At 65.0% G+C, this 54,364-nt stretch carries 66 protein-coding genes and 2 tRNA genes (2 of these 68 running past the window's edge); 18 read left to right on the forward strand and 50 right to left on the reverse strand.

Features of this window, described 5'->3' with window-relative positions:
• Together NA10_RS08760 and NA10_RS08765 are read right to left on the reverse strand one after the other, a co-directional pair.
• Window positions 1-376: the 5' portion of a YciI family protein gene (locus tag NA10_RS08760; protein ID WP_174562490.1), read on the reverse strand. It extends 26 nt beyond the left edge of the window; 376 of the gene's 402 nt are visible here — the first part of the coding sequence; its start codon is at window positions 374-376; the stop codon falls past the left edge of the window.
• Between the two features lie 103 nt (window positions 377-479).
• On the reverse strand, window positions 480-1,700 hold the full coding sequence (locus tag NA10_RS08765; RefSeq protein ID WP_067565723.1) for an NAD(P)/FAD-dependent oxidoreductase: 1,221 nt from the start codon (window positions 1,698-1,700) through the stop codon (window positions 480-482).
• Window positions 1,701-1,862: 162 nt separating this feature from the next.
• Here NA10_RS08765 and NA10_RS08770 point away from each other — a divergent pair, with 162 nt between their 5' ends.
• Window positions 1,863-2,507, forward strand: a complete 645-nt coding sequence (locus NA10_RS08770) for a mycothiol-dependent nitroreductase Rv2466c family protein (protein WP_281180159.1) — start codon at window positions 1,863-1,865, stop codon at window positions 2,505-2,507.
• Window positions 2,508-2,564: 57 nt separating this feature from the next.
• On the opposite strand, the gene NA10_RS08775 is transcribed toward NA10_RS08770, so the two are convergent.
• Complete coding sequence (locus NA10_RS08775) at window positions 2,565-3,536, reverse strand: M48 family metallopeptidase (protein ID WP_084514439.1); 972 nt, start codon at window positions 3,534-3,536, stop codon at window positions 2,565-2,567.
• 99 nt (window positions 3,537-3,635) lie between these two features.
• Entirely contained in the window at window positions 3,636-4,616 is a 981-nt protein-coding gene (locus NA10_RS08780; protein WP_307188383.1) for a M48 family metallopeptidase, read from the reverse strand.
• A gap of 247 nt (window positions 4,617-4,863) precedes the next feature.
• Between NA10_RS08780 and NA10_RS08785 the strand changes: the two genes are divergently transcribed.
• Together NA10_RS08785 and NA10_RS08790 are read left to right on the forward strand one after the other, a co-directional pair.
• Entirely contained in the window at window positions 4,864-5,337 is a 474-nt protein-coding gene (locus NA10_RS08785) for a ribose-5-phosphate isomerase (RefSeq protein ID WP_067565730.1), read from the forward strand.
• Window positions 5,338-5,414: 77 nt separating this feature from the next.
• Window positions 5,415-6,227: an Fpg/Nei family DNA glycosylase gene (locus NA10_RS08790; protein WP_067565733.1), complete on the forward strand. Its 813-nt coding sequence runs from the start codon at window positions 5,415-5,417 to the stop codon at window positions 6,225-6,227.
• Window positions 6,228-6,243: 16 nt separating this feature from the next.
• Here NA10_RS08790 and NA10_RS39105 read toward each other — a convergent pair whose 3' ends face one another.
• The 6 genes from NA10_RS39105 to NA10_RS08815 all read right to left on the reverse strand — a co-directional run bounded on the left by NA10_RS39105 (window position 6,244) and on the right by NA10_RS08815 (window position 13,046).
• Complete coding sequence (locus NA10_RS39105) at window positions 6,244-6,369, reverse strand: hypothetical protein (RefSeq protein ID WP_281180160.1); 126 nt, start codon at window positions 6,367-6,369, stop codon at window positions 6,244-6,246.
• Between the two features lie 159 nt (window positions 6,370-6,528).
• Entirely contained in the window at window positions 6,529-7,845 is a 1,317-nt protein-coding gene (locus NA10_RS08795) for a tetratricopeptide repeat protein (protein WP_157556236.1), read from the reverse strand.
• Window positions 7,846-8,260: 415 nt separating this feature from the next.
• Entirely contained in the window at window positions 8,261-9,538 is a 1,278-nt protein-coding gene (locus tag NA10_RS08800) for a glycosyltransferase family 87 protein (protein ID WP_084514440.1), read from the reverse strand.
• A 10-nt stretch (window positions 9,539-9,548) separates the two neighbouring features.
• Window positions 9,549-10,880 (reverse strand): phosphatase PAP2 family protein, encoded by a 1,332-nt coding sequence (locus NA10_RS08805; RefSeq protein ID WP_245677102.1) that lies wholly within the window; start codon window positions 10,878-10,880, stop codon window positions 9,549-9,551.
• Window positions 10,881-11,073: 193 nt separating this feature from the next.
• Window positions 11,074-11,958, reverse strand: a complete 885-nt coding sequence (locus NA10_RS08810) for a DUF1542 domain-containing protein (protein WP_157556238.1) — start codon at window positions 11,956-11,958, stop codon at window positions 11,074-11,076.
• An 83-nt stretch (window positions 11,959-12,041) separates the two neighbouring features.
• Window positions 12,042-13,046: a GGDEF domain-containing protein gene (locus NA10_RS08815; protein WP_067565738.1), complete on the reverse strand. Its 1,005-nt coding sequence runs from the start codon at window positions 13,044-13,046 to the stop codon at window positions 12,042-12,044.
• A 425-nt stretch (window positions 13,047-13,471) separates the two neighbouring features.
• On the opposite strand from NA10_RS08815, the gene NA10_RS08820 reads away from it, so the two are divergent.
• Together NA10_RS08820 and NA10_RS08825 are read left to right on the forward strand one after the other, a co-directional pair.
• Window positions 13,472-13,545: transfer RNA gene (locus NA10_RS08820), tRNA-Gly, on the forward strand.
• Between the two features lie 19 nt (window positions 13,546-13,564).
• Window positions 13,565-13,641, forward strand: a tRNA-Pro gene (locus tag NA10_RS08825).
• A 264-nt stretch (window positions 13,642-13,905) separates the two neighbouring features.
• On the opposite strand, the gene NA10_RS08830 is transcribed toward NA10_RS08825, so the two are convergent.
• Complete coding sequence (locus NA10_RS08830) at window positions 13,906-14,223, reverse strand: type II toxin-antitoxin system Phd/YefM family antitoxin (RefSeq protein ID WP_157556240.1); 318 nt, start codon at window positions 14,221-14,223, stop codon at window positions 13,906-13,908.
• Between the two features lie 57 nt (window positions 14,224-14,280).
• Complete coding sequence (locus tag NA10_RS08835) at window positions 14,281-14,562, reverse strand: type II toxin-antitoxin system RelE family toxin (protein WP_067565744.1); 282 nt, start codon at window positions 14,560-14,562, stop codon at window positions 14,281-14,283.
• A 242-nt stretch (window positions 14,563-14,804) separates the two neighbouring features.
• On the opposite strand from NA10_RS08835, the gene NA10_RS36525 reads away from it, so the two are divergent.
• From NA10_RS36525 to NA10_RS35385, 8 genes are all read left to right on the forward strand, one after another.
• The gene (locus tag NA10_RS36525) at window positions 14,805-14,978 is read left to right on the forward strand and encodes a hypothetical protein (RefSeq protein WP_157556242.1); all 174 of its coding nucleotides are present in this window, start codon (window positions 14,805-14,807) and stop codon (window positions 14,976-14,978) included.
• Between the two features lie 88 nt (window positions 14,979-15,066).
• On the forward strand, window positions 15,067-15,255 hold the full coding sequence (locus NA10_RS08840; protein WP_067565747.1) for a hypothetical protein: 189 nt from the start codon (window positions 15,067-15,069) through the stop codon (window positions 15,253-15,255).
• Between the two features lie 59 nt (window positions 15,256-15,314).
• Window positions 15,315-15,605, forward strand: coding sequence for a hypothetical protein (locus NA10_RS08845; protein ID WP_067565750.1), 291 nt, complete (start codon window positions 15,315-15,317; stop codon window positions 15,603-15,605).
• Between the two features lie 113 nt (window positions 15,606-15,718).
• Complete coding sequence (locus NA10_RS39110) at window positions 15,719-15,847, forward strand: hypothetical protein (protein WP_281180161.1); 129 nt, start codon at window positions 15,719-15,721, stop codon at window positions 15,845-15,847.
• Between the two features lie 85 nt (window positions 15,848-15,932).
• Window positions 15,933-16,652 carry a DUF2786 domain-containing protein gene (locus tag NA10_RS08850; RefSeq protein WP_067565753.1) on the forward strand — a complete coding sequence of 240 codons (720 nt, stop codon included), beginning with the start codon at window positions 15,933-15,935 and terminating at the stop codon, window positions 16,650-16,652.
• A gap of 87 nt (window positions 16,653-16,739) precedes the next feature.
• Window positions 16,740-18,392, forward strand: a complete 1,653-nt coding sequence (locus NA10_RS08855) for a UvrD-helicase domain-containing protein (RefSeq protein WP_067565755.1) — start codon at window positions 16,740-16,742, stop codon at window positions 18,390-18,392.
• Between the two features lie 62 nt (window positions 18,393-18,454).
• The gene (locus NA10_RS08860) at window positions 18,455-18,667 is read left to right on the forward strand and encodes a helix-turn-helix transcriptional regulator (protein WP_067565758.1); all 213 of its coding nucleotides are present in this window, start codon (window positions 18,455-18,457) and stop codon (window positions 18,665-18,667) included.
• A gap of 36 nt (window positions 18,668-18,703) precedes the next feature.
• Window positions 18,704-19,465 carry a DUF2637 domain-containing protein gene (locus tag NA10_RS35385; RefSeq protein WP_084514441.1) on the forward strand — a complete coding sequence of 254 codons (762 nt, stop codon included), beginning with the start codon at window positions 18,704-18,706 and terminating at the stop codon, window positions 19,463-19,465.
• 64 nt (window positions 19,466-19,529) lie between these two features.
• On the opposite strand, the gene NA10_RS08875 is transcribed toward NA10_RS35385, so the two are convergent.
• The 19 genes from NA10_RS08875 to NA10_RS08965 all read right to left on the reverse strand — a co-directional run bounded on the left by NA10_RS08875 (window position 19,530) and on the right by NA10_RS08965 (window position 36,498).
• Window positions 19,530-20,312 carry a hypothetical protein gene (locus tag NA10_RS08875; protein WP_067565767.1) on the reverse strand — a complete coding sequence of 261 codons (783 nt, stop codon included), beginning with the start codon at window positions 20,310-20,312 and terminating at the stop codon, window positions 19,530-19,532.
• A 15-nt stretch (window positions 20,313-20,327) separates the two neighbouring features.
• A complete protein-coding gene (locus NA10_RS08880; protein ID WP_067565770.1) occupies window positions 20,328-21,785 on the reverse strand; it encodes a phage upper tail fiber protein in 1,458 nt (485 codons plus the stop codon).
• 48 nt (window positions 21,786-21,833) lie between these two features.
• The gene (locus tag NA10_RS08885; RefSeq protein ID WP_067565773.1) at window positions 21,834-22,220 is read right to left on the reverse strand and encodes a hypothetical protein; all 387 of its coding nucleotides are present in this window, start codon (window positions 22,218-22,220) and stop codon (window positions 21,834-21,836) included.
• A gap of 29 nt (window positions 22,221-22,249) precedes the next feature.
• Window positions 22,250-23,689, reverse strand: coding sequence for a hypothetical protein (locus NA10_RS08890; RefSeq protein WP_067565776.1), 1,440 nt, complete (start codon window positions 23,687-23,689; stop codon window positions 22,250-22,252).
• A 33-nt stretch (window positions 23,690-23,722) separates the two neighbouring features.
• On the reverse strand, window positions 23,723-24,118 hold the full coding sequence (locus NA10_RS08895; RefSeq protein WP_067565779.1) for a hypothetical protein: 396 nt from the start codon (window positions 24,116-24,118) through the stop codon (window positions 23,723-23,725).
• Between the two features lie 86 nt (window positions 24,119-24,204).
• Complete coding sequence (locus NA10_RS08900; protein ID WP_067565782.1) at window positions 24,205-24,459, reverse strand: hypothetical protein; 255 nt, start codon at window positions 24,457-24,459, stop codon at window positions 24,205-24,207.
• A gap of 27 nt (window positions 24,460-24,486) precedes the next feature.
• Entirely contained in the window at window positions 24,487-25,311 is an 825-nt protein-coding gene (locus NA10_RS08905; protein ID WP_084514442.1) for a peptidoglycan recognition protein family protein, read from the reverse strand.
• Between the two features lie 29 nt (window positions 25,312-25,340).
• Window positions 25,341-26,906: a Gp37-like protein gene (locus NA10_RS08910; protein WP_067565788.1), complete on the reverse strand. Its 1,566-nt coding sequence runs from the start codon at window positions 26,904-26,906 to the stop codon at window positions 25,341-25,343.
• Complete coding sequence (locus NA10_RS08915; RefSeq protein ID WP_067565791.1) at window positions 26,903-27,733, reverse strand: hypothetical protein; 831 nt, start codon at window positions 27,731-27,733, stop codon at window positions 26,903-26,905. The genes NA10_RS08910 and NA10_RS08915 overlap by 4 nt, the downstream gene beginning before the upstream one ends.
• A 33-nt stretch (window positions 27,734-27,766) precedes the next feature.
• On the reverse strand, window positions 27,767-31,378 hold the full coding sequence (locus tag NA10_RS08920; protein WP_067565793.1) for a phage tail tape measure protein: 3,612 nt from the start codon (window positions 31,376-31,378) through the stop codon (window positions 27,767-27,769).
• 17 nt (window positions 31,379-31,395) lie between these two features.
• Complete coding sequence (locus NA10_RS08925) at window positions 31,396-31,782, reverse strand: DUF7426 family protein (RefSeq protein ID WP_067565799.1); 387 nt, start codon at window positions 31,780-31,782, stop codon at window positions 31,396-31,398.
• Between the two features lie 11 nt (window positions 31,783-31,793).
• Complete coding sequence (locus NA10_RS38130; RefSeq protein WP_218021486.1) at window positions 31,794-32,444, reverse strand: DUF7426 family protein; 651 nt, start codon at window positions 32,442-32,444, stop codon at window positions 31,794-31,796.
• A gap of 19 nt (window positions 32,445-32,463) precedes the next feature.
• On the reverse strand, window positions 32,464-33,234 hold the full coding sequence (locus NA10_RS08935; RefSeq protein WP_157556244.1) for a phage tail tube protein: 771 nt from the start codon (window positions 33,232-33,234) through the stop codon (window positions 32,464-32,466).
• A complete protein-coding gene (locus NA10_RS08940) occupies window positions 33,231-33,671 on the reverse strand; it encodes a minor capsid protein (protein WP_067566140.1) in 441 nt (146 codons plus the stop codon). The genes NA10_RS08935 and NA10_RS08940 overlap by 4 nt, the downstream gene beginning before the upstream one ends.
• On the reverse strand, window positions 33,668-34,009 hold the full coding sequence (locus tag NA10_RS08945; protein ID WP_067565805.1) for a minor capsid protein: 342 nt from the start codon (window positions 34,007-34,009) through the stop codon (window positions 33,668-33,670). Before NA10_RS08945 ends, NA10_RS08940 begins: the two co-directional genes overlap by 4 nt.
• Window positions 34,010-34,023: 14 nt before the next feature.
• Window positions 34,024-34,350 carry a hypothetical protein gene (locus NA10_RS08950; RefSeq protein ID WP_157556246.1) on the reverse strand — a complete coding sequence of 109 codons (327 nt, stop codon included), beginning with the start codon at window positions 34,348-34,350 and terminating at the stop codon, window positions 34,024-34,026.
• A complete protein-coding gene (locus NA10_RS08955) occupies window positions 34,347-34,772 on the reverse strand; it encodes a hypothetical protein (RefSeq protein WP_067565812.1) in 426 nt (141 codons plus the stop codon). Before NA10_RS08955 ends, NA10_RS08950 begins: the two co-directional genes overlap by 4 nt.
• An 82-nt stretch (window positions 34,773-34,854) precedes the next feature.
• Window positions 34,855-35,745, reverse strand: a complete 891-nt coding sequence (locus NA10_RS08960; protein ID WP_067565816.1) for a phage major capsid protein — start codon at window positions 35,743-35,745, stop codon at window positions 34,855-34,857.
• A gap of 30 nt (window positions 35,746-35,775) precedes the next feature.
• Window positions 35,776-36,498, reverse strand: coding sequence for a hypothetical protein (locus NA10_RS08965; protein WP_067565819.1), 723 nt, complete (start codon window positions 36,496-36,498; stop codon window positions 35,776-35,778).
• Window positions 36,499-36,682: 184 nt separating this feature from the next.
• On the opposite strand from NA10_RS08965, the gene NA10_RS08970 reads away from it, so the two are divergent.
• Window positions 36,683-37,111, forward strand: a complete 429-nt coding sequence (locus tag NA10_RS08970; RefSeq protein ID WP_157556248.1) for a hypothetical protein — start codon at window positions 36,683-36,685, stop codon at window positions 37,109-37,111.
• Window positions 37,112-37,123: 12 nt separating this feature from the next.
• Here the strand turns inward: NA10_RS08970 and NA10_RS36530 are convergent, their stop codons facing one another.
• The 10 genes from NA10_RS36530 to NA10_RS09015 all read right to left on the reverse strand — a co-directional run bounded on the left by NA10_RS36530 (window position 37,124) and on the right by NA10_RS09015 (window position 46,096).
• A complete protein-coding gene (locus tag NA10_RS36530) occupies window positions 37,124-37,294 on the reverse strand; it encodes a hypothetical protein (RefSeq protein ID WP_157556250.1) in 171 nt (56 codons plus the stop codon).
• Complete coding sequence (locus NA10_RS08975) at window positions 37,291-39,075, reverse strand: phage minor capsid protein (RefSeq protein WP_067565826.1); 1,785 nt, start codon at window positions 39,073-39,075, stop codon at window positions 37,291-37,293. Before NA10_RS08975 ends, NA10_RS36530 begins: the two co-directional genes overlap by 4 nt.
• 18 nt (window positions 39,076-39,093) lie before the next feature.
• Window positions 39,094-40,776: a phage portal protein gene (locus tag NA10_RS08980; RefSeq protein WP_157556252.1), complete on the reverse strand. Its 1,683-nt coding sequence runs from the start codon at window positions 40,774-40,776 to the stop codon at window positions 39,094-39,096.
• Window positions 40,777-40,778: 2 nt separating this feature from the next.
• Window positions 40,779-42,086 (reverse strand): PBSX family phage terminase large subunit, encoded by a 1,308-nt coding sequence (locus tag NA10_RS08985; protein WP_067565832.1) that lies wholly within the window; start codon window positions 42,084-42,086, stop codon window positions 40,779-40,781.
• The gene (locus NA10_RS08990) at window positions 42,083-42,523 is read right to left on the reverse strand and encodes a helix-turn-helix domain-containing protein (protein ID WP_157556254.1); all 441 of its coding nucleotides are present in this window, start codon (window positions 42,521-42,523) and stop codon (window positions 42,083-42,085) included. Before NA10_RS08990 ends, NA10_RS08985 begins: the two co-directional genes overlap by 4 nt.
• 366 nt (window positions 42,524-42,889) lie before the next feature.
• Window positions 42,890-43,330 (reverse strand): NUDIX domain-containing protein, encoded by a 441-nt coding sequence (locus tag NA10_RS08995; RefSeq protein ID WP_067565837.1) that lies wholly within the window; start codon window positions 43,328-43,330, stop codon window positions 42,890-42,892.
• Window positions 43,331-43,954 carry an AAA family ATPase gene (locus NA10_RS09000; protein ID WP_157556256.1) on the reverse strand — a complete coding sequence of 208 codons (624 nt, stop codon included), beginning with the start codon at window positions 43,952-43,954 and terminating at the stop codon, window positions 43,331-43,333.
• Window positions 43,951-44,580, reverse strand: coding sequence for a 3'-5' exonuclease (locus NA10_RS09005; RefSeq protein ID WP_169812551.1), 630 nt, complete (start codon window positions 44,578-44,580; stop codon window positions 43,951-43,953). Before NA10_RS09005 ends, NA10_RS09000 begins: the two co-directional genes overlap by 4 nt.
• Entirely contained in the window at window positions 44,577-45,587 is a 1,011-nt protein-coding gene (locus NA10_RS09010; protein ID WP_245677103.1) for a radical SAM protein, read from the reverse strand. Before NA10_RS09010 ends, NA10_RS09005 begins: the two co-directional genes overlap by 4 nt.
• Window positions 45,588-45,748: 161 nt before the next feature.
• Window positions 45,749-46,096 (reverse strand): hypothetical protein, encoded by a 348-nt coding sequence (locus NA10_RS09015; RefSeq protein WP_067565845.1) that lies wholly within the window; start codon window positions 46,094-46,096, stop codon window positions 45,749-45,751.
• Between the two features lie 339 nt (window positions 46,097-46,435).
• Between NA10_RS09015 and NA10_RS09020 the strand changes: the two genes are divergently transcribed.
• On the forward strand, window positions 46,436-47,641 hold the full coding sequence (locus NA10_RS09020) for an NsdA family TPR-like regulatory protein (RefSeq protein WP_157556258.1): 1,206 nt from the start codon (window positions 46,436-46,438) through the stop codon (window positions 47,639-47,641).
• A gap of 41 nt (window positions 47,642-47,682) precedes the next feature.
• On the forward strand, window positions 47,683-48,330 hold the full coding sequence (locus NA10_RS09025) for a RibD family protein (protein ID WP_245677104.1): 648 nt from the start codon (window positions 47,683-47,685) through the stop codon (window positions 48,328-48,330).
• A 6-nt stretch (window positions 48,331-48,336) separates the two neighbouring features.
• On the opposite strand, the gene NA10_RS09030 is transcribed toward NA10_RS09025, so the two are convergent.
• Window positions 48,337-48,588: a hypothetical protein gene (locus tag NA10_RS09030; protein WP_157556260.1), complete on the reverse strand. Its 252-nt coding sequence runs from the start codon at window positions 48,586-48,588 to the stop codon at window positions 48,337-48,339.
• 62 nt (window positions 48,589-48,650) lie between these two features.
• Entirely contained in the window at window positions 48,651-48,839 is a 189-nt protein-coding gene (locus tag NA10_RS09035; protein WP_067565854.1) for a hypothetical protein, read from the reverse strand.
• A gap of 203 nt (window positions 48,840-49,042) precedes the next feature.
• On the opposite strand from NA10_RS09035, the gene NA10_RS09040 reads away from it, so the two are divergent.
• Both NA10_RS09040 and NA10_RS09045 read left to right on the forward strand, forming a co-directional pair.
• Window positions 49,043-49,420 carry a hypothetical protein gene (locus NA10_RS09040; RefSeq protein ID WP_067565857.1) on the forward strand — a complete coding sequence of 126 codons (378 nt, stop codon included), beginning with the start codon at window positions 49,043-49,045 and terminating at the stop codon, window positions 49,418-49,420.
• 89 nt (window positions 49,421-49,509) lie between these two features.
• Window positions 49,510-49,827, forward strand: a complete 318-nt coding sequence (locus NA10_RS09045) for a hypothetical protein (RefSeq protein ID WP_067565860.1) — start codon at window positions 49,510-49,512, stop codon at window positions 49,825-49,827.
• Between the two features lie 45 nt (window positions 49,828-49,872).
• Here NA10_RS09045 and NA10_RS09050 read toward each other — a convergent pair whose 3' ends face one another.
• The 7 genes in view from NA10_RS09050 to NA10_RS38135 are tightly spaced (at most 11 nt apart) and all read right to left on the reverse strand, a layout consistent with a single transcriptional unit that may run on beyond the window.
• Complete coding sequence (locus tag NA10_RS09050) at window positions 49,873-50,610, reverse strand: hypothetical protein (RefSeq protein ID WP_067565863.1); 738 nt, start codon at window positions 50,608-50,610, stop codon at window positions 49,873-49,875.
• 3 nt (window positions 50,611-50,613) lie between these two features.
• Window positions 50,614-51,060 carry a hypothetical protein gene (locus tag NA10_RS09055; RefSeq protein WP_084514445.1) on the reverse strand — a complete coding sequence of 149 codons (447 nt, stop codon included), beginning with the start codon at window positions 51,058-51,060 and terminating at the stop codon, window positions 50,614-50,616.
• A gap of 11 nt (window positions 51,061-51,071) precedes the next feature.
• A complete protein-coding gene (locus tag NA10_RS09060) occupies window positions 51,072-51,641 on the reverse strand; it encodes a hypothetical protein (RefSeq protein WP_067565869.1) in 570 nt (189 codons plus the stop codon).
• Window positions 51,638-52,192: a ParB N-terminal domain-containing protein gene (locus NA10_RS09065; RefSeq protein WP_067565872.1), complete on the reverse strand. Its 555-nt coding sequence runs from the start codon at window positions 52,190-52,192 to the stop codon at window positions 51,638-51,640. Before NA10_RS09065 ends, NA10_RS09060 begins: the two co-directional genes overlap by 4 nt.
• The gene (locus NA10_RS09070) at window positions 52,189-53,268 is read right to left on the reverse strand and encodes a phosphoadenosine phosphosulfate reductase domain-containing protein (protein ID WP_067565875.1); all 1,080 of its coding nucleotides are present in this window, start codon (window positions 53,266-53,268) and stop codon (window positions 52,189-52,191) included. Before NA10_RS09070 ends, NA10_RS09065 begins: the two co-directional genes overlap by 4 nt.
• Window positions 53,268-53,846 (reverse strand): ParB N-terminal domain-containing protein, encoded by a 579-nt coding sequence (locus NA10_RS09075; RefSeq protein ID WP_067565878.1) that lies wholly within the window; start codon window positions 53,844-53,846, stop codon window positions 53,268-53,270. The genes NA10_RS09070 and NA10_RS09075 overlap by 1 nt, the downstream gene beginning before the upstream one ends.
• A protein-coding gene (locus NA10_RS38135) for a DUF6378 domain-containing protein (protein WP_218021487.1) crosses the window boundary here: on the reverse strand, window positions 53,843-54,364 show its 3' portion. 3 nt of this gene lie beyond the right edge of the window; 522 of the gene's 525 nt are visible here — the last part of the coding sequence; its start codon lies off the right edge, out of view; it ends in the stop codon at window positions 53,843-53,845. Before NA10_RS38135 ends, NA10_RS09075 begins: the two co-directional genes overlap by 4 nt.

The following is a 54,364-nucleotide window of genomic DNA, read 5'->3' on the forward strand; positions in this document are numbered from 1 at the left end:
TGACCGCACGCACCTCGATGTATTCGCCGATCGGCTTACCGCCCGGTCCCGGTCCGGCCGATGCCCGCGCCGCGATCTCCAGCGCCCGCTCCGGCGATTCGACATCGACCAGCCAGTACCCGGCCAAGAACTCCTTGGTCTCCGGGAACGGCCCGTCGGTGATCACGGCCGCGGATCGTCCGTCCGAGCAGACCAGCCGCGCCTCGTCCGGGAACGCCAACCCCTGGGCGTCGATCAGTTCACCGGATTTGGCGAGCTCCTCGCCGAGCGCGCGCTGAAAGTCGATATGCGCCTGGATCTCCTCGGGGGCCCACTCATTGATCGGGGTATCGCAGTAGGCGGCGGGGCTGTAGGTCTTGAGCGGCATGTACTTCACGAGGGGCTCCCATCTTCGACGCGCCCGTGCGGCGCTTTCACGGACAGGTCGGAGCCCGACCCGCGATTTCGACACAGTTTCGGCAATGCTCAGGTGACGGTGGTCACAGCGGTGCGGAGGTATCGGCCAGGCGTTCCGGATCGACCGGTTCGCCGCCCAGGATCAACTCCTTGATCCGATCGCCCGCATCCCACACATTCACATTCATTCCGGCCAGCACCCGGTTCCCGGAGTCCAGCCAGAACGCCACGAATTCGCGCTTGCCGAGATCACCGCGGACCACCACGCGCGCGGCCTGCTTGGGCGCGACATAGCCGGTGTACTCCATGCCGAGGTCGTACTGATCGGTGAAGAAGTACGGCAGCCGGTCGTACACGGCGGGTTTGTCGAGCATGGTCGCGGCGGCCACGGCGGGCTGATTGAGCGCGTTCGCCCAGTGCTCCACCCGAATTCGCCGTTCCAGGATCGGATGCTGTTGATCGGCGATATCGCCGATGGCGACGATATCGGGATCGCTGGTGGCCAGGCTCTCATCCACCAGCACGCCCTCGCCGGTCGCCAATCCGGCATCGACGGCGAGTTCGATATTGGGTCGCGCGCCCACCGCCACCAGCACCGCGTCGGCGGCGATCAGGGTGTCGTCGGAGAGCCGCACCCCGGTGGCGCGTCCCTCGGCGGTGGTGATCTCGGCGACCTTGGTCTCGCAGCGCAGATCCACGCCGTGTTCGCGGTGCAGATCGGCGAAGACCGCGCCCATCTCCGGACCGAGCGCGGTCTGCAACGGCACCGGCAGCGTCTCCAGCACGGTCACCTCTAGACCGGCATTGCGGGCGGCGGCGGTCACCTCCAGGCCGATCCATCCGGCCCCGATCACCACGAGTCGTGTTGCGGTGCGGAACATTTCGATGAGCGCGAGGGAGTCCTCGGCATCGCGCAGCGTGTACACTCCGGCGGCGTCGGAACCCGGAATCGGCAGCCGGCGCGGCCGAGATCCGGTGGCCAGCGCCAATTTGTCATAGGTGAGGGTCGTACCATCGGGCAGCGCAATGGTTTTGGTGGCGCGATCCACCCCGGTCACGGTGGTGCCGAGCAGCACCTCGATATGGTGATCGCGATACCACTGCGCGGGCTCCACGATCGCGTCCTCGGGTGACTTCTTGCCCAGCAGACACTCCTTGGACAGCGGTGGGCGCTCGTACGGTAGTCGCTCCTCCGCGCAGACGAGCGTCACCGTCCCGTCGAAATCATTGGCGCGCAAGGCCTGCGCGAGCTTGGCCGCTGCCAGCCCACCCCCCGCTATGACGAACCTGGATGCCGTGGTCATGTGTGACCTCCCTGCGCCGCCCATCCGCGGCTGCCGCCGACGAGGCTGATGATCCGACCCTAGCTCGCATCCCGGGTGCCTTGGCGGAAATATCCGCAAGAAGGTGCATTGTTGTGCTGTGGGGCGGCCATGCCCGGCCGACGATTGCGAAAGGGACTACTCGTGAGTGACACCAAGAAGGACCGGGTCGATTTCTGGTTCGACCCGCTGTGCCCGTGGTGCTGGATCACCTCCCGCTGGATCCTCGAGGTCGAGCAGGTCCGCGATATCGATGTGAACTTCCATGTGATGAGCCTGTCCGTGCTCAATGAGGGCCGCGAGGGGCTGTCCGAGCAGTATCAGGAGCTGTTGCGGTCCGGCTGGGGTCCGGTGCGCGTGGCCATCGCCGCCGCCCAGAAGAACGGTGACGAGGTGCTGCCCGCGCTGTACACCGCCATGGGCACCCGGCTGCACAATCGGCGCGCCGAGTACGAGACCGACGGTCCGCGCACCGATATGCTGACCACCGTCATCGCCGAATCGCTGGCCGAGGTGGGGTTGCCCGCCGAACTGGCCGAGGCCGCCACCAGCACCGAATACGACGAGGCGCTGCGGGTTTCGCATCACGCCGGAATGGACAAGGTCGGGCCGGATGTCGGCACCCCGACCATTCACATCAACGGCGTCGCGTTCTTCGGACCGGTGCTGTCGCGCATTCCGCGCGGTGAGGTCGCGGGCAAGGTGTGGGACGGCGCGGTCGCGCTGGCATCCTACCCGCACTTCTTCGAGATCAAGCGCACGCGGAACGAGGAACCCGAGTTCGACTGAGTTCGCACGGCTGGGCAGCTGACCGGGCCCGCCGACCGCGGCGGGCCCGGTTGTCCGTTATTGCGGGAAATAGGTTGTGGTGGTGCTGTATCCGACCGGCGGCGTCTGCGGATAGCCGGTGTACGGGGCCGGGGGCGGCGGAGTCGGGCGCAGGAACAATCGCCCGTGCCTACTGCGATCGCGCAGCGCCCACATGCGCCAGGTCAGCACCGGATGGCTGGAGAGCGCGTTCACGATCCATACGAAGAAGCCCTTCTCCTGCGGTGCGCGATCGGCCATCTCGTCGAATCCGACAATCGTATTGAGGTATTTGCCGCCGGCCAGGGTCTGCATGGCGGTGGGCGCGCCCAGATGGCGATTGCAATAACCGTGATTGTCGGCGGTGTACTCCTGGGCGCGAATCAGCGAATTGCCGATAATGGGCAGGAACGGTCCCAGGAACATGCCCAGCTGCCGCCAATACGAGACGTGGCCCGCCGCGATATGGCCCACCTCGTGTCCGATGATGAATGCCAGGGCCTCGGGTTGCCGTGCGGCGCCGCCGATTTCGAACAGATCGCTGTAGACGACCACGAAACGCCGGAATCCGTGACCGGAGGCGAAGGCATTGATCTGACCATTGCCGAGCACCACGTACGCGTCCGGAACCGTCTGCATTCCGAAGCGCGCGGCCGCCTCCTGCACCATGCGATAACCCTCGGGGAATTGGGTCGGCGACATTTTCACGCCGTTCACCCGCTGGGTCGCGTAGGTCATGCCGCGGCCGAACCACAGCAGCATCGGCGCGAAGACGAACAGCAGCACATATTGATCGAGGCTGCCGGTCAACAGCAGCAACAGCGCGAACAGGTACGCCAGCACGGTCAGCACCACCACGACCACCAGCAGCGGAATCTCCCAGCTGTGCCGGGCGGGCATGCCGAACGGGGAGAGCCCGCGGGTCTGCTGATGCGGTGGGATCCGCGGCGGCGAATAACCGGGCTGCGCAACCCATCCCGGCGGGCCCACCTGCGGATTCCAGCCGGACATCCCCGTGACCGGATTCCATCCCGGATGGCTGCCTGTGGCTGGAATCCCCTGCGGTGCGTTCGGCGGCTGCGACTGATCGTCGGACGTCATGAGCAAACTCTATGTGGCCGGGGGAGCGGGCCGCAGAAACAGCTTGCCGTGGCGGCTGCGATCACGCAGCGCCCACATGCGCCAGGTATTGACCGGATGGCTCGCCTGGAGATTGGTGAGCCAGACGAAGAAGCCGGTTTCGGTGATGGCGCGATCGGCCATTTCATCGAATCCGACCAGGACGCCGAGGTATTTGCCCGCGGACAGGGTGGTCATGGCGCCGGAAGCGCCGGTGAAACAGTAGCTGTAGCCGTGATTATCGGCGGTGTACTCCTGTGCGCGACTCAACGCCGGACCGAGCACGGGTATGAATTGCATGAGTATCGTGCCGAATTGCCGCCAATACGAGGTGTGCCCGGCGGCGATATGCCCCACCTCGTGTCCGATGACGAAGGCCATTGCCTCGGGTTGCCTTGCGGCGCCGCCGATTTCGAACAGATCGCTGTTGACGACCACGAAGCGGCGGAAGCCGTGGCCCGCCGCGAAGGCGTTGAGCTGACCGTTGCCCAGCACCACATACGCGTCCGGTGCGTGTTTCATGCCGAATCTGGTGGCGGCCTCCTGCACCATGCGGTACGCGTCCGGGAATTGCGTCGGCGATATCTTCACCCCCTGTACCCGCGCCATACCCCATTGCGAACCGCGCAGGAACCACACCAGAATCGGCGCGAACGCCAGAATCGACAGGTACAGATTGTCGGTGCCGCGCACCACGGCGTACACCGCGTAGGGGTAGGCGAATACGGTCAGCACCACCACGATCACCAGCAGCGGAATCTCCCAGCTGTGCCGCGCGGGCAATCCGAACGGCGACAGCCCGCGCACGCCGGGATCCATCGGCATCCGCGGCGGCAATTGCTGCGGCCGCGTCTCATCCGGGACCACCGGACCCCAGCCGGGCGGCCCGGTCGCCGGATCCCAGCCGGTAATGCCCGACACGGGATTCCAGGCGGGCCCGTTGACCGCGTTGCGGCCGGTCAAAGCGGGCATTCGGTTTACGCGGTCATCGGACGGCATGGCGCACCCTTGCATCGGAGGCCGGAAATCTGGACATACGCCCGTGTCTCGCGTCCGCGACGATCCCACCGCCGCACACGATCCGAGCAACGCGCGCACCTGTTATTCGCGCAGCCGCTCACCCGCCGTTAATGGCCGAGCGACTCGACTTCGCGCGGTTGCGGGTTCGGGGGCGGAGCCCCTGAGAGGTGCGAGAGTCGCCCCTGAGAGAATCGCTGCCATGCGCGTATACCTGGGTGCCGACCACGCCGGCTTCGAACTGAAGAACAACGTCAAGTCCCACCTGGAGTCCCAGGGCCACGAGGTCGTCGACTGCGGCGCCCTCGAGTACGACGCCCTCGACGACTACCCGGCCTTCTGCATCGAGGCCGCCCGCCGCACGGTCGCCGACCCCGGCAGCCTCGGCCTGGTCTTCGGCGGCTCCGGCAATGGCGAGCAGATCGCCGCCAACAAGGTCCCCGGTGCCCGCTGCGCCCTGGCCTGGAGCGTGGAGACCGCCCAACTGGCGCGCCAGCACAACAACGCCCAGCTGATCGGCGTCGGCGGCCGCATGCACAGCACCGAGGAGGCGCTCGCCATCGTCGATGCCTTCCTGGCCGCCGAATGGTCCGATGAGGCCCGCCACCAGCGCCGCATCGACATCCTCGCCGACTACGAGAAGACCGGTGTGGCCCCCGAGGTCCCCGCGTACTGAGTTCCGCCCCGGAATACGTTGCGCCGCCGCGAACTTCGGTTCGCGGCGGCTCGCCGCCCCACGAAAGCTGGTGATCCGTGCCCGAAGGCCATACGCTGCACCGCCTCGCCGGACTGCACCAGCGTCGCCTGGCCGGCGGCAAGGTCCGCGTGTCCAGCCCGCAGGGCCGCTTCGCCGCCGAGGCCGCGCGCCTGGACGGCCACATCCTCTCCAGCGCCGAAGCCTGGGGCAAACACCTACTGCACCACTATGATTCGGGCCTGGTCGTGCACATCCACCTGGGCCTCTACGGCAAATTCTACGAATCCCCCGTCCCCATGCCCGCCCCCGTGGGCGAAGTCCGCATGCGCCTGATCGGCGCGGGCAGCACCGGCGACCCCTACGGCGTGGACCTGCGCGGCCCCAACACCTGCGAAATCCTCCTCGGCCCCGAAGTGGACGCTCTCACCGCCCGTCTGGGCCCCGACCCCCTGCGCCCCGACGCCGACCCGGACCGCGCCTGGCACCGCATCAGCCGCTCCCAGCGCCCGATCGGCTCCCTCCTCATGGACCAGAAGGTTATAGCCGGGGTCGGGAATGTCTACCGCGCGGAAGTCCTCTTCCGCCATGGCATCTCACCGCACCGTCCCGGCAGACAGGTGAGTCACCAAGAGTGGCAGGCCATTTGGGATGACCTGGTCATGCTGATGAAGGTGGGCGTCCGTGAAGGTGTCATGGTCGTCGTGCGCCCCGAACATGATCGCGGTGCACCCTCCTACGCCGCCGACCGCCCTCGCACCTACGTCTATCGCCGTGCGTGTGACCCCTGCCGTCTCTGCGGCAGCACAGTCCTGCATTCGGTCTTGGAGGGGCGAAACCTGTTCTGGTGCCCGGGGTGTCAACCGAGCTGAGGCACCGGGCCCGGCATCAGTTTTTGTAGCGCTGGCCCTCGGCGAGTTGCCTGGCGATCTGCTCGGCACCGAGTCCACGCTGGATCGCGGCGGTCAGGGTGGGTGTCAGGCCGCCCAGCATCCCGATCAGGCGCAGACTCAACGGGGCCACATCGGTCGATCGAGGTGACCTCGGTTTGTAATTCCTTCGCGCGTTCAACCCCTGCACCGCACTCCTGCACTCGGTCCTGGAGGGAGCGAAACCTGTTCTGGTGCAACAGTTGTCAACCTCGTCGCATCCGGACGCGTTCGGCAACTGCGGCTATCGAGGTTCGTGTCCCAGCTCCACGGCACGCGCACGCCAGGGCGCGGCCTCATCGTCTCGCCCCTGTTGGCCGAGTAGCGTCGCGAGGTTGCAGATGGCGAAGTCGTTTCCCGCTTCGGCGCCTTTGCGCCACCAAGTCTCCGCTTCGGCGGGATCGGCATGGTCGAGGCGAAGTTTGCCGTATTCGTACATCGACCCGGCGTGCCCCGCTTCCGCCGCTCGACGGTGCCATTGCTCGGCTTCGGCGCAATCGCCTCGACTGACCAACAGCTCCGCCAGACCATTCATGGCGTTCAGGTGGCCGTCCTCCGCGGCACGTCGATACCACTGCTCGGCCGCCTCGGTGTCACCCTGATTTCTGAGCATGCCGGCCAAATTGCTCATCCCCGCCGGGCTGCCCGCCGCGGCCGCCGCCCGGTAGAGCGATTCGGCTTCTACCTTGTCGCCGCGCCTCTCACAGCGTGCGCCGAGGTTGTTCATCGCGGCGGCATGACCGGCTTCGGCTGCCTTGCGATACCACGATTCGGCCTCTTCCTCGGGTGCGGCCAAAGCCAGACTGAACATCGCCGGCCCGCTGCCCGCTTCCGCCGCGCGCAGCCACCACTCGCGGGCCGATTCGCGCTCTCCCCGCTGATCGAGCAGGATTCCGAGATTGGCGGCCGCCGAGATATCGCCCTGTTCCGCCGCGCGGCGAAACCATTTCTCGGCTTCCTCGGTGTCGCCTCTCTCGTCGCACAGGACTGCCAAGTTGCTCATGCCATGTGCATTGCCCGCCTCCGCCGCCGCCCGATAGAGCGATTCGGCTTCTACCTTGTCGCCGTGCCTCTCACAGCGTGCGCCGAGGTTGTTCATCGCGTCGGCGTCCCCGCCCTCAATTGCCTTGCGGTACCACGATTCGGCCTCGTCGTCCGGCGCGATCGTGGCCAGGTTGAACATCGCGGTGACATTGCCTGATTCGGCAGCGCGCAGCCACCATTCGCGGGCCGCGTCGTCCTCACCCCGCTGCCCGTGCAGTAACCCCACCTGGAGCGCCGCCCCGGGATGACCTCGTTCGGCGGCCTTGCGATACCACTGCTCGGCCTCGCCATCGGCTCCCCGCTCATCGAGCAGTACGGCCAGGTTGAAGGCCGATCCGGCATGGTCGGCCGCACCCGCATCCGCCGCCATCCGATACCACTGCTCGGCCTTACCCATGTCGCCCCGTCGGAAGTAATAGCCGCCTATCGTGGACAGCGCTTCCGGCTCGTCCCTAGCGGCCGCCCAGATGAAATCGATGGATCGTCTACCGGAGTCCAACCACGCCTTGATTCCCACCACGTCTCCATCCCGACCTGCGAGAATTCGACGCTACCGGCCTGCCGAATACCCTTCAAGACCCCAGCATTCGGTGCATGGCCCAGCAGTATTGCCGCGCTAGGGGATCAGCGTCGGCGCGATCATGCCGCTCATGGGACCCTCAGCTGCCGAGGTTTCGCACGTACACCGTGTCCACGCCCAATGCACCCACACCGGTTGTGCCGCTGGGACTTCCGGGTGGGGCCGGTTGTCCCGGCAGTAACTCTTCGAAGAAGCGGGCATTCCTCGATGCAGGTCCCCACTGACCCGAAAGTTCCGGGCCATCTGGCATCGCCAAACCCCATCCGTCGGCCCCGCCGCCGACCTCCTCGAACTCGCGACCCGCATCGAATCCAGCCGCGCCCGCAAACGTTAGCCGCCTGCTCGCGAGGAATCAGCGTGCTGTGACCGCGCGCGTTCGCACCAGTTGGGCCACCGCGACGGCGATGAGAATCGTGGTGGCGATGATGTAGGCATCGCCCGGGATGTGTTGCCACCAGGACCAATTGAGTTCCCGGTGTCTGCCGTTGGGGACGATTCCGGGGCCGATCAGGAAGACGGCGGCGAAGACGGCGATGGTGATGAACGGGGTGCGGCTGGATTTGGTGGTCGCCCACGCCAGGGCCGCCACCAGGGCGGGACCCGCCCAGACCCAGTGGTGCGTCCAGGACACCGGTGAGATCAGCAGCAGGACCGCGGCATTCACGAAGAGCGCGGTGACGGACAGGACGGTGATCGAGGGCGCGTCCGGAGTATCCGGGCGTCTCGCCTGTTCGGCGGTGAACAGGCGGTGCATCAGCGCCGCCCCCGCGCAGACCACGACCATGCCGACGCCGAGCCAAACCACCACGGCGGACGAGTGCGTCAGCCCGAGCCGGAAGACCATCCCCTTGATCGATTGATTGCCCACGTAATCCGGGGACCCGATGCGATTGGTATCGCTGACCGCGTGCAGCCAGTAGTCCTTGGACTCCTGGGGGAACAGCAGGAACAGACCCAGGACGACCGTCAGGGATGTCGCCGCCGTGGTCGCCGCGGCCTTCCAGTCCTTGCGGATCAGGAAATACAGGATGAAAGCCGCGGGAGTCAGTTTGGTGACCGCGGCAATGCCGACCAGCATGCCGCGCGGCCAGCGAGGCTTCTCGGTGAGGCAGTCCAGCGCCACCGCCGCCATCAGAACGAGGTTGATCTGCCCGAACCACAGGGTGGTTCGAACGGGTTCGATGGCGAGCAGGATCACGACCGCGCTCGTCGTCACCGTGGCCTTGGTACGCGGGCCGAGCTCGGGCCGAACCCGGGTCAGCACCAGCCAGAGCGTCACGCCCAGGCAGGCCAGCGAGCTCGCCGTCACCAGCACTTCCGCCAACCACATCGGCGCCACCGCCAGCGGGATCATGAAGATCGCCGCGGACGGGGGATAGGTGAACGGCAGATCGGTATGGCCCGCCACCGGCAGCGTCGGACCGTACAGCGCCGAACCGTGATGCAGCCAGGATCGGGTGACCACCCGATACACCTGAAGATCCAGGAATCCGTGCAGCCTGGAGAAGATCAGCGCGATGGCGACCGACACCAGGACGCCGACCACGATCGGAACACGGGGTACATATCTTCGGTTGTCTGAATTCGGTTTACGCAGCAAGCCGCGCTGCCCCGCCCGCGTCGTGATCATCAAGCAGACACTAACCTTTCGGCTTTCGCGCGAGTTGTCCGGATTGCCTTGTGGGAGTGGCTGTTCGATGGCCGAACCAGGTGTCGTAGAACACGAATGTAACCGCCGCCAGCGCGCCCAGCACCAGGAATCCCGCGGGCAACGGGTACTCCGCCATGGTCGTCGCCAGGAAACGGTAGGACAGCAACAATCCGGCTAGCGTCGCCGCGCCGAGCGACACGAGGAACACCCGACCGCGGTCCCAGCCGCGCTCCGGATCGCGCAGCGCCGACTCCACCGTCATGCACAGCACCGCGCCCGCGACAAGATCGCAGCCGTAGTGATAGCCGAACCCCAGCGTCGCCAGCAGCGTGCACACCAGCCAGGTCGCCCCGGCCCAGCGCAGCCAGCGCGGTGCGTCACGGGTGTGGATGAACAGCGCCGTCGCCCACGCGGTGTGCATGGACGGCATGCAATTGCGGGCGGTGACGGCATCGAACGGCATCGGCTTCGGCGTGAAATCCCAGGCGGGCAACGTATGCGGCCAATCCGCGAGTTGCAGCCCATGGCCGAGCGGACCGTAGGCGAAGACCGGCCCGACCACCGGGAACAGCACATACCCCAGCGGCCCGATCACGCCCAGCGCCAGGAAGGTGCGCAGCAGACTGTGCCGCGGCCACGGTTCGATGGTCACCTTGCGCAACTGCCACACCGCGACGGCCATGGCGGCGACCGGCAGCTGGATGTACACCACGTGCAGCACATTCGACGGAATCGGCCCCAGCCCGTCGAGCGCGCGCCCCACCAGCCACGCCGGTTCACCGAGCGCGCGATCGGCGAGTTGGACGTACTGATCCAGCACCCGCGGACCATTCGCGATGCTGACCATCAACCAGGTGTCGGCAACTTTCGAGGCCATGATCAACAGGACTCCGAATGCGATGGCGTGCAAGGCCGTTCGCCGCGGCTGACCCCGCCAGCGGCACACCGTCGCCACCAGCGCCGTCAGCGCCAGGGTGGGTCCGGTGCCGATCGACACATGCCAGCCGCACAGCGCCTGCACGCTCAGCACGAGTAGATCCAGCACCGCGGCCGCGCTCAGGGTGGTGATCCGCAGACGGGTGGGAACACCCACGCAGGCCAGCCCCAATCCGGCCCAGGACACGAAAGCCGACTGCGGATTCAACAGATAATCGGCCAGCAGACTACGCAGCGGACCCATGGTCTCGTGCGTGGACGCCCACACCTGGGTGACGATCAACAGCGCCAGCGCCGCGACCAATCCGGTCGCGGGTATGACCCGGGAACCGACCCCGCCGCGAACCGACGAGCCGGGATCATTCACCTCGTGGTCGACCAGCACTGATAATCGATAACACAGTGCAAACGGAGGCACAACTTCCGGTTACCGAAAAGCCGGTCAGGCAAACTGATAGAGAACAATCCCCGCATTCGATGCGAGTTATGTCCGATTCCTGCGAAGTCGATGTAATGGCGCAGGTAAACGTCGAGTAGCGGCCCGCGTGACTACATGCACATCGAAATCGAATCGCGAGCTAGAAGCCGCCGCCGTCGAAACTGTCGAAGCCGCCGAAATCGCCGTAGTCGCCGAAATCACTGCCGCCCAAATCGGAGCGCGGGTCCGCGAAGCCCGCATCCGCGATGCCCGGGTCGCCGGAGAGGTAGCCCTGGTCGCCGGAGTCGTAGCCCGGGTCGCCGGAGCCCGGATCTCCAGCCCCGTAGTTCTGGTCGCCGGAGTTGCCGTCTCCGGCATCCAGCCCGGCCTGGTAGCCGTCCCCGTATCCGCTTTCGAAGGCGGAGGCGTCGTACCCGACCCCGGACATCCCGGTGAACAGCGCATCGAACAGCAGCACCGACCCCACACCCCACGCGCCCGCGACCAACGCTGTGCGCCACCATGGTTCGGAGTACCAACCGGCCGGAACGGGACGCCCCGCCACTCGCCCGCCCGGGTAGTAGTTCGGTGTCCGTGACGAGGGGTCGGGCGAGGCTTCGATGCGCCGGCCGTCGAAGTCGACAACGCGATCCTCGGTCACCGCGCCGGCGCTGCGCTGTCCGTCGAGTTCGGGGACGGCCGGTCCGAGGTCCATGCCCATGGCCGAACGCGCGGCTCGCACGTAATAGAGCCCCTCGAGGGCGGTCTCCTTGGCCAGTCGCGCCTGCGCGGGCGTCGTCGCCTGGTCGATCTGCGATCCGGCCGCGGTGAACCGCTCACCGGCATCGACGAGCGCCTGCCGGGAGGGTTCGTCACTCCCGGAGAGGTTGTACACCTGGCCGCCGAGACGTTCGATGACTCGCCTGGCATCGGCTTTGGCATCCGCGAGCTGGGTATTCGCGCGGGCCCGCCGACCGCGGCCGACCATCAATACCGCCAGCAGCACGACCACCAGGAGAACGAGTAGTACGACAACCGTAGCCACACCCCCACCCTACGCGGCAGCAATTGCCAATTGAGTGCTGTGTATTGGTGTCATCGCTACAACCGGCGTCGCCCCCAGGTCGCTCAGCCTGCCACTGCCGCGAATCGGGCGGTTGCGGGACCTGAGTCGACCTCCTCTGGGTCGAGTTCCGATACGGCGAACTGTCGCTTACCCGCGGTCTTGGCCGAGTACATCGCACGGTCCGCGCTGCGCAGCAGATCGGCGAAATCGCAATCGCGCCCGGGCGGGCAGAAGGCGGTACCGACACTGGCCGAGGCCGGGACGGGCCCCGCCGCGGTCTGTACGGGTTCGCACAGCGCGGCCAATACCCGCATGGCCAGTTCGCCCAGGCAATTGCGGCGCGCGGGCAGTGCGACCACGAACTCGTCCCCGCCGTAGCGGGCGATCACCGTCTCGGCCGGGCACGCCGACCGCAGCCGCTGGGCAATGGTGACCAGCACCTCATCGCCGACCGAATGCCCGTAACCGTCATTGATCTGCTTGAAATCGTCGAGATCGATGAGCAGCAGTCCGACGCCGCGCGCCGGATCGGTGGCCATCATCCGCACCCGCTCCTTGAGCAGTGAGCGGTTGGCCAGATCGGTCAGCGCGTCATGGGTGGCCTCGTGCCGCAGCCTGGTCTGCAATGCCGCGATCTCCTGCACGCGCACCGAAACCGCCTCGGAGAGACTGCGTTCCTGCTGCGCCAGCGCCCGCTGTTGCAGCGCCTCGGCATAACTGTCGATGGCCTGGCTGGCGATGAACGGCCAGCGGGTGGCGATCAGCGATCCCGATTCGCCCGGGGCGAGCCCGAGCAGTGCGCGACTGGCGGGTGCGAGCATGCGGGTGCGCTCGAACGGCGCTTCGGCGAGCTGACGCCCGATGGCACGGGCCGCGGGCACCGGAAACGGTTCGGATCCAGCCAGTTCCAGCAGTTCACCGATGATGCGGCCGAAGATGCGTTCCATATCCTCGGGTTCGAGTGCGGGCACGATGGAACCGGTTCCGCTGGGATGCACAGCTCGCGCCCATTCCCGGATGGTGGCCGTCACGACGGCGCTGGTGCGGGTGTCGATTCGGATGGGCATATGCGCTCACCCTGCGAACGTGGTGTTCGGCCCGGCGTCGCCGGTGCCTTCGGTACCGGCAGCGGTGCAGCTCACGCCGGTATTGCCCTTCGGATCGAACTCACTGACTCGCGGTTGGCATGTGTGGTGCACGCTCACCGCCCCCTTTCCAGATACCCCCGTCCGGACAAAAAGGATCCTAGCAAGCCACCCGGCATCGAAAGTCCCTGTTTCAGAACGGGTTCCCGACACCTCGCGAATGGCGATCGGATGTGTGATCGCTGCCGAGACCCCGGCGTTACACCCAATTTCCGCGAGTCCCCCGCGACGCGCCGCAGGCGGTGTCTACCGGGGCGATCCACCCCGTATCCAGCCCGATTGGCATTGGATGAGTGAGATTAGGTACAGTGCTCAACGCATGCATTCGGGTACTCCGGAAGCGGCATGCGGGTGTAGTTCAATGGTAGAACTTCAGCCTTCCAAGCTGATAGCGCGGGTTCGATTCCCGTCACCCGCTCCAACCCCGTTGGGGGTCGATTCGGGGTGTAGCGCAGCTTGGTAGCGTACCCGCTTTGGGAGCGGGCGGTCGCAGGTTCAAATCCTGTCACCCCGACCAATTCCCTTCTCCACCAGCAACTTCAGCCTTCGGGCTCAAGTTGTTTTGTGCGTCGTCATCCGGTGCATCCTCCGCTTTCTGCCCTCCAGGAATCTTGCAGCAAGCAAGACATGAGAGAGCTCTCACACCCCGATCCGCCAAGCCGAGGGTGAGGGTGCAGGTGAGGGTTGACCCAACTCCGAAATCGGAGGTGAGGGAACGCCTTCCGTGCCCCACCTAAACGTACCGACTGGCACGCAGAGGTGGGGCGAGAGGCGTGGAGGGCTAGAGGTCGAGGTCCCCGGCCGCCTCCTCGAACGGCACGGTGTCGCCGTCCCGGTCGACGATCGACAGGCGATCTTCCAGATCCTCGATCCGGTCCAGGAGTGCCTCGTAGCGCTCGAATGACATCAGTACCCCTTCAGGTTTGGAGTTGGTGAGGATGATCACGTCTTGCCCGGACTGCGTCAGCGCGAGCTGAGTGGAAAGCCCCTTGCGCGCCTCGCTGACCGAAACCATGTGCGCCTTCACTCGCGCACGGATGGCCGATCCGGGGCGACGGGGTACGGCGGCCGAGGCGGTCTCGTTCTTCTTTGTGGTCACTGCGGTTCCCTTCCCCCCGTCACTCGCGCGGCGGGGGCTCTGTGGCGGACTGGGCCGCTACTTCTTGTAGACACTGCCTCGGGTGCCGACCTTGGTCACCGTCACGACGCGAATGCCGTCGTCGATCAGGTAGACCACTCGGTAGCTGCCGATGCGGATACGGAATCCGGGGGTGTCGCTCAGCTTGGTGCAGCCGCTCGGCCGGGGGTCGAGTCCTAGCGCCATGATGGCCGCGACGATCGCGCCGCGCTGAGTTCGCGGCTCGATTGCTGCCAGCTCCTTGAGCGCTTTGCGCTCGATGGTGACGTCGTACTCGTCCGGCTGCGCGGGCTGGGTCATGGATGGTTCCTTTCGATTCCGGGGTGGCGGCCCCGTGTGGTGCGTACTCCCATGAACGTACCCTCTGGAGTGCTTAATTCGGTACCAAATTTTGTACGCAATACTGTGACGACGGACTCACTCAAATATTGTCTCCCCTGCTTGCGCCATACATACCCGGTATGTAATCATGGTGTTGTCGCCGAAACGGGGACATTCACACCGGGGCCGCCACCCCGGAACCAACCACCCAGGAGGGCCACATGGCCGATCGTTTCACCATCACCCGCACCGTCAACGGTGTCGCCGACATCCGCCACACCGTCGCCGGATACAACACGGCCGCCGCCATGGTGGCCGGATTGCGCGGCGTGGACATGGCGGCATTCCACCGCCGCCCCGACCACATCGGGTACGCCATTCGCCCCGCGAACTAACCCACAACCCCCGGTTGTGTCGTACATACCCCATATGTATCACGCAACCGGGGGCCGCCACCCCCACCAAACCCGAAGGGAACCAACAATGTTCAGCCCCGAGCACACCTACGTCGTCACCCAATTCATCGACGGCCAGCGCACCCCCGGCCCGGGTATCCCCACCGTCACCTACCACCATGCCCGCCGCCTGGTCGGCCACATGCGCGCCCATGACATCGAGCACTACGGCACGGTGCCCGCGCACATCGAATACCGAATCGACCCAATCGGCTGACCCGCCACCCCCGGCCCAACCCGCCGGGGGTACCCGAACAACCCCCGAGGAGCCCCGCAGTGACCATCGACAGCATCGACCCGAACCTCCGCGTATGGACCGCATACGCCGCCGACAGCGGCGAAATCCAGCTCGGCGTAGCCGCCGACTACACAATCGAGGCAGTGCCCTTCAGCGAACTGCGCGTCGGCGACAGCGTCGCGGTGATGTGGGGCGAGCTAGGGGTGTACATCGCCCTGGTGACGTCCCATCACGGCGACTACGCCATCGCCGAAGACTGCAATGCGGACGACCTGGACCTGATGTCCTCCATGGACGACAGCCCCGAATGGCGCTTCATCCGCCGGTGATGCATGTCACGGACGTTTAGGCAAGCCCCTGGTTGCGTCGTACATACCTCGTATGTAGGATTTATTTGTACGACCAACCGGGGGCCGCCACCCCCGACCCGAAAGGAACCAGAGTGAGCATCGAACTCCACCCCCGCACCGAAATTCGCGCAGGCAACGTCTACATGGACGACGGATTTCGCGCAAACATCTTGTGGCAGCAGCGGTTCGACCGACTGAACCTCCGATTCGTCCAGAAGTAACCACACCTCCGGCGGGCCGCCACTCGCCGAACACACCACGCAGCGCGCCCGCCGCCACGGGCGCGCCCCGCGAAAGGAACCAGTAATGACCCAGGCGCATGGCACCAAGCAAGACACAATGCTCGACAAGGTCCGCAAGCTGTTCGCGAAGGCCGAGAGCGTCGCAGGCACGCCGGAGGCAGATGTCTTCAACGCCAAGGCATTCCAGCTTCTCGCCAAATACGGTCTCGACGAAGCCCAAGCCCGCCAGCGCTCCGGCGAAGGCCCCGCCCCGATCGAGATCGGCCGATTCAACATCCGAGGCCAGTACCAGCGTGAACAGTCCTTCCTTCTGCACCTGATGGCCCGCGAATTACATTGCGAGCCACTGGTTATGAACGGATACGGCAATCATGTCGTCTACGGCACAGCGGGCCATGTCGAGCGGTTGCGGTTCCTGTTCGCGACCCTGATGCCACAGATGCTCGCCGGAGCCGCTCGCCAGCAGCCAAGCCCGCGATCCAAGGTGGGCACCAAAGCATTCCGAATGTCCTGGATGCGTGGCTTTTACAACGAGGTCGCCGCCCGCCTTCGAGAGGCCGAGGGCAACGCAGCGTCGGAAGCCGAGCCAGGTATGGCGCTGGTGTTGATGGACGACGCCAAGCGCGCGGAGGCCGCATTCAAGGCCGACCACGGCGCAAACGCCAACTACATCAAGACCCGCTCCCGCCATGACTCCAACGCAGCCGCGGCGGGAGCTGCCGCAGGACAGCGCGTGAACCTCGGACAGACCGGCGTCGGAGGACACCGAGCCCTATCCAGCTAGCCCACCCAGCACCACCCAGGCCGGGCCTGTCGATCAGGCCCGGCCATCCACCACGGGGCCGCCACCCCGCCCGAAAGGAACCAGATCATGAGCGCGTTCGCGCCGACTGCCGAGCAGTTGCACATCCACGAATTGTTCAAGACCCGCCAGCCGATCCGAGTCCGGGCCGGGGCAGGCACAGGCAAGACCACCACCCTGATCCAGCTCGCCGAGATCGTTCAGGCGCAGCAGCGCGCCGGCCTGTATGTCGCGTTCAACAAGTCGATCGCGGAGGAGGCGAAATCCAAGTTTCCCGAGTGCATCTCGGCGTCGACCGCGCACTCCCTGGCGTACCGGAATCTCGCGAACACCCGGCACGCTCCGCTGTTGGACCGGATGCGCCGGGGCGCACGGATTCCGATCGGCGAGACGGGCAAGCGTCTGAAGGTCGACCGGTTCCTCTCTTACGTGGGCGGGGAGACCGTCACTCTGACCGCGTACGAGGTCACTCGGCACGCGCTCGCGGCTGTCGACCGATTCTGCCGCAGCGCCGATGAGCAGCTGACCAAGCAGCACGTCGGGCGCATTCCCGGCCTGGACGACCGGGACTCACACGCCCAGATGGTCGACTTTGTTTTCCCTGTGGCGCAATCCATCTGGGTGGACCTCCAGAACCCCCTGGGGCAAGCCGTCGCGTTCGGTCACTCCCATTACCTGAAGCTGTTCGCGTTGGAGCGGCCGAAGGTTGGCCCGGATGGCGGTGTGATCTTCCTGGACGAGGCGCAGGATACGAGCCCGGTTCTCGCGGGCATCATCAGCGATCAGACCCACCTGCAGTTGGTCGCGGTCGGCGACCAGGCCCAGAGCATCTATGGATTCACCGGCGCGACTGACTACATGGTTCAGGTCAGCGATGCCGCCGAAGGCCGCCTGACCCAGTCGTGGCGCTTCGGCCAGGCGGTCGCGGATGCAGCCAACAGCCTGCTCGCTCGCCTCGGCGACGATCTCCGCCTGACCGGCAACCCGCGCCGCGCCAGCATCGTCGACCACACCGCGACGGGCCTGCACGTCACCCTGGCACGCACAAATGCCACCGCCATCGAGCACGTTATGGCCGCGCAGGCCGCCGGGCAGCGCGTGCACCTGATGAGCGAGAACCGCTACGCAGTTCAGTTCTGCGAGGACGCCGACCTCCTCATCGATGAGCGCCGCCCAGCATGGAAGAAGCCACGCCTTGCTGACCTCGCAGCCTTCCGCTGCTGGGAACAGGTCGTCGCTCACGCCAACGACTCCGCGGACTCGGCGGACTGGAAAGTGCTGGTGGCTCTTATCGAAAAGCACGGCACGGCAAAGGTTCAGACTGCCCTCGGCGGTGTAGTGCCCGAAGCGCAGGCCGACCTGATCGTCTCGACCGCGCACAAGTCCAAGGGTCGCGAGTGGCCCAGCGTGCACCTGGCCGACGACATCGCCAGCGGCGTGGACCAGGCGGCCGAATCGGTGCGCCAGTCTGAGGGGTGGATTGCCGACAACGGTCGGCTTCGGTTCGACCCCGAGGGCAACGAGGTCGCGAAGCACGTCCACGAGTGGCGGGTACGCCGCGCGAACGACGGCCAGACTCCGCAGGAAGCGTTGCGCCGCAGCCAGAAGCGCCTCAAAGACGAATTGATGCTGGCGTACGTCGCCGCCACCCGTGCCCAAAACCTCTTGAACCCCGGCGGCCTGATTGCCGCCACCAGCACGATGAACGGAGCCGCGGCATGATCACCTACAGTCCGAGTCGGCCGCGTACATTCGCGGTATGCACCGACGAGAGGGCTCTCCGGATGAGCGCAACTGACCCCGATACCTGGTGGACAGCGCAGCAGTGCGCCGACTACATCGACGTGAAACTGCGTACCTGGCACGCGTACGTCAACCGGCCCACCGCCACGAACCCAGCGCCCAAGCCGATCAAGAAGATCGGCTCTACCCCGGTCTGGGACAGCGACGAGGTCATCGCCTGGAATGGCCTCCGCACCGGAGGACCCATCAACTAGCTGGCCGCCACCAGCACCCGAAAGGAACCATCCCCGATGCTCACCCCTGCCCGGACAGCGGTCACAGGAACGGTCGTCATCATCGCCCTGTCGTCCGTGCTGTCCTTCGCGTCGCAAAGTGATGTAGCCCGGCGCTCCGAGGTCTCGATCCCCGTCCTCTGGCCGCTCATCGTCGACGGCCTCATCATCGTCGCCACCTTCGCCGTGCTCGCCGTCCGTGGCTCTGTGTACGCCTGGACGATGCTCGGCTCCTCCGCGTCGATCTCCATTGCCGCCAACATCCTCGACGCAGCCATGCCGCACGGACCGATGCCCGCATACATCGCCGCTGGCGTCGCAGCAGTGCCGCCCGTTGCATTGGTCGCGGTGACGCACCTGAGCGTTCACCTCGCGCGCCACACGTCAGCGACGAATCATGCCGCGTCACTGTCAGATCGGGCTGCGTCACCGGAGCCTGTCGAACCGCTGGCGCCGCTGGAACACGAGCCCGCGGAACCGTGGCCGGCTGGGGAAATCAGCGCACCCAGCGTCGCGCCCCGGCGCTGGGATGACGTATTGCCTGGAGTGCCGACCGATCAGCCCGCGTCCAGCGTCGCGGAACACTACGAGGAGCCGGACACGGACGAGCTGCCGGTAGTCGAGGACGTCACTCGCGAGCCGCGCGATATCGCCGAGGACCTGATGCGCGAGACGAACCTGTCCAACTACGCGATTGCCGAGCAGGTCGGCGTCTCGGAGGCGACCGTGCGACGCTGGAGAAAGGCGCTGCTCATCGCTGGTGTCGCGTCACGTCCGTAGGTGACGCACCGCCGAAACGACAAAAACACCCCGCCCGGAATCGGGCGGGGTGTCCGCTTTGCGCCTAGGCGGCTTTGAGGATCATCGGTGCGGTCGAGGTGCCGTCGGCCGCGATGTCGTATGCCTCGATCCAGTCGATCGCTGGGGACCGGAACTCCTGCTGGAACAACGGGTAATTGCCTTCCACGATCAGGCCGAACCTGCGGTTGGCCGGAGTGGCAGGGACGAGATTGCCGGAGTCGGTCCAGGAGAGCCCGAAGGTCGCGCCGTTGCGGTAGGCCGTGAAGGTGTTGCCGACCCGCCGGAGCTCGATCAGGTCTGTCGCCGCAATGTTCGTCGACACGGTCTTCTGCTGGGTTTGGCCTACTGCGCCGACACCGAGACCTGTGCTGGGCGGCACTCCCGCTGATGTGACGATCGCGCAGCCGGTCCCTGTCGTGACGACCAGCGAACAGCACACGGAGCCGGAGCTGAATGTGTCAGGCACCCCGAGGACGATCGCGGTCACATTGTCGGCAGCCGAGCCGCCGACGGGCGGAATCAGCTGGGCCTTGACGGCGTAGTTGTCCGTGGACAGGCGACCGCTGTTGCTCCCGCCCTGATAGCTCATCCATGAGCCAGCGCGCCCGCTGTTAGCGCCCATGGCCTTGAACATGGCGCGGTTTGACGCGACCCGTGCAGAGCCGTTCGCGTCGATGCGCCAGTCGCCGCCAAGCACCTGACTGTCAGCGCGGTTGAAGTCGTCTCGGTAGGAGACGCCGGTAGGCCATAGCAGAGCGTCGCCGCAGTAGACCTTCGAAGCCGCCGCGTCACCTGCGTAATACCTGGTGGGTGACGCGTCACCCATTCGCACAGGCATCGTTCACCCCACAATCACGTAGATGGTGCTGGAGGGTCGTCCGGTTCCGAGCGCGTCGAAAGCCGCCTGCGTCATCTTCAGGACCGTGAGCACCGAGCCGTCGCTACCCACCTTCGCGTCGACATCCTGTTTGCGTGCCGCGTGTCCGGCCGCAGTCGGTGCAGGCACAACCACGGCAGCGGAGAAGGTCTTCGCACCGCTGATCGTCTCCGCACCGGCCAGGTGGACCACGGTCGAGTCAGCGGCCTTGGTCGCCAATGCCGCTGTGTTCGCGGCCTGCGCGCGAGCGTCGGTGAAGTAGCGGTTCGTGGTCCCTTCCGGGACCGCATCAGTGGATCCGGGCGAGGGGCTGATTTCGGTGTACGACGAGCCGCCCCACCGGTACACCTTGTTCGAGTCGACAGCGATGTAGATCTTGCCCACCTCGCCTGTGGTGGGAAAGGCTGCTGTGCTGGCGCTTTCGATCACGTCGTCGACGTACGACGGCAGCTGCGTCGCAGGTACCTTGCCCGACGCGTCAAGGGCTGCATAGCCGTTCGCAGCGCCCCTGCGAGAAATTAGTTCGCGAGCGTTCAGGGCGTCGGTGATGATTCCCGAGGCAGCGAGCTTGGCTTGAGAGAGTGCGCCGTCGGCGATATGCGAGTTGGTGACACCGTTCGCGGCGAGGGACAGCGCCCGGTCAGCGCTCAGGTCGCCGCCACCGGTCAGTCCGCCGCCTGTGGCCACTGTTCGCGTGGTGGGTACTCCGCCAGCGTTGGCAGCGTCCTGCGCGGACTTGGCTGCGTCGGCCGCCGACTTGGTTGCGTCAGTTGCTTTCGCGGTCGCAGTGTCGCGTGCGGCGACGGATACGTCACGCGCGGCGACCGCATCGTTCTTGGCGGTTTCCGCGGCTGCCCGATCGGCAGCGGCGCCAGCGGCATTCGTTGCCGCTGCGCCTGCCTTCTGGCTGGCGGTGTCGCGTGACGCGTCAGCCGCGACGCGGGCTGCGACAGCTTCGCCCCGCGCGGTGACGGCTACGTCACGGGCTGCGATTGTTGTCGCCTTGTCGGCAGCGACTTGGGCTGCGTCCTTGGAAATATCGCGGACGCCGTCAGCCGCCAGTACCGCTTCGTCCCGGGCCGCGCGAGCCTGGTTCGCAGCAAGCCACGCTTCCGAGACGACGGCGGGCGGCTGCGGCTCGTATTGACCGAACAGCGGGGTGAGCCGGACCGGAGTTGCAGAGGCCGGGATGACACAGTTGCGCGGCGCGCTCCATTCGCCCAGGCGCAGCATCACTTTGGCTGGGCCAGGGTCGAGATCCGGCGTACGGAGTTCTCCGGCGATGATTGGGACTACGACGCGGTTGGGTGTCGTGACACCCTCTCCGTCCACGTCCGGGCTCAGTGTCGGCCGCCAGATTTCACAGACGCCGTTGACCGGCACATCCTCCAAGTCGTTGAAGTGATCGAAAAGGACGGTCACCGGTGACTCCTTCTAGCTGAGTGATGAAGCGCGAAACGCATTGAGGGGCTAGGGCGTCCAGGCCGGGTCGTCGGCCTGCACCGCTTTGATGAGGTCCGCGAGGAAGCAGCTGGTGCCGTCGAAATTCGAGCCGAAGATCATCGCCTGATCGGCGGTCGGGCCGCCGCTGTTGTGAAAGAGATGCGCGAGCATCAGGCGTGTCTTGACGAGCCCCGAGACGTGGGCTTTAGCGCTGGCGTCGGTCAGTGCTTCCGACGGTGCTCCTCCGGGGTTGTAGTTCGGGTCATCGGCTCTGATTGCTGTGTACAGCGCTCCGACTGCCTCGGAAAGGGCATTCGCTCCGCTGGTGCTATACGCGTCCCAGATCGCCTTGGCCGTACCGATGTCGTTGGCGCGGAGGAGGAATGCCTTCGTCTTGGCCAGTTTGTCTGCCATCGTTTCTCCTGCTGTGTGGGCGAGCGGCTCTACCCGAGGACTAGCCAGGGGATCCACTCGCCGGTCTTGATGCTCGACGCGGTAATGAGGTCGGGAATGGAGTCGCAGTCCTTGACGAAGCCGTAGATATTGCGTGGGAACACGCCTGGCGGCTGGTCGGGGCGGCTCTGCCGTAGGCAGGCGAGCGGGCGGTTGGATGTGCCGAACGAGGGACTGATCTGCAGGATTCCCACGGCGAAGATGTCACCCTGCTTCGCGGTGAATCGTGGTACCGGCAAACGGAACTGAGTGCCCGCAGCGGCGATCTGGTTCTTGACGTCGCCGCTGTCCCAGAATTTCGACAGGTTGCCCGAAGCGGGGTCCATCTTGAACACGGCGACGGCGAAGGCTTGCGGGTCATAGCCCCACCCGCCCCGGCCGGTGATCATGCCGACGGTGCCGTATGTGCGGTCGCGGGTCGCGCGGATGAAACCGAGTTCGAGCACGCGCGTCGCGGGCACGTAGTCGGGGGATTTGCCCTCGTCGCTGTTGGCGGGTGCATTGGACCCGCCGCTGACCGATGTCCAATTCACCAACTGCGAGAGCGGGAAGGTTGGGTCGTCGGCGGGGTTGATGTTCTGCCAGAGAGGGATATTCGTGGGGATGTCGGAGAAGTTCGGCTTGCCGTTCGCGGTCGTCTGCGCGTACGTCGCGACGCTCTGTGCCGATCGGGCGGTCTCCTGTGCGACAACCGCCGACGCTTGCGCCTCGTTGGCGGTCTTCGCGGTCTCGGCGAGGTTGCTGATTCCGGAGCGAGCTGTGAAAGCCGCCAGGCCCCAAGACCAGTTGGGGATGATCCCCTGGAATCGGGTTTCCTGCGAGAAGCCGACGCTGCGGTGCTGGGCGTCGACGGGATAGCCTGTGGAGTCGGTGTATTCGAGCGCTGTAGTGCGGTTGACCATCACTCGGTAGCTGGTTCCGGTGGCGATGACTTCGACGGTGTCGGACTCATTGACTCCGCGTTGCGCCTCTTCCCATTTGGTGAAGGTCCAGCTGTTGCCGTTGCGGGTTCCGCGCCCGAGTTGAATCCTGCGCTTCCAGACGTGCGCCACAACGAATTCCGTCATGTCAGCGTTTGCGCGCACGAACAGCGATGTCGGGCAGCCGTCCATGACGCCCTTGGGGTTGACGATCACTGCGACGGAGTGATCGTCATCGCTCATGGTCTGGGGGCAAATCGCATACCGGACACCGGTATTCGTGCCGCCGCGCAGGCGGGCGGCGTAGTCGATGATCCCGAGTTCCTGGCCCGCGCCTCCCTGAACCCAGCCGTTGCCAAGGACATTCGCGTCAGCTCGGTTGAAGTTGTCATGGAAGGTCGCGCCCATCGCGAGCCGGTTTTCCAGGTTGGAGATTGCAGTGCCGTGCGCGGAGGTGATGCCGAAGATCCGCTTCAGGAACTCGTCGACGAAGCTGCCGAAGATGGGCATAGGTTCAGGCGGAGGGATGAGTCGCTTCACTGGCTACACCTCGTCAGCGATGAGTTGCGGTGGGGTGGGTGCCGATTCGGCCTCGGGCTGGCGGCGCGCCCAGGCGAGAAGCTCGCGGACATAGTCGAGGGCGAGGCGGTACCGAGCGCGGAGAGCGTCGATCACGCTGTGTAGCTCGCGGACCTCGCGGCGCAGGCTGTCGACGTCGTCTCGGAGCGGCTGGACGATGGATTCGAAGTCGGCGCGTTGGGCGTCGAGCAGGATCTTCAGGCGCTCGTCGTCGACCCGCTGGCGTTCGATCTCGTCGTCAGCTGTCGCGTTGCGGGCGTCGACTTGGATGCGGGCGCGGGCGGCGTGCCAGACGCCGAATGCGCCTGCCAGAACGCCTACCAGCGTGAGAATGTCGTTGGCATATGGGGTGATGGACACCCTGCCTCCCAAAGGTTGGCAGGAACGACGGAGGCCGCCTCCCGAAAAATCAGGGGGCGGCCTCCGCGGCTGCGTTCGGTGAAAGGTCAGGCCGGGGGCTCTGCGAGCAGCCACGGCGCGAAGCGGGCCAGCAGCTCATTCACCGCAGGCAGCGCCATCACGCGGGTGATGCCCGCGCACGCGGCCAGAATGACCGCTACAGCACCTCCGGCGGGGATGCCGCCGGTGATAACGACGATGGGGATCAGCGTGGCCAGGGCGAGTACGACCTGGAGCACGGTGCGAGCGGTCGCTCGCCAGGGGTAGGCGGTCTGCGAGGACGGCACGGAATAGTCAGCCATGGGTGGCCTCCTTGAGCGGTGGGTTGATCAGGCTGCGAGCTTGGCGAGAATGGCGTCGAGCTTGGCGTCCAGCGCCTTGTCCCGGTCATCCTTCGCGCGCCGCCAGCGGTCGAAAGCCTCTACCTTGCGATCGGTTTCGAGAACGAAGCCGACGAGCGAATCGCGATAGTCGGACTGGCGGCCAAGCTCGTCCTTGTAGCGGGATTGGAACCTGTAGCCCAGTTCCTTGGTGACGAGGTTGTACAGCTCGTTCTGCTTCTCCTCGGACAAAGCCATCAGGAAGCCTCCATTTCGATGTTCGATTTGCGCTTGGACGTCCGCACGAAAGCGGTCCATGTCCATCAAGCCGGGGTCGGGTTTGCCCTGCTTGTTGATGCCGAGCGGGTTATCTGCTCCGGCCCATTCCTTGTGCGCGATAACGCGATCCGCGCCGTAGCCGAGCTTGCGGCAGATCGCGGCGCACACCTTCACGTACGCCCAATACTGGGCCGGTCCCCACCCCTCGCTGCCGCTGTTGGCGGCCTCGATGCCCACGGTGTACCAATTCGCGTTGTCTTCGGGCAGGCCGGGATACACGCCGAATCCGGCGTGCCAGGCGACACCGACGGCACACACGGTGACCGTGCCGTCCTGTGAGAGGTGGATCTGCGACAGCGGACCTTCGAGAGACGCTGTGCCGTACATGATTTCCGTTGCCGGGGTTCGAGAGCCGCCGGTGTGATGGCACACCACGCCCCAGATGTCGCGGAAGTCCCCATGCCCCCGCGTGCGCCAACCAGGCGCTTCAACAACATTCAGACCCTCGTCTCGCAAAACGTCTGCGAGCCAGACAGGGTCGCCCTTCCAGCCCATAGCGGGCCTCCCTTGGTTGGTGATCGGAATTAGCCAGTGCCGTTGGCGATGGCTCGCGAGAGACCGGCGAAGCCCTTCATGCGGTCGATGAGCCGTTCCCAGGCGTCCTTGACCTCGCCGTCGTCGCCGATGGTGATGAACTCGGTGCACTTCTCGTCGCGGGAGTCCTCGACCTCAACCGCAGAGATGTAGTCCTCGATGACCGTGCCCCGGTCGTAGAAGGTCATGATGTCGCCGACCTTGAACCGACGGCCGGAACCGTCGTCCTCGCCGAAAGAGAATCCGCGCCCGTCGATTCCGCCGGCCTGCACCTCGAGCTTCAGCGACTCGCCGCCACCGGCAGCCTTGAGCCCTGCCAGGCCCACGGCGAACGCATCGAGTGAATACGCGGTGGTGTTGTCGACGAAGATCTCACCGAATGCGTGCGGGCCGAGGTCTGCCTTGAGCTGGTGATCGTCGAACTTCTGGTAGGCGAAGAAGATATCGTCGAACAGATCGCCTACGAGGATGTCGCCGAGGGAAGCGCCGGGCAGCAGCCAGTTCAGCAGCGCCTTGATTGCCGCGTTCGCTGCCCACTCGACGACCTGGTTGACGAACTCCGGTGCCTTGCCGCCCACGATGGCCGAGTGCGCCTTGGGATGGCTTACACCGCGCGTGTAGTTGGTGATGTGGCCGGAGTCGGTGCGCCACTGCATCCAGCGTCGGTCGCGCTTGCGCTGGGTGTCGAAGATGTACCCGGCCTTCTGTGCCTTGCCCCACTGGTCCGGGTCCGCCAGGCCGAGGATGTTGCCCGGGTTCATGAACCAGAAGAAGTTGTCGCCAGACAGATCCAGGACGTTCTGCAGCCGGGCGAGTGAGTCCGTGTTGAAGATCCACGGCGACGGGCCATCTTTCGGCGTCCACAGATTGCAAGACAGACCGATGTCCGCGGCCTCGACGGTCGTTTTGTACAGCTCGTCGAGCTGGGTGAACCGGGCCGACACGATGCACAGCTCGGAGGTCAGATCGTCGATGGCCGCGAGGATGTCATCGAGGCTGTTGAGGTCCTTCAGCTGCGGCAATTCCGGAATCTCGTACCGGATCGGCAACTTCATGTAGACCGGCTTCTGCAACCGGATGACATTCTTCGCGAGAAAGTACTTGAACACGAAGTCTGCCGGGCCGAACATGATGTCCTGCTTGCCGGTCAGGCCGACCTGCACCTCCGGAGGGAAGAGCGGGTTTACCCAGGCCAGGATCGTGAGCAGCCAGTACAGGTTGGAAACGCAAGTGGCGGTGACGATCTCTTCGCCAGGCTTGCCCTCCATGGTCGCGGACATGACGCGCCCGTCCCATGGAATGCCGTTGTAGTAGGTCCTGATCGGGACGACATCGCGCTTGCACTGCATGAGTCGGGCTGCGAGCGGATGGTCCGCGCGAACCTGAATCGTGCCGGTGCCGGGCACATTCCAGAACCAACCGAATCTGGCCTTGACGTACGGGCCGAGCGGACGCGACTGGGTGCAATCCTGATTGAAGACGGTGATGTTGAATGCGGGCGGGGTCTTGGTGTTCGGTCGCCAATGCGGATTGGGTGGAGCGTAAGCGGTCGTCATGCGGCGGCTCGCTGATACTTCTGCGGTAGCCACACCTCGACGCGGCTCGCCGCGCTTGTGCTGACCGACTCAATGTTCAGTGGCACAGTCGTTTTCGAGGGGACGGGCTTGTACCAGGCCACGTTTCCAGCCTTGCTCCACACGTCTTTTCCGGTCGCATCCTTGATGTGCGGGAACTCCGGGTTCGTTTCAACCGTCCAGACTTCTCCTGCCTGAAGCTTGGGCAGGAGCACCTTCTCGGTATCGACGCCGATCGAGTACACGCCAGGGCCGGTGAGCTTCCAGAACGGCCACGCCTCGACGTCGCCTTCGTTGCGAAGGGTCTGACCGGCGAACTGATCGGGCGTGAACGCACGCGGATTGACCGCGGCTGCGTTCCACCAGGATTCGTCGGAGACGAGTACGGCCTCCTCTGTGCACCACCCCACGGTGTCGAGCAGTTCGAACGGCGGATCAGGCATTGATGTCTCCAGCCGAACGTATTGCCAGCGGTGTCCACCGCCGGGTGAGACGACGTGCCATTCGGCGAGATTCGTTCCATCGCCGAGGCTTTCGCGCCAGGTGCTCCACAGGTCGTATGCGTCTTCACCCGGAGCGACGGGGCCGACTCGAACGGTGATGCTGATCGTGTTGATGTCTCGGTTTGTGCCTCGGTAGGTGGCACCGGCTTGGCGGGCGTTGGCTTGCCGGACGTGAGCCATCGGCGCTCCGCCTACGCCCAGAGGAGCCTGGGCGAGGCGGAGCGGGCATTCGGGATTGCCGAAGCGCCAGATGGTTCGGGGCTGTCCGGGATACTCGACGCCGCGCAGCTCGTAGCGAACTGCCATTGCAGCTTCCCGTCTAACGAAAAAGCTGGAGCCCTAGAGCCCCAGCTGAGTGATGTTGATGTTCGCTTGGCGTGCCGCCGTGTCGATGTCGACCGATACCTCAACAGGATTGGGTTTCTGTGCGGCAGCTACGATTTCGTCGAGCTTCTCGCCGAGCGTCTCCAGCTGACCGTCCAGGCCGGGAATCGCCGTGTTGCCGGTGTCGAAGCCGACGAACTTGCCGGTGTCGTCCCAGCCGGAGCGGAGCGCGAGCGCGCTGCCCGCGAGGAAGCTAGCTGCCCGGTACGCATCGGAGAGCACTCCGTTGAGTCCCGCCGACTTGCCCGGCGTCGACAGCGGGATATCCCCTTGGTCGCCCTGTGTGAGAACGGCCCAAGAGCCGGTGTGCACTCCTCCGTCCCCGGAGCTGCCCACGCCACCGAAACCGCCATTCGCGAACGGGCTCAAGGAGAACCCGAACCGGTCAGCGACTTTGCGGAGGATGTCGGTGGAGCGCGCTCTTTTCGCTGCGGACAACGGGATGTACGCCTCGCCGCCGGTCTCCGGCTCCGCCCAGACGCGCATATCGCCGCCCTTGGCGATTTGGGCGACGTGGTTCTCCGATCCATCCGCGAAGAACCTCGCCTGGAAACTCGCTAGCGGAGTCCGCTCTACAGGCTTGCCTCCCAATGAATCTGGCCAGTTCGTTACGAACACACGAGACCCGTCAGTCGCGCCAGAGTCGACTGGAGTAGTCGAAGAGGGCGAGCCGCTGCCGTCCTTGCCGTCGAGCTTGCTCGGTGAACCAGCCGCACCGCCGAGATCACCACCCAGCGGAAAGAACGCGTGATCGGTGAACATCGGATCGTCCGCACCGGTCTTGCCGCCGATCACTACACCGTCGGACCCGTTCGACTCGAAATTCGTTCCGTCGGGAAAGGTTCCGGCGGTGTGCCCGCCTGCCGCGCCGTTCGTGGTCCAGCCGACTCGCAGCGTTCCCGCCGCGCCCTTGCCCAGCTGCGCACCGAGGCCAGTCAGCCATGAGCCCTCGGACGCGGTGGACATGCGCGAGTCGTAGGCGTTGAGACCCATCGCTTCGTTGATAACCGCCGAAACGAAGCCGGAGCAGTCCATCTTGTCGGGCGCGAAGCCGCCCAGCTCGTACCGAACTCCAGCCATACGCCTGGCGTATTCGGTCGCCTCAGCGAGATCGGACTGTTGGACAGTGGCAGGGGTGATTCCGCCTTCGGCGAAGCGGAGCAGGTCGTAACCGAACCGCTTCGCGACATCAGCGAGGATCGCAGTCGAGCGGGACCGTTTCGAGGCCGCCAGCGGGATGAACGCCTCGCCGCCCGTCTCTGGCTCCGCCCATTGCACCAATTGGCCTGTAGCTGGCTTGATTTCAGCGGCACCAGGGAGGTTGCCGTCCGCGTATCGAGCGAGGTCCACGCCGCCATCAGCCCTGGCTGTGCCGTCGGGCATGATGTACGGCCCCGGAACCACGCCCTTCGACGGGTCCAGGCCGGCGTTCTTCGTCGCCTGGATGGCAACGTCGCGGATCTCGTTCGTGGTGTACGTGGTGATCTTCTTGCCGTTGTTCTGGGCGATAAAGGCGTCCAGGATGCGCTGTGCGTCAGCGGTATTCGCGGTGACCTTCGTCGTCCCGTCTGGCAGGTTCTCGACCTTGTACCCGAACGCCTCCAGCTTGGCCTTGGCCTCCTCGGTCAAGGCTTTGACGATCAGATCCTTTTCGTCTGGGATCGCATCGACCGCGCCACCGAACAAGCGGGTCAATTCAGCAGAGTCCGCGGCTTGCTGTCCAGCGTTGCGGACAGATTCACGGATGCCGTCGATCTTGGGCTTCGCACTGTCGAGCGTGTCAGCCAGCGCGCGAGCCTTGTCGGCCGCGCCGTCGACCATGTCGCCGTACAGCTTTGTCGCGGAGCCAGCGCCCTCGATCGCCTTGCCCGCATCCTCCATGCCGGGGATGTGCTTGATGATGCCGCCCAGTTTCTCGCCGAAGCCTCCGAGCCCCTTCAGGACGACACCGAGCGCGTTGCCGATTCCCTCTTGCATGGACGCGAACGCGCGCAGGGCTCCGGAGGTGAAGGTGATCAGCCCATCCAGGCACGCCAGGCCCGCATCTGCCAGTCCGGTGAAAAACGAGATGATCTCGGGCTTGTGGGTCGAGACCCAGTCGGCGACCTTCGCGAGCGTCGGCCCAAAGGCTTCCCCGAGCGCAAGTTTGACGTCATCCATCGACATCGTGATCGAGTTCTGCGCCGCCTGGAGGTGGGAGGCGGCGTTGTCACCCATGGTGACCATCGCCTTCTCAGCGGCGCCAGCGACATCGCCGAGACCGGCGACCGCGCGGGAGGGGTCCCACTGGCCGAAAGTGTCGATAAAGTCTCCGGCGGTGTCGCCCAAGAGCGCCATGGTGACCTGGTTGCGCTCCAGCGGGTCCTTGATATCCCGGATGGCATCGAAGATCTTGTCGAATGCCGCCTCGCCTGTCGCGCCGCCTTCCTTGAGCTGGTCGAACAGCTCGTCAGCGGGCAGTGAGAGACCGGTGATCGCCTCTTTGATCTTGTCGGGCTCTTCGGTCATGCGACGGCCGAATTCTCGGATGGCGTCGCCTGCACGGTCGGCAACGTCGACGCCGTTCTCCAGGGCTTGCGTGATGAGGCCCATTGCGAACTTGCCGGTGAAGCCGGTGTTCTTCCAGCCGTTGGAGTATTCGCCGATAACGTCGAGCATGTCGCCGCCCGCGTCCGCGCCGCGCTGGTAGCTCTTGACGATCAGGTCGAAAGCTTCGCTCGTATCAGCGGCCAAGCCGTTGCGGATCAGGGCGCGGGTGGCCTTGATCGTGGCTTCCATGTCGCCGCCGATGAGATCGTTTACGGCGGTGATCTTTTCGACGAGAGGCTGCAACTCGGCCGAGGATTCCTCGCCGTTGAACAGGCCGCCCTTGATGCCATCCTGGATGGTCTCCATGTTGGCGTTGACCGACTCGCCCCACCCGTTCGAGAACGCATTGCCTGCGGCAGTGCCGATGATGCGCATGGTCTCATCGCTGACGCCGAGGCGGGCTTGGATGAAGTCCCGGTCCTTCTCCATCTGCATTCCGTCGCTGATCGCGTCAGCAAGCACCGCACCGGCCGCTAGGCCAACGCTGGCCACCCCGACCAGCGCCATGGCGATAGGGCCGCCTTTGCCTCCGAGGCCCTGGAGTTTGCCTGCGAAGCCGCCCACGAACGAGTCGCCCATGGATGAGCCCGTGGACGCCATGCCGGACGCTCGCTGGCCGAGGTTGCCCAGCGCGTCCGCTGCACGGGATGCCGCCTGCGACAGGCCAGCAGGCAGGTCAATGCGCCGCGTCGCCGAGGCGGCCTGTCCTGCTGACCGTTCGATTCGGTCTACGTCGCGAGCAGCGTCCCTCGCGGAGTCGCCTACCCGGTCGATGTCTCGCGCGGCGTTGCGCGCGCCGAGGCCGCCCCGTTCGATATTGGAGCCGGTGTTGCTGAAACTGCGGTCGATCTGACCTGCGGCCCGCTCGGCAGCGCCGCGCAGGCCGGTGAAGCCGCGCTCCGCGCTGTCGAGACTGCGTTGGAACCGCGTGTCGTCGAGGGTGAGTTCGGCATAGATTTCGCCGACCCTGGTTGCCATAGCGGCTCCGATCAAAGTTATTCGGCGCGAGCGTCTTTCGCCTCGTCGTCTGCCGTGGAGGAGTCGAGAACCGCTTGGATGTCGACGAAGTCGGCGAGCTGGGCGAATTGCCAGTTGGCGCGACCGAGACTCGGGCTCGCACCGAAGTGCAGCAGTGCCGTACGGCCTGCGTGCATGGCCATGGTGTCCGGGATTCCGTTGCGGGCCATCTCTTCACGCGCGGGACCGAGAATCTTGACAATCTCGTCGTATTCCTTTGCAGCGGACAGGGTGTCGTCGAGCACGAGCAGCCGCAGGCGGTCAGCTTCAGTCACGCCAGGGCTCTTGACCTTGTAGATGACGCCGCCAATGGGCAGCGAGAGGTCCGGGTCGTAAAACTCGGCGAGGTCGCGGAGCGCGGCCATAGAAGTAGTCCTCACACGGTAGGGGGAAGGATTGCGCGATACAGCCGTGTCGTAGGCGAACTGGCGAGGTCGCGGATGCGCGCCTCCAACCAGCGCCACGGACGTTCGTGCAACACACCGGAATTGACGTCCACTCCGAACACGGAGTGCATGTCGAGTTCGATATCGCGCCAGCACGCCAGCACTTCTCGCCACGAGAGGGTGGGGGCAAGGGCGTTGACCGGTGCCATCTCCGGTGGGTTGAACCAGGCGCGAAGGCCGCTCGCTGGGTCGATGGGGCCGCCGCCGGGATCGTCCGGTCCGAGATATCCGGGCGACGAATCATCAACGGAGACACCGGGTTCTCCATCGGCGTCGAGATCTATCTCGCCGTTCCAAAACGCTGCCGCCGCATCCGGGCTCTTGCCGAAGTGCAGCAGGGCCGCGCGTCCGGCCAATCCGATGATGGTCGAGTCTGCGCCTAGTCGGTCCAGCTCATCCCACGCTGCGCCGAGTAGTCGCCGCACCTCGACACGCTCTACCTCGGGGGTGAGCGCGTCGAGGTCAGCGAGAAGCCTGCGCAGTCGCAGCCCATCCCATGCGGAAGGGGAGACGACGCGCACGAGCTGGCCGCGCACCGGCAGGTACAGGTCCGGGTCTAGGAACTCGTCGAATTCCTGCACGATGCGTGCCTTTCCGGGATCAGGCGACGGTGATTGCGCCCGGCGGGGTCAGGCTCGAGCCGGAGGCCGTCACGGTCGTGACGGTGCCGGGCAGGCTGACCGTGTACGGGCCGCCCGCGCTGCCAGTGACTTCCGCCTTGCCCGCGCCCACAGTCGTCAGAAGCTCCAGCGCGGTCTTAACCGCGTCCTTGGTCGCGTTGTAGGCGATACCGGCCGTGGTCTGACCGTCCACGGTGACGGTGAAGGTGCCGCCAGTCGCGGTCGGGAGGGTGATGGCCTTTGCGGTAACGGTAGTCGGCTTGGCGATCTTCTTGTGCTGGCCCTTGCCGGTCAGGGTGACGGTGAAGCCGTACAGACCCTCCTTGTCGTCGGCAGCCGAAACCCAGGAGACGGCGAAGTAACCTTCCTTGGCTTCGTCGATGCCGTCGGTACGCCAGTAGCGGACGTGCGCCGTGTTCGCGGAACCGATGTCCTCGCCATGTCCGCGCAGCTTCTCCTGACCGGGGTCTGCGACGAAGCCCGGCGCAATGTTGCCCTTACGCAGGCCGCCGAGTTCCAGGTTCTCGCCGATCGCAGTCGCGATCTGGCTCTTGCGGCCATTGGAGTGGATGTCGCCGTCGTCCTGGAGTGTGATGTCGTTGGACGGCGAGACCTTGTTCAGGCCCATCACGAACACCCATTCAGGGGTAGCTGCCTGGGCGGTGCCGTAGTTGATGTCGACCTGGACGGCGTAGTCACGGGCGAGTGCGGTAGCCATGCCCGCGGAGTTGGGGGCCTGGAGAGTGGTCACGATGTCGTGCCTCCTGGATTGAGGGTGAAAACGTATGAGTCGGCGCGCTCGAACCGGCCGTTGGAATCTGGGGTGGTGAGGCCGCGAACCTTTCTGCGGCACAGCAGCACTCGGACGCCGCCTGGGAAGGTTAGGTGGGTCTTGTCGTGCAGGATTGCGTTCGCGTCGTCGGCGATCCGGTCGACGCTGCGCGGGTCTCGTCCGGGGAGACGCCAGCGCAGCTGCACGTATACGTCCGGATTGTGGTCGTCGCGGTCGAACAACTCGTCGTAGACCGTGATAGCCAGCGCTGCCTCGGGTTTCGCGGGAAGCAGGTTGAAGAACGTCGCCGGGATATCGCCCTCCGCGTACGCGCCGACAAGCTGGTATCGGACAAGTCCAGCACTGTCGAGGTAGCGGGCGAGGGCGTCGACGAACGTCGCGGTATCGGTGGTCATGACCCGATCCACCGCGTAACAGCGGCGGCCACGATGGCTTCGAGTTCCGGACCGAACTGGTTGAGCGGCTTCTCCAGGTACTTCGCGCTGCGGCCGTTGGGGTGACGGTAAGTCAGATCCTCGTGCTGGCGGAGCGCATACGGGGTGTTGAAACCTACACGCCCTTTGCCGTCGCGAACCTCAGCTACGCCCGAGTTCTGGAGATGCCCCTCCTCGATCGGAACGAGCGAATTCGCCTGCGCTAGTAGCACTTCAGCTGCCTGGAACAGGCCCTCATTCAGGCCAGTGCTGGCGGATGCTGCGATTTGGCGGCCGTCCCATCGCATCGAAAATGCCATCGTGCGGCCTCCTTCTATTCGAGGTAGACGACTTGGGTATCGGGGAAGGGCGGACCGGCATTGGATGCGGTCACAGACACAACATCCGCAGTGCCCCCGCCGAATTCAGCCGGTAGGGCCACCTCGGAGCCGGGCGGGATGGAAGCCACCGATGGAGGGAAGACGATCGTGGTCGACGAGGTGATCTCGTCGCCGCTGCCATCGCGCACCACTTGCCGCTTGACCGCAACGTTGCCGCGTTCGGCTGTCGGGGCCGCGTATTCCGGCCCCGCCGCGCCGGTGCCGACATATCGACGCACCAAAACCATGTGATGCCAGAACATTCCGAGCGGGTCACTCATCGGCGCGCCACGCTCAGGGAGCCGAGCCCAACGTTGCGCAGTTCGGCCCATGCGGCGTCGGCCAGCTCGGTGAGCAGCTGGGCGCGAGCGGTGGCCTGGTCGCCGGTGTAGCTGACCGAAGACCCGTTCGTCGAGGCGGCGGCAACGGTCGGGGCGATCCCTGCCGCGCCCGCGAGTGGGTTGATATCGTTGCGGATCCACTCACGAACCTGGACGCAGGTCGCTACTGCCAGCGCGTCAGTCAGCACGGGGTCGGTTGGCGTGCCAGCTGGAGTCGCGTCGTACAGGTCGTTCTTCGTCGCTGTCCGCACAAGTCGTGTGGCCTCGCGGATATATCTGGCGGCGTCGCCCTCGGCGAGCTTGTCGAGCTGGGCCGCCGTCACATGCTCGGCAAGCTGGTCGACGGTGGCGTACGTGAGCACGAAACCTCTTCGGGGATAGGCTGATCAGCGCATCCTCGACGCCGGTGATGGGGCGTTGAGGATGCGCTCACTCAGGGAAGGATCAGGCCGGCGGGGCGAGCAGCACCGAAGCGGAGGCCAGGCCCTCGGGCCGGAAAACCTTGCCGCCGTAGATGTTCACACCACGCACGATGTTCGCGAAGCGCTTCGGGTCGCGGATGGTCTCGACGTTGGACAGCTGGTTGGCGAACGACAGAGCCTCGGAGATGCCCGCGACGATCACGTAGTCGTCCTTGTTCGCGCCAGCACCGCCGACCTTGTTGATGTTGTTCGACTCCAGAATGTCGAAACCGGCCATGCGGCCGACGGTGCCGTTCAGCAGCGGGCCGACACTGCCCAGCTTTTCCGCATTGATGAAACGCGCGTCCAGCAGCAGCGGCGAGAGCAGCTCGGGCGGGATGGCCAGGTAGCGGCCGGTCTTGGGGACCGAGGCGCGATCCAGCTTCTCGCGCAGCTTGACCGCGACGCGGTACATGCTCAGCTGACCGGCGGTCGCCTTCTCGGGCTCGGCTTCGGTCACGGTGATGCGGCCGAGGTTGTTACCTGCCAGCACACCAGCCTTGAGCTGGTTGTACAGGAACAGGTCGACCTGGTTCTGAAGCTTGTAGCCAGCGCGAGCAGTGGCCGGGTCCTCGAAGTTCTGTGCGGCCTGGAGCTTCTCGATGTCGTTGACGCGGAAGCCGAAGTAGTCGCCCTGGTCGATGACCATGGCGGTCTCGCCGTCGGTCAGATCCTCGACTTCGAGGTCGGTGGTCTTGTCGTACTTCTTGACCGTCGGATCACCGATGGACGAGACGTGGACGGTATCGCCCTTCTCTCGGATGGTGCCCTCATACTTGCGGTTCGCCACCTTGGGCTGGCCGAACACCAGATCGGCTTCGAACGGCAGTAGGACCTGATCGGACCAGAATTCGGGAATGAAGTTGATAGCCATGCGGCCACTCCTTGAGAGGGGGTGTGGGGGTTACTTGCGGCCGAGGATTTGGTTCGCTCGGCCTTCCTTGACCGCCTTCACGCGCTCCGTCGGCGAAAGTGCCTGGTACTGCGCGTAAGTGAGCTGGCCGGAGTTCTCGCCCTTGCCAGAGCCGGTGTCAGCGCCGGAGCGCTTCGGGGGCTTGGGCGGCTCAGCCGCCGGGGCGAGGCGGAACTTGGGGCTCTTCTCGACGGCCTTGGCGATTTCCGCTGCCACCTGGGCGGCGAAGTCGTCGGCGCTGGCGTCGAGCTTGGAAACGGTCGCGGCGAAGGTCCGGGAGTCGAGCAGAGCATCTGCGTCGATCTCCTTGCCTGCGGCGCGGAAGACGGCCAGTTCGATGCGGGCCTCGTGAGCCTCGTCCACGGCCGACTTGAGCTGTGCAGTCAGCTTCTTCGGATCACTGGCGTCCTCGTCGGAGACGAAGCCGAACAGCTTGCCAACCTGGTTCTTGAACTCAGTCAGGTCGGTTTCGGCCTTCTTGGCGCGGGTGCGGTAGCTGGCGGCATCGTTCCGCGCGGTCCGCAGCCGCGGATCGTCGGCCTTGCTGCCCTGCGGAGCACCGGCGGTACCTTCGCCGCCTTCGGGGGCATCGACACTGCCGGACTCCTGTTCCCCGCCCTGCGGGGCATCTGGAGTATCGGACGTGGTGTCGGGGTCGACGGCGTCGGCCTCGGGGGTCGACGGTGCGTCGGTGACGGTCGGGGCAGTGGACATGACGAACCCTCCTGGGGTGCTGTGTGATTGGTGCGTCCGCGCCCGGCGGGCACACGAAGGACGCCCGCTTGCTAGGGCGAGGCGTGGGTTTCGGAGATCAGATTCGCGAAAGTGTCACAGATAGGCTGATTGCCGAGTTCTGCTGTGCCATAATGTCGTTCGCTTTCATGATCAAAGGGGAGACATGTTCAATCGAGGCCGTGCGGCTGTCGTGATCGTCGTCTGCGGACTTGCGCTTGCGGGGTGCGGCGGAGACAAATCCGATGCCAAACAGACGAACGAGCCAGCCTGCAAGACCTTTCAGACCCAGATGAACAAGTACCTCGCGCTCATGGCTGCAGGGAAGGGGACGATGACACTTCCGCAGTACAACCAGACACTGAAAGACGGCGTTGCGGACCTGGACAAGATTTCGTTGACCGCCGCAGGCGACGTGAAGGATCGCATCTCGGCTGTAGTCGGGCAGCTGCCTCCTGACGAGCCGCGATCGGTCACATATTCGGGCGCGACAGGAAGAGCATTCAACAACGGCCTGCAGCGCGTTGAAACTGCTTGCGAGGCAGACGGGTTCAAGATCGCTGTGGACAGGTTGAAGTACAACCCCATCGGATAATCGCAAGCGCCGTCACTTGGTGTCATCGTCAAGTGCGTATTTCAGGCGACCGCGCAGCCACATGCGGGCTAGCAGTGCTCGGGCGCTCCCCTCCGGCGCAGGCGCGTACGGATTGACGGCGTCAACCTGACTAGCAGCGGCAAGGCCCTCGTGATAGGAGTGGTAGAGATCGCTTCCGCTCATCGCAGGAAATCCTTTCTCGCGCTTCGTATTCGGTCTGCCTCCTGTGGATCGAGCAGGTCCGCCCTGAACTCATCGAGCGTCGGGCGTCCGTGCTGGTCCCAGAATGCGCGCAGTTCTTCGGATGCGTACTTCTCGGCTGCCTTGGCGTTACCGAACCACAGGGAGCGCGGATCTATCCCGGCCGCCTGCCCTGCCTTACTGAGCATGTAGCCGTTCGTGGCCTCTTCAGCTCGTAGCCACTGCCCGTAGGCGTGATCCTTGTACGCGTGCCGCGACAGGTCTTTGAACGACTTGCCCTCGTACCCCTGCCCGCGCAGCATTGAGATCGCCGCTTGCGAGCGTTGGGTTTTCACCGAAATGCCATACGCCTTCTCGACCGCAGATTCGTGGTCCCAGCCTTCGGCTATGAGCTCGTCGTACTCGCGCTCATAGCCTGCCCACCGCTCGGCCCGCTTGGCAGCGAGCTTGCGGCGATGCTGATCCTCGACCTCGATACGGTCGAGCAGATCCATATCGAGACCGTTGACTGCCTTCTCAGCGAGATCAGCGAGTTGTGTGTCGTCCAAGTGCTCCAGCTCGCGCCTGCGCCGCGGCAACTTGGATTCCACCATCTCCGTTTTGGCCGGTAGCTCTGGCGGATTCGGATTGCGAGTGAGCGTGTTCAGGCTGTGGGCGTTGCCAGCGTTGCCGTCGCGCAGCTGCTCGCGATGGTTGCGACGTGGAACGCCTGTCCGGCCGACGTGATCGCGGATCGCGGCCTGGCGGGCGCGAACCTTCGTGGTAGCGGACTCCTTGGCTTCCGGCGTGATCGCGGCCGCCTGCTGCCGTTTCGCCTCGCGCACAGCCCGTTCCAGGCGGCGGAGCTTCTGCTCATCTGCGTAGCCCTGTTCGTCGTACGGTTCGACCTTCGGGCGAGGGGCGCCAGGAACCCACAACGTGTGGGTGTGCTTGCAGTTCGGGTGGTGGAGCCCGCTGGCCTGGGCCTCACGCATGGATGCGACGACCGTTTCAGTGACGGGTGCGCCGGTCAGCGGTGACGTCGCTTCGACCTTGCCGTTCGGGGTGTCGCCGGTCAGGGAGACGATGCGGCCCTCGAACTTCCGGCATTGGGGCGCGGGTCGCGGATGGCTGGAGATGACGACCAGGTCGTAGCCTCGCTGCAACAGCCGGTCGGTGTGGCCCTGTTTCAGCGCGCGTAGAGCGGCTGTGCGGACGGCCATTTCGGCGTACGTGTCGATACGCCAGTTGCGTCCGGCCTTGTCTCGGAAGCTGGTGATTCCGCGTGCGGCGAAGTGATCCAGGGCGGCCTGAGTTGCGTCGCGGCGGGTGGCGACGCCTGTTACGACGCGGCCGGATACGTCCGCGACAACCTGCCGGTAGGCGTCCACGGTCGATCGCAGGATCTGCGAATGCGTCGATACGACAGCCGCGGTCGCTTCCGCTGCGAGAGCCGAAACAGCCTCCTGGGAAACGATTGGTGCAGGCGTACTCGATGGCGGTCCTGGAACGTCGGAGTCGGCGGCAGCGACGCCAGTCGCGTGCGCGGCCAGTAGCGCGGCCTCGATCTGTTGGGCGACGAGTGGATCCAGTGACAGCAGGAACCCCCGGGCCTCCGTCGACAGGCGTGCAATTTCGGCGAGCTGCACGCTTACCCACTGCGGGGAGTCGATGCCCTTCTCAATCGCCTTGGCGACGCGGGCGAGTAGCTGTACCTCGGCGTCCGCGTAGATCTGGGCGACACCGTCTTGCAGACCAGCAACGTCGGCGGGCTCGAATGCCATGCGCGAGCCCGCCTTCCGTTATGCAGCGAACGACAGCTCGTCGCCGTCGTCCTCCTTGTCGTCCAATTCGGGGTCCGCCTCGTCGGCGTCCTCGTCTTCGGCGGGGTCTTCCTCGACCGGATCGGTTTCAGGGAAGGGCTGATCCGCGCCGAGTGCCAGCGGGTCGGCGACCGTGCCTTCATCGAGAATCCGTGCAACCTCATCGGCGACCTGTTGGTCGTCGTAGTCCGGATTCAGATAGCGGACCTTCCATTCGGTCGACGCCGCCTTCGCGGATTCGATCGCTTGGAGGGTCTGGCCCATCGACAGCAGCGACTGCCGGGCGGCGGGAGGCCAGCGCACCTCAAGTTCCTGGCCGAGCATCGCGCCCGTGTCGAACACGGCGGCATCCACTTCGATCAGCGTCCGGGCAGCTTGTGCGAGTACGGCTTTCCAGATGCCGGAGCGGGTCTTGAACGTCGCGGTGCTGGCGTCCTTCTTGGCATCGACTTCCGTTGCCGTCATGGCCGCGCCTGAGTCATCCGCGAGTCCGAACGTGTACGGGGAGAACCCGACTCGTCGCAGGATCGCGCGCAGGAATCCTTCGCCGGTACGGAGATGGTCGTCGACTCGGATCGCAAACTGGTGCGCCTCGATGACCGGGTTGCCGTTAGGGACGCCGCCGACCCGCTCGTACACCTCTTGCTCGACGTTGAACGTCGTGCCCTTGCCCGGCCCCTTCACCTCTAGCAGGTGCTCGGAGACCATCAGTCGGGCCTTGGCCAGGCGCACGTCGCGCGCCAGCGACGAATATGTCTCGTCAATCTGGTCCATCAGGCCGATCACAGCGGGGTCGCCGATATCCGAGCGGCCGAAGTGCTGGAGTGTGCCCTTGCCGCGAAAGACGGGGTTGGGCAGTGCGTTCGGGAAGTAGAAGGCGGTCAGGCCGGCAGATCCGGTGTCGACGTAGCCCTCTTCGTTGACCGGGATTCCCTTGGTCTCAGGGTGGGCCGACAGGTCGATTTCGCGACCGAGGGTGATCGCGGTGCCCTCATACAGACCGTGATAGATGCGGCCGTAGACCTGCGTTTCGGTGCCGTCCGAGTGGTATTCGACGTAGCCGGGTTCGTGGCGTTCCAGGTGCCGGAGGACGCGGTCCTCGGATTCGTTCTGGTCCACTACTTCCCAGATGGTCGCGGCGGACAGCTCGCCGTAAATGAATTCGGGCACTACTTGGTCGGCGTCCACGAAGTCCAGCCACGCGTGGTCCTTGACGGTCGAATTCCAGACGATCCGCGCGTACACGCCGCCGAGCGCCGAACCTGACTCCGCGCCGCGCAGCATCGCCGAATGCATTTGCGGCGAGTTCAGGATCTTGTCGATCCGCTCTCGTGCCTCGTCGTTGGCGTCTTCGTCATCCTTGGCAGCGCGGAAGGTGACCGGGTCCGGAAGCAGGAGCGATGCTGCGGTCTGCACGAGGTCGGCAGCGATCGGGATGTGGATCTGCCGGATCTGGTTCGACACATCGGGTTTGGTGCCCCAGAACAGGCGTTTGATTCGATCTCGCAGCGTGCCGCCGAGCCCGGACCGAGCCGGTTCCCCGTGGCTGGCGGACAGCTTTTCGGCGTCGCCTTCCCACCACACCTGACAGGTGGCGAACATCTGGAACGCGGGGGCGAGGTGGCGGGGCGGCCACGGCTGGTTGGCATTAGGCAACGGCATGTCTACGCTGCCTCCTTGGCTGCGGGAATCGGGGTGGCCAGGTGGGAGAACCAGGCGAATTGCGACGATGCGACCGCGTAGCGCAGGGCATCGCAGAAGTGGTCGTCGAGCTTGACCGGCTTGTCGAGGCCCTTGTCTGATTGCTTGGAATCCCAGACGTAGCCGTGGATTTCGGTCAGCAGTCGTTCGCAGCGGTCGGAGATGAACAGCTGGCCGGTGGAGAACAAGGCGGAGACGGTGCGGATGCCGTCCAATACCTCGTTGGTGGCGTCTGCGACGCGGGCGGTGTCGTCGCGGTAGAGCTGGAGTTTGAAGCTCGCCGCGGCTGGGTCGACGAACACCCACTCCGGTTCGTGCTTGGTGTCTCGCAGCCATTCCGCGAGCGCCGCAGACAGTTCGGCGTCGGTGCCGCGAGGCGGGGCCCATTCGTCGATGGCGTACAGCAGGCCGTCCACGCCGATCCCCATCAGGATTCCGGCGGTCGGGTTAGTCGTGCCGTAGTCGATCCCCAGCGCCAGAACGCGCGCCATCGTCGGCAGTTCCTTGTAGGGCAGCTTGTGCTTTGCCTCGTCGAACTTGTCATAGACCGCGCCGTCGGCGACGACCCACTTGCCCAGGACAAAGCGCAGATACCAGACGCCGCTGTAGCTGGACTTCAGCGCCGCAACGAAGTCCGGGTCGAGATTCGGGTTGTCATCCAGGATGAATGTGAACCGGTGGAGATCCAGCGGCCGGTCCGGGTCGCCGGGCTGGAGCCTGGCGTAGTCGTCGCGGCGGTCGAGAATGGTGCCGTCGTCCTGAATCCAGAGCTTTGCGCGGTCAAGCCACTGTGTCTTGAACCAGTGGCGTGGTGACTCCGGGTTGCCGGTCGCGAACATCTGCGCACCGGGCACCGAGAGCCGGGAGAACAGCATGTTCCAGTACGACTCGGGCAGCGTCGGTGCCTCGTCGACGTAGGCTCCCGCCAGGGTGAGGCCCTGGATTTTCGTCCTGGCCGCTTCATTGTTCGCTCCGACGAGAATGACTGTGCGACCGCAGATATTGACGGTGCCGTTGCCTCGGTTGATCGAAACGCGACCCGGCCCGAGCATGTCCTGAATCGGGAGAACGAGGTTGTTGATGATCGTGCGCTCGGTCCGCCCGGTCATGAGCAGCGCGCCGGGTGGCCCCTGGCGGCAATAGCGGATCCAGTCGATCAGCGAGCAGATCGTTTTGGACGAACGGACACTTCCCTCGTAGATGTTCTGGCGCGCGGTCGAGTTCTGGACTGCGAGCAGCTGCTTGCCGACGAGCGGCCGGATTGTGGTCACGCCGCCTGCCCAAGTTCGTCGATGTCGCTGGCGCCGCTGGAAAGCATCGCGTCCAGCCAGGCGTCCACGGCGGGTAGGTCTTTGCCGTCTTGGGCCATCTTCAGCGCAGCCAGCTGGTCGAGGCCGGTGTACTTCGTGCGCCGCTCCATGATCTTCAGGGCGCGGTCAATGGACTGGAGGTCACCGCGTGATGCTTTCTTCCAGATGCCGAGCAGCATCGCGTCCAGCCGGGACAGCTCCAGAGCGAGAAGGGACTCCGCGGGCTCTCGCGTGAGTTCCTTCATCGCTTCATCGACGTAGGCGTGCGCAGTCGAGGTCGAGATGTCGAGCGCTTGGGCGATCTGCCGGTAGTTCGCGCCGGTCTCCCGGAGCTGGAGGGCTTGCGCCATGCGTTTGCGTTTGTCGATGGATACGGGGCTGGTTCGATCTCTGGGCACCTGAGTGCCTCCTCGCGGTGCGCCGGGCGCACCTGGCGGCCGGGGAGGGCGGCCGGGCCGTCTGGGCTGACCGTCCTCGCCCCTCCTCGGAGGCCGGACCTCATCCGCCAATGTGCGCTGTGGTGTGCGCGGGGGCGGCCTTGCCGGGGAGGGGCGAGGAAAGCGAGACGCCCCCGCTACGACCAGCACGCGGCTGGGAGTGGGGGCGTCTGCTGAGGATGCGCGGCACAAGATCGCCGAACGTTCACCCTCGGGATTTCGGAGGCGGTGCAGGGAGTTTTGCACGCGACGCCGACGGCTGGAGCCTACCGGCGGTGATGCGACACTGCGGATTTGGAGTCAGGCACGAAGCGCGTTCCGGGGCGCTTACTGGGCGGTGTTCCACCCGATCGCGGCGAACCGCTCACCTCGCCGAGCAAGGTCGATGCCGACGCGTGTGCTTGTCATCGTGGCGGACGGCAGTTCGTCGACCGGAAACCATTGCAATTCCGAACATACGTGGGGCTCTTTGTTGCTGGGTTCGCCGTCCCAGGCGTGTGCTTGGAAGGTGAACACGATACGAGAGACGCCGTACTGCCACGCGTTCATGTGCAGTACGGCGGCCATCTCGACCTCGGAGGAGCGCAACTGAATGCCGATCTCCTCCCTGGTTTCTCGGAGGGCGGCAGTGACGGCGTCCTCGCCGTGTTCGAGGGAACCTCCTGGTGCGCACCATTGCCTTTCGGCAGCACTGTTCTGGCGCTTAGCGAGTAACACGTGGTCGTCGCGGAGAAACAGAACTTGCACGCACACCGGGAAGTCCGCCATCTATTGCCTTCCAGTCCTGGGTTGTTTGATTCGGTTGTCGATGAAGGTCAGAGCGTTGTAGAACGCATGGTCTCGGGTCTCGCTCGTGACCAGTGTGTGCTCAACGTTGAGCCGCCCAAGCACCTTTTCGATATGAGCGTCGGCCAGCGCGCGAAACGTCAGATCCTTGTCGCGGGGTTTGTTATCTCCCAACGGAAGTTGCGGATTCAGCACTGTCCGCAGCATGAGATCGTAGTGGCAACTGTGCGCGGAGACGAGCTGTTCCAGGGGTGCGATCTTGTCCGGATCAGGCAGGACACCACGGTATTCCAGCGCGGCTTCGTAGTAGCCGAGCGCGTCGGGTACGCCCCGGTCGATGAGTACGACGTCGGCATTCGACCACGCCTCGATCTCGTTGCTGATCCCGCGTGTGATGATCCACAGGGTCGATGCCCAGGTGTGGCGGGACAGGATCGGCAACCCGATCCGCATCGCCTCTTCGCCGAGATCGGCGACGGTCGCTACCTGGATTCGCCTGCGCCGCAACTCAGCTGCCAGCTTCCCGAGGAATGTGGATTTGCCCGAGGAATGGGTGCCCATGACCGCGACCGTGATCGGCCGGTTGACCTCAGTTACGTCGCTCACCACAGGCCGCCTTCGGAGTCAGGCGGTCTCACGAACTCGGGCAGGCCGCCGGCCTGAACGACTCCGTCCCAGTCGAGTTCGCTGTCCCGCACGAGGCGGCACAGCAGCTGCCATGCCGCCCAGGCGTCGTATCCGGCGCGGTGGTGCCCCTGATCGGCCAGGGCGGATGTGTCCAGCTCTGCGTGCTCTATGAGCTTCTCCAGCCCGTAGCCCTTGAGGCCGGGCCACAGGGCTTTGGAAAGACGCAGGGTGTCGAGCACCATGAGCGGCTTCCAATCGGGCAATTGTCGTGACAGCACCTTCTGTTCGACATTCGCGTTGTGCGCCACCAGGACTCGGCCGAACATCAGGCGGCTGATCTTCGGGGCTACGTCCTCCCATTCCGGGCAGTCGGCGACGTCCCGATTGCTGATCCCGTGCACCTTGCGAGTGACGATCGGTGTAATCGGGTTCTTCGGCCGGACGAGCCATGTCCGGATGTCGTCGGGAGAGACGGCGGTACCGGCGACCGGAATGACAGCGATCTCGATGATCTCCGGCGGTACCTGGCCGTTGCCTTCGACGTCGACGACAGCGATATCGTGACCGCGCAGCGCGGCGGGGATCTCTGTGTATGGGGAAGTCACAGTGTCTCCTCGGTTGCGGGCCAGCCGATGTCGGCGCGGCCATGATGATTCAGCTGGTGGGGCCTGGCGACGTCGTGCACCTGATATCCCAGATTGTGTTGCATGAGGTACCGCGGCTGTTCGGGCAAGCCCTCGACCACTATTGCGCGCTCGTTGATCTCGATGAGCGCGCCACCGAGCTGCTGGGCGAAGGCGTCGACCTCGGATTCTGCTGGCCGCTTCCACGCATCGGCGCAACGACCGATCTGCGCAACCGGGCAAATGTCGCACAGTTCGCGGATGCCGTAGTGACCGTTGTAGTCGGCGACTCCGTGAGCGTAGGCCACCCCGCAGGAGGTCTTCCGGAAAAGGGGTGATCCGCCCTCGAATCCCGCCGCAGCGTCGAGAATCCGCTGTTCGAGCGCTTCGGGCATGATCTTTCTTCGAGGGCCTTCGTCGTACGGTTCCGGCAGGCCCTGCGCTTGGAAATACTGCTTGATCTGGTCCTTGTAGAACAGGCCAGTGAAGACGGTGGCGTGCGCGAACCGGCTGAGTTCCAGGCCCCGCCGCAGGTGATTGTCACTGTCATTGAGCCCCGGCACGATCGGCCGCCAGTACAGGATCACCCGATACCGACGTGCGTTCTCGTAGGCGACCCGCAGCGAGGTTGCGGCGATGTTCGAGTCCACTGGCTCGATGCGATCGTCGGAGATGCCCGAGTGCGTAACCAGGATGGTCAGGCGAATATTCTTGAACGAGTTGAGGATTGCGCAATCCTCCGGGTCGATGCGCCACCGGGTGATGACCAGAACGTGATTGGTCAGGCCCTTCAGGTCGAGTAGCCGAAGCATCGCGAAAGTGTGCGGTTTGACGCGGGGCAACATTGGATCAGTCGCTCGGTTGAGCAACTGAATCGGCGTGATGTGCGGCCGGAAGTACTTGTGGGTGACCAGCATTTCTGCTGCCTGGTCCTCCGGCATGAGTGCGCGCGGCACCTTCATGTCGTAGTTGTCGAAGAAGTGCCGCACGCAGTACCCGCAGTCGAGCGGGCAGCCGACTATCCAGTTCAGGCTGAGGCCCGACTTGCGATATTCGACGACATCCCGAAGCGAGGGTTGGAGCGCGGCAATGGTCGCCGGGGCGAGGATCGGCAGCGGTCGCCCGATGACAAGTCCTTCAATCGGAGAGGTCATCTCTGCACCCCGTTCAACTCGGGCAGCTGGCCGGTAGATGTTCTCGCGTAGGTGCTTTCGGGTTCTACGGTGATCACGTCGACGACCTGCACAAGCTCCGGAGGGATCTCGCGACCGTCGAAATGGTGCGCTCCTGGCACGATGACCGCCTCAATGCCCAGTTGCCGCGCCACGTTGATGAGTCGTTGAATCGGTTGGTGGGTGTGCTCACTGAAAGCCACCGTCTTCAGCAGTTGGTATCCCAATCTGCCTGCAACACTTCGCATTCGGGTCTCGTCCCACTCCTGCTGGACTCCGCAGATGTCTTTCCGGAGATAGCCGAGCGCTTTTGGTTTTGCCCTCATGGTCGCCCCTATTCATCGAATCGACCCAGAGGCGCACTTGGCGGATAGGTGCTGTCGATGGCTACCCCTCCGGGTAGGAATCAACTCTTCTACCCACCTGGCTGACGAACGAGTGACCCAACGTGTACTGGACGAGTACTCTCAGGTCACCATGGGGCACAGGGGTAGCCGATGAGCACATGCACACGGTGGTCTGGGGTTGAATGCAAGGCGTTCCGCGATGCAATACGGATGACGCAGGAGGCATTCGCACACCATGTTGGGGTCACAGTCGACGCCGTCAAGAAATGGGAACGTCGTGCCGCGACGATTCAACTCAGTGCCCGGTACGCACAACGGATGGACGAGAAGCTCGACGCGGCAGGACCTGTCGTCCTGCAACGCTTCTGGGAACTTCTTCACAATCCGGCCAACGTTCCCGCTGATTTCATCCCGATGGAATCACTCGTGGGAGGGGTTGCCGACGACTACATCGTTGTCTCGGCACGCACCCTCACCGGGGAAGTAGTCCTCGTGGCAGTTCCTCGGCGGCAGTTCCTTGCCGGAATTGGGGTGGGCGCGCTCGCGGCGACAACGGGGCCAGCTGGCGCTATCGGCAGCTCAGCCGCCAACGTGAACTATCGGGCGATGGCCAGCATGTTTGCAAATTCCTCGGTCGACCACAGAGCACACTTCGAAAAGCGCCGGATCTCGTTGATCGACTCCGACAATCTGTACGGGTCGGCGCAGACGCTGCCTCACCTCCTCGACGATCTCAACCTGCTGCAACAGCTGAATGCGGCGGGAGTGGGCAAGAAGCAGGAGATCCTGCGGATGATGGCGATGTACGCGGAGACAGCAGCCTGGGAGTTTCAAGATCAGCGTGATTTCGAGAATGCCCAGTACTGGTCAGATCGAGCCCTGCGCTGGTCGCACCAACTTGCCGATGACTACTACATCGGTCTCTCGTTGGCCCGCATGAGCCAGCTTGCGGGCGATCAAGGAGACGGAGGCGGCTCCATCGAGCTGGCCGACGCAGCGAAACGCAGTGCGCCGCAGGGCACCCTGTACATGGCGGCCATATTGACATTTCAGGCGCATGGGTTCGCGCTTGCTGGCGATCATCGGCGAAGTGACCGCGCGTACGACGAGGCTCGGGCGATGGCGACACAGGCGAACTCCGACCAGACGTGGGGAATGTTCGTCGACATCCCCTACGTTGATGCATTTCAGGCGTATAGCCATGCCGAGACCGGCCGATATGTCAGCGCCACAGACCAATTCGAGAGCGTGATGAGGCACATCCAACCTGGCTACCCGCGCGACAAGGGCGTCTGCATGGCCAGGGCAGCCGTCGCGTATATGGCGGCTGGCGCGATCGAGCCCGCCGCCGAACTCGGGCGCGCGGCGCTGGGGATCGGTCTCGGCACGGGGTCAGCGCGCATCCTGCATAAGGTCGAGCGCTTGTCCGGCATGATCGACCGTGCCAGTACTCAACCCGGCGTCGAAGAGTTCTTTGTCGAATATTCAACCTGGAAGGCCGAGAGTTGCCCAGACCGTACGTAGTGCTCTCCGTTGCAAGCAGTCTCGACGGATACATCGACGACATGACCCCCGACCGTCTCCTCCTGTCCAATGACGCGGACTTCGACCGTGTCGACAGGGTCCGCGCGGAGTCCGACGCCATCCTCATCGGAGCAGAGACCGTCCGCCGGGACAACCCTCGCTTGATGCTGCGCAGCGAAGAGCGACAGAAAGCCCGTGCAGCACAGGGAAAACCGACCAATCTGCTCAAGGTGACTGTGACCCGGTCCGGCAATATCGACCCTGCCGCCCGCATGTTTCATCACCACGTGGAAGCCGGACGTCCACTCGTCTACACGACAGTCGACGGCGGGAAGAAGATCGGCGACGATCTCCGCGAAGTCGCCGAGATCGTCGAGCTCGCCGACGACGAGCTCTTCTGGGAATCCCTTCTCGACGATCTGGGCAACCGGGGTGTTGGCCAGCTGATGATCGAGGGAGGCACACACATCCATACCGCGATCCTCGCAGCCGATCTCGCCGACGAGCTGCACTACGTGGTAGCCCCGCTGCTCGTCGGTCAGGCCGGCGCTCCTCGCTTCGTGAATCCGGCGTCCTTCCCTGGTGGTTCGCGCCGAAGGCTGGGATTCATCGACGCGATCACCCTCGGTGATGTCGTGGTCCTGCGCTATCGGCCCAAGAGCGTCAGCTCGGAGGGTACCGACCAATAGTGCGGGTCAGCGTGGCAGACGCATAGAGGCGATGGTCTGCGCTTCGTCGAAATAGGTTCGGGCTTCGGCGATGAGGGATTCCGCGGCCGCGTAGTCGCCGTAGTTCGCGAGCTGCTGCGCGGCGTCGAGGGTGTTGTCTGCGACCTCCAGTGCGGCGGTGTGCCGTTCGTCGAGCCGCTTGTGCCACTCGGCGATGCTGGTGGGTCGGGGGATGATCGGATTCGGCAGGCTGGGCAGGTGGGGGTTCAGAGAGGGCATCTGGGTTTCCTTCGTGGCGAGGGAGTTTGGCTGCGGGTGGTCGGGCTGAGCTCGGCCGGGCTTCATCGGCGAGGCTCGTAGAGGCGGTCGATGCAGTCGTCGCAGCGGATGTTCGTCTTCGACATGCGGTAGTCGCCGCGCAGGAACGCCTGACCGCTGGCCCAGTCCAGAGGGACGTAGTTGGTGGGGCTGTCGCAGTCGACGCAGATGGATCGGGCGATGGTGTTGTGGGTGCGGTCGATGACGATCATTTGGGTTCCCTTCGGGTTGCGGGGTGGCGGCCCCGGTGATGCACAACAGTGTTGCATACGTCGTATGTACGCCACAAGCAGGCGCTATGTCGTGAGGCAACGGTCACATCGGCCCTTTTGGCTTGATTCGTACATACCTCGTATGTAAGTATCTAGCCATCGAACCACCCGGGGCCGCCACCCCAAATCGAAAGGGACCAAACATGATTCACAACAGCACCGCCACCGTCATCGAGATGGTTGCCACCCCCGAGCACAAGGCATACGGAAACCCCGGCCACATGCACGAGAGTGTCGTAGAGCTGCGCGGCAACTTCCGCCACCAGGGCCGCAACAGCCGATACCTCGTCATATACCTCGACGACGAAGCCGTCACCCGCCGCGAACACGGCGGCCCCATGGTCAAGGGCGAATACGCGTACATGTTGGCGCTGCCCACCGTGATCTCGAACCGGCCCGCGCCCGTCGTCCGCGTCATCGACGTGAAGGACGGCGACGAGATCAGCATCCTCGGCCGCGTGTTCCGCATCCAGGATGACCGGCGCGGGTACGACCCCCGCCTGATCCGCGTCGAGAACTAAGACCCGCCAGGGGGTGCCCAGCGCCCCCAACCGGCCGCCGGGGCAGCCGCCAAGGCCCCGGCGCTCCGACCGAAAGGAACCAGCCTCCAATGAAATTCACTCCCGAGCTCAAGGCCGCGGTCGTCGACATCGTTGATGTGTTCGACAACGGAGAGATGGCCCACGATCTCGGAAAGACGTTCTCCTGCTGGGAAATCGAATGCATCGCACAGCTCCTGCGGGCGGCCTACCACGACGAGGTAGCCGACTACTGGGTTCACCGCCACGCCCTCGACGACGATTGCGGCGACAGCCATTGCTTGTGTGGTGAGTGCCCCGAGGACGAAGAAGTGATCGAGGTGAAGCCGCCTACGCCCTCGATTGCCAGTACCTGGCGACGGTGGATCGCAGCGATGCGCCGCAGGTAGCCCGAAAAGACGCCCCGGACCGATTGGTCCGGGGCGTTCTGCTGCCTACGCGGCGAGCCGTGCCCGCTTCGGTCGCGCCGGGGCGCGGTGCAGCGCTAGGACATCGCCGAGGCGGAACGTGGTGCCACGTTCCTCCACGCAGCCGATCACCCTGCCTCGTTCGTGCCACTTCCGGATGGTCGCTGCCTTCACCGGCTCACCGCCGAAGTGCGGGAGCATCCGCGCGAGCTCGGCGGCCGTGCCCGACACCTGCTGGGCTTCCTGCCACATCCAGGCGCGATGCTCGGCCGCCTGATGCTCGCCCCCGCACGCCCGGCATTCGATCGCGCGCAGGTGCCCAGGCGCGGACACAGGCTTGCCGCAATCGAAGCAGTAGCCCGAGAACGCCAGGCCGGCGGGAGCGTCCACCACGCCCCAGGCTTTCGTAATCTCGCGCAGTACCGAGCGGATCCAGAATTCTGCGCCGCGCCCGCGGCTGGTGTGCGGCAGCTGGTCGAAGATGGCGAGTGCAGCGGCGCCAGGACTGAGCGCGCGAGGGGCGTACGGCACCGGCGCTGCGGCGTAGCGCAGTGTGCGCAGCAGAGCGCGGCGCTGATCACTCGCTCGGTCGTTGAGGATTAGCGGCCGGTCATGCCCGCTGCCTGGCGAACCCTCCTCGCGCGGGCGGGTGACATCGGTCTTCGTGATCGTCACGTCCAGCTGTGCGAACAGCTCGGGAATGCGCCGCAGATCGCGCACGAAGGTGGTGAGGAGGGCGTCGGGTACGGCAGACAGCGGGATCACCTCTCAGAACAGCTGGTCGACTGGGGAATTCGGGTGCGCGAAGCGGATCGGGGCAAGGGCGTCGAGGTAGGTCGCGCGCCGTTCGGGATTGGCTTTGCGGCCGGGCCAGCGGTCGGAATGGCCGACCAGGTAGCCCTTCTTGATGGCGTAGAAGCCGCCGCGCTGGGTCTGGGGGTCGGGTCGGTGCCCGGCGCGAATCCAGGCGGTGTACTGCTCCCACAGGTCTGGCTGTCGAAACCGCATGTGCAAGATCAGATGGCAGGTAATGCACAGCGGCACATAGGTTTCAGGCCGCGAGTAGTCCTCCAAATGGCCGTGGATAGCGCCGTCGGCCTGCGCACACACCACGCACTCCGACGGCGGTTCCCACAGGCCGGATGCCCACATGGCATTCAGTTCGTCCTGCACGCGTTGGCGGTATGCGCCGTCGAACCCGTTGTAGGTGGACATCCCCATGGTGACTACTCCTTCAGCGTCAGATACACGCGATGCTTTCCATCGAAAGTGGTTGGCTTCCAATACTTTTGAAGCCCCGCAACTTCATCGCTAACTGAGCGTAGCCTGTGTTTCGCATCCTGCCGAGGGGCACGGCCCTCCAGGAACAGATGTCGCACACCGGCATTGGCCAGCGTCTCCCCGAGCAGTTCCGGGGACACCCCGGCGTCGTCCAGCTCTGGCAGCACGCGCCGCGCCGCAACGATCGTGATCCCCGCACCGGCGAGGAACTCGCCGAACTCCGGCATTTGTCCGGGCGTGAGCATCCAATGCCGTACCGGCACACCAGGGCCGTAGGTTCCCGCGCCACGCCCGACCACGATCGAGTTCGCGTCGGCCTCGACCGCGTGCACCACGAACCGTGCGTGCTTCAGCCGTCGCGCCAGCAGACCCGTGGACGAACCGAGATCCAGGGCAGCGCCATCGCCCGGCGACACCTCCGAACGGATCAGGTTGTAGATATCGTCGTGGATCTTCGGGAACCTGCCCGTGCGCTGCCAGTCGTACAAGTGCTCGGCGGAGTCGAATCGGCTCATGCCGCAGCGTCCTTCGGGTACCAGGCCGGAGAGTAGCCCCACTCGGCGATCTTCCGGGCGGAGAACACGCCATCCTGGGCGAGCAGGTCGACTTCCGCGCGAGTGCCGCCGATCTCGGCCGCGATATGGTCCGGGTCCATGTGGTGTGCGTCCAGCAACTCGCGCACGATGGCCGACATCTCGACCGCCGCGTGAGAGCCCTTGGCCCGGTTGATGCGGATCGTCATCAGCATTGCCGTCGGCTTGTCGACATCCAGGACTGCGACCGGCACGCGGCCCTTCCAGCGTTGGCGTACAGCCTTGGAGTCCTGGGACAGCCGCCAGCGGTGGAACCCGTCGATGATGATGCGGTCAGGATTCACCATGAGCGGCTGAAGCCAGCCGGTCGACAGTAGCGACCGCTCCAACAGGCGCAGCTCGGGCTTGTGAACCCTGTTCGGGTTCCACACATTCGGGTCCAACGTGTCGGCGGGCACCCACTGGATATGGTCGATCGGGTTCGCGCCGCCCGGCGTCGGGGCCAGGCGCGGCAGTCCTTCGGTGTTGCTCACTTGGCGGCTCGCTTCTTCTGATCGGCCTGGGTCATCGGGGTGATGGTCCGCTTGTAGGCCCCGGCCATGAATTGCTTGAGGACGTGATCGGGCGGGTAAGCGGCCGGGTTCCGGGCGGCCGTTCCTCGGATCCGCTTGAGCACCGACAGCGCCTTTTTCTGCTGGGCCTCGTCGGTGATCGTCTCCTCGACGTACGCCTGGACGCCGTCGAGCGATTGCCCGTACCGAGTCATGAGCGCACCTCGGTCCAGCTCGGCGTAATAGCGTTCCTGCACTGCCATTTCCGGCACGAGCGAGATCACCTGCTCGTAGAAGGTCGGCGCATACGCGCGCAGGCGGCCGAACGTCTTCGCGGACTCGGCGTGCAGCGGTGTCGAAACGCGAAGGGGCGTACCGGAAAGCACCTGCGAGTCGTAGATGGGGCAGTACAGGATGCCCTGCTCGTAGAAGTACCGGAAGATATCGTTCTCTTGCCAGTCGAACAACGGCTTCACGGTCATCACGCGCGGATCTTTGCTCGCGTTGATGTAGTTGTCGTGCAGCTTCGCCTTGAGCGCGTTGAACCGCATGATGGACTCCGCGGCTCGCACCCCGGTCACGATGGCGACCTTGCCCTTTTCACCGCGCGAGACAACGGTGTCGGCGGTGTACTGATCCAGCACCAGATCGGCAGGCAGGCCCAGCTTCTCGGGGGTGAGCGCCCACTCCGGCACCGGCCGCATATGCTCACGTGCCGGGTCCCACTGCACGTACCGGGTGGACTGGCCGAGGATGTACTTCGTCGATTCCAGCGGGACGCAGTACCAACGCAGGTCGATCCAATCAAGCTGCCGGTACTTGTCGACGAAATCGACGACCTGATCGGGAATCAGTTCCTCGTCACGGAACACGACCTTGATCGGCCGGGTATCGCCGCGCTCGACGGCGACTTCGCGCACCAGGTGCAGGGCGGCGAGGGAGTCCTTGCCGCCGGAGAACGCGACCATGACCGTGTCGAAGAGGTCGTAGACGCGGTGCATCCGCTTCTTGGCCTCCTCGTACACGTTGGCGTCGATGAAGCCCTTGACGCGCGCCATCAGGCCGCCCGCTCGCCCGCTGTGGCTTCCAGGTACTCAGTCAGCCGCTCGGCGACCGTGTCCTTGTCCGAGTAGGTGCGCTTGAGCCACTTCGTGAACTCGAACCACACGTCCTGCTGCTGTTCGTCGTCGAAGATCAGGTTGTAGGAGATGACCGGATCGCCGAGGCCGGGCTTGTCGTCGGGCAGCTCGACATCGTCAGGCTGGATCTGGTCCATCAGCGCAGTGAGTTCGTCGTCGGAGTAGCCCGTGCCCTCCAGGTCCGTCACCTCCTGCAGAAGGTCGGCCAGGGCGACGAGGTCGTAGTGGCCCTTGTCCGCGAGCCGGTTGTCCGCCAGCACGATTCGCTTCGCGCGGTCGTCGTCCACATCGACCCAGTGCACGTCGATCTTGTCCCAGCCCAACGAGATTGCAGCTTGCATGGTGTGGTTGCCTGCAAGCACGTAACCGGTGGCCTTCTGCACGACGATCGGCCGGAACTGGCCGTTCGCCTTCAGGCTCTCGGCGATGGCCGGGACGTCGCCTCGGCGCGGGTTCCCTGGGAACGGGGTCAGCTTGGAGATGGTTACCTGGGTCATTCGGAGATCCGTTCGGCCAGAGCGGCGTAACCGCAGATGTCGGTGTAGTCGTCCCGGTGGTAGGCGCGCTTGGAACGCGAAACCTTCAGCAGGACCATGAGATTGGCGACGTCGCGGGCGTAGATGACGTGGCCCAGGTACGCGGACCACAGGCCGGCGATTCGCTCGAACGATTCGGCGGGGTCGCCGTAGTTATCCATGCGGTCACCGTCGATGATGGCGGCGGCCTCGTGCAGGATCGTCGGCGCAGGAGGGGCCGGTTCCGGTGCGGGGGTAGAGAATTTCGCGCGGGCGGCCCAGTCGGAGGCGAACTCGTCGAACTCCGCTTCGTCCTCGGGTTCGGCAGCGGTGCCAGGAATCGGGGCTGCGTCGGGCGGCGGCTGCTGGTTGGCGGTGGCGAACCGCTCGGCCTCGGTGGGCAGGAGCGGATTCGAGCCAGCGGCAACTGCCTCGGTGTCGATTGGGAGCGCTTCGCCGTCAGGGAAGCGGCCGAGCGCTTCCTCCAGCTTGGCGCGCAG

It is taken from the genome of Nocardia acidivorans NBRC 108247, from assembly GCF_001625085.1.
In the GTDB taxonomy this organism is placed as follows: Bacteria; Actinomycetota; Actinomycetes; order Mycobacteriales; family Mycobacteriaceae; genus Nocardia; species Nocardia acidivorans.

Excerpts from the sequence above, each read along its gene's own strand:
- NA10_RS08815 (WP_067565738.1), bottom strand. The coding sequence starts at position 13,046 with ATGCCCATCCGAATCGACACCCGCACCAGCGCCGTCGTGACGGCCACC.
- NA10_RS09015 (WP_067565845.1), bottom strand. The coding sequence starts at position 46,096 with ATGAGGGCAAAACCAAAAGCGCTCGGCTATCTCCGGAAAGACATCTGC.
- NA10_RS08860 (WP_067565758.1), top strand. The coding sequence starts at position 18,455 with ATGAGCGCAACTGACCCCGATACCTGGTGGACAGCGCAGCAGTGCGCC.
- NA10_RS08855 (WP_067565755.1), top strand. The coding sequence starts at position 16,740 with ATGAGCGCGTTCGCGCCGACTGCCGAGCAGTTGCACATCCACGAATTG.
- NA10_RS08765 (WP_067565723.1), bottom strand. The coding sequence starts at position 1,700 with ATGACCACGGCATCCAGGTTCGTCATAGCGGGGGGTGGGCTGGCAGCG.
- NA10_RS09020 (WP_157556258.1), top strand. The coding sequence starts at position 46,436 with ATGGACGAGAAGCTCGACGCGGCAGGACCTGTCGTCCTGCAACGCTTC.
- NA10_RS08975 (WP_067565826.1), bottom strand. The coding sequence starts at position 39,075 with ATGGCATTCGAGCCCGCCGACGTTGCTGGTCTGCAAGACGGTGTCGCC.
- NA10_RS08915 (WP_067565791.1), bottom strand. The coding sequence starts at position 27,733 with ATGGCAGTTCGCTACGAGCTGCGCGGCGTCGAGTATCCCGGACAGCCC.
- NA10_RS35385 (WP_084514441.1), top strand. The coding sequence starts at position 18,704 with ATGCTCACCCCTGCCCGGACAGCGGTCACAGGAACGGTCGTCATCATC.
- NA10_RS09055 (WP_084514445.1), bottom strand. The coding sequence starts at position 51,060 with ATGTCCACCTACAACGGGTTCGACGGCGCATACCGCCAACGCGTGCAG.
- NA10_RS08875 (WP_067565767.1), bottom strand. The coding sequence starts at position 20,312 with ATGGGTGACGCGTCACCCACCAGGTATTACGCAGGTGACGCGGCGGCT.
- NA10_RS08785 (WP_067565730.1), top strand. The coding sequence starts at position 4,864 with ATGCGCGTATACCTGGGTGCCGACCACGCCGGCTTCGAACTGAAGAAC.
- NA10_RS36525 (WP_157556242.1), top strand. The coding sequence starts at position 14,805 with ATGGCCGATCGTTTCACCATCACCCGCACCGTCAACGGTGTCGCCGAC.
- NA10_RS09045 (WP_067565860.1), top strand. The coding sequence starts at position 49,510 with ATGAAATTCACTCCCGAGCTCAAGGCCGCGGTCGTCGACATCGTTGAT.
- NA10_RS09035 (WP_067565854.1), bottom strand. The coding sequence starts at position 48,839 with ATGATCGTCATCGACCGCACCCACAACACCATCGCCCGATCCATCTGC.
- NA10_RS08965 (WP_067565819.1), bottom strand. The coding sequence starts at position 36,498 with ATGTCCACTGCCCCGACCGTCACCGACGCACCGTCGACCCCCGAGGCC.
- NA10_RS08905 (WP_084514442.1), bottom strand. The coding sequence starts at position 25,311 with ATGGGCTGGAAGGGCGACCCTGTCTGGCTCGCAGACGTTTTGCGAGAC.
- NA10_RS08780 (WP_307188383.1), bottom strand. The coding sequence starts at position 4,616 with ATGCCCGCTTTGACCGGCCGCAACGCGGTCAACGGGCCCGCCTGGAAT.
- NA10_RS08945 (WP_067565805.1), bottom strand. The coding sequence starts at position 34,009 with ATGGCATTTTCGATGCGATGGGACGGCCGCCAAATCGCAGCATCCGCC.
- NA10_RS08890 (WP_067565776.1), bottom strand. The coding sequence starts at position 23,689 with ATGCCCATCTTCGGCAGCTTCGTCGACGAGTTCCTGAAGCGGATCTTC.
- NA10_RS09025 (WP_245677104.1), top strand. The coding sequence starts at position 47,683 with ATGACCCCCGACCGTCTCCTCCTGTCCAATGACGCGGACTTCGACCGT.
- NA10_RS08835 (WP_067565744.1), bottom strand. The coding sequence starts at position 14,562 with ATGACCCAGCCCGCGCAGCCGGACGAGTACGACGTCACCATCGAGCGC.
- NA10_RS08970 (WP_157556248.1), top strand. The coding sequence starts at position 36,683 with ATGTTCAATCGAGGCCGTGCGGCTGTCGTGATCGTCGTCTGCGGACTT.
- NA10_RS08920 (WP_067565793.1), bottom strand. The coding sequence starts at position 31,378 with ATGGCAACCAGGGTCGGCGAAATCTATGCCGAACTCACCCTCGACGAC.
- NA10_RS08850 (WP_067565753.1), top strand. The coding sequence starts at position 15,933 with ATGACCCAGGCGCATGGCACCAAGCAAGACACAATGCTCGACAAGGTC.
- NA10_RS09040 (WP_067565857.1), top strand. The coding sequence starts at position 49,043 with ATGATTCACAACAGCACCGCCACCGTCATCGAGATGGTTGCCACCCCC.
- NA10_RS09070 (WP_067565875.1), bottom strand. The coding sequence starts at position 53,268 with ATGGCGCGCGTCAAGGGCTTCATCGACGCCAACGTGTACGAGGAGGCC.
- NA10_RS08775 (WP_084514439.1), bottom strand. The coding sequence starts at position 3,536 with ATGTCCGGCTGGAATCCGCAGGTGGGCCCGCCGGGATGGGTTGCGCAG.
- NA10_RS08840 (WP_067565747.1), top strand. The coding sequence starts at position 15,067 with ATGTTCAGCCCCGAGCACACCTACGTCGTCACCCAATTCATCGACGGC.
- NA10_RS08910 (WP_067565788.1), bottom strand. The coding sequence starts at position 26,906 with ATGACGACCGCTTACGCTCCACCCAATCCGCATTGGCGACCGAACACC.
- NA10_RS08800 (WP_084514440.1), bottom strand. The coding sequence starts at position 9,538 with ATGATCACGACGCGGGCGGGGCAGCGCGGCTTGCTGCGTAAACCGAAT.
- NA10_RS08925 (WP_067565799.1), bottom strand. The coding sequence starts at position 31,782 with ATGGCCGCGCTCCGCGACCTCGCCGAGTTTTACGACCCGGACCTCTCG.
- NA10_RS36530 (WP_157556250.1), bottom strand. The coding sequence starts at position 37,294 with ATGAGCGGAAGCGATCTCTACCACTCCTATCACGAGGGCCTTGCCGCT.
- NA10_RS09030 (WP_157556260.1), bottom strand. The coding sequence starts at position 48,588 with ATGCCCTCTCTGAACCCCCACCTGCCCAGCCTGCCGAATCCGATCATC.
- NA10_RS08885 (WP_067565773.1), bottom strand. The coding sequence starts at position 22,220 with ATGGCAGACAAACTGGCCAAGACGAAGGCATTCCTCCTCCGCGCCAAC.
- NA10_RS09075 (WP_067565878.1), bottom strand. The coding sequence starts at position 53,846 with ATGACCCAGGTAACCATCTCCAAGCTGACCCCGTTCCCAGGGAACCCG.
- NA10_RS08900 (WP_067565782.1), bottom strand. The coding sequence starts at position 24,459 with ATGGCTGACTATTCCGTGCCGTCCTCGCAGACCGCCTACCCCTGGCGA.
- NA10_RS08950 (WP_157556246.1), bottom strand. The coding sequence starts at position 34,350 with ATGAGTGACCCGCTCGGAATGTTCTGGCATCACATGGTTTTGGTGCGT.
- NA10_RS08940 (WP_067566140.1), bottom strand. The coding sequence starts at position 33,671 with ATGACCACCGATACCGCGACGTTCGTCGACGCCCTCGCCCGCTACCTC.
- NA10_RS08960 (WP_067565816.1), bottom strand. The coding sequence starts at position 35,745 with ATGGCTATCAACTTCATTCCCGAATTCTGGTCCGATCAGGTCCTACTG.
- NA10_RS09060 (WP_067565869.1), bottom strand. The coding sequence starts at position 51,641 with ATGAGCCGATTCGACTCCGCCGAGCACTTGTACGACTGGCAGCGCACG.
- NA10_RS08995 (WP_067565837.1), bottom strand. The coding sequence starts at position 43,330 with ATGGCGGACTTCCCGGTGTGCGTGCAAGTTCTGTTTCTCCGCGACGAC.
- NA10_RS08980 (WP_157556252.1), bottom strand. The coding sequence starts at position 40,776 with ATGCCGTTGCCTAATGCCAACCAGCCGTGGCCGCCCCGCCACCTCGCC.